Source organism: Enterococcus olivae, assembly GCF_053760925.1.
Genome location: NZ_JBSMVT010000015.1, coordinates 1 through 57671, shown reverse-complemented (window position 1 = coordinate 57671; position 57671 = coordinate 1). Strand labels below are relative to the sequence as shown.

Below are 57671 nucleotides of genomic sequence, written 5' to 3'. Positions count from 1 at the left end.
CAAGAAAAAAAATACAACAAAAAATACAAGCAATATCGCTCTGATAACTACCGTTTCTGAGATTGACGAAATAGAAGATCCTTATTTTAGAGCGATTCGACGTGGAATTCAACTAGAGGCTGAAAATAGCAAGATAACTCTAAAAAAAATCATCCGTTTGTCCGATACTTCTTTAGATTTGTCAGAATTGACAGGATGCCAAGCAGTATTGATCATTGGTCAAGTATCATCTTCAGTCGTTGAAAAAGTATTGTCTGTCAACAGTAATCTTGTAGTGATCGATGATTCGAATGTCACTTCAGAAGTAGATGCAGTGTTTACGGATTTAGCTGCAGCAACGGAAGAGCATCTGAACCGGCTTTATGAAAAAGGTCACCGAAACATTGCATTTATTGGTGGAAGACGCGTTCGAATCGATGAAAATGGGGAGAGATATTTCTCTGATGATGACTACAGAAAAGTAGCTTATGAAAATTGGATGATCAGTAAGAACCTAAAAAAACATATAAAAATTTACTTAGAAGGTTGGAGTACCTTAGAGGGGATGAAGGCGGCAGATAGACTTTTAGAGAAATATAGTGGAAGTGATCAACTTCCGACAGCGATCGTTGTTGGAAATGATCCCATAGCTGTTGGCGTCTATCGTTCAATACAGAAAAATGGATTGAAGATTCCAGAAGATATTTCAATTGTTAGTTTTGATAATATCGAGGTTGCTGGATTTTTGACACCATCATTAAGCACGGTAAATATAAATACTGAAGAATTAGGTAAAATCGCGGTAAGAATTGTTGACATGCGTGTCAAAAAATTAAGGCATATTCCGATTCGGGTGGTTGTTTCTAATAATATCATCGTACGTGAAAGTGAAAAAGAATTGTAAGAGAGGATGGAAAACCATCCTCTCTTATTTTTTACTAAAGTTGTTGACAAAACATTTAGTTAACAGTTATATTAGTGTTAACAAAGAAAGCGCATTCAAAAGAGTTCCAAGGAGGAAACTAAATGAACTTATCGAAAAAAATTATTTTATCCTGTTCAACATTAACAATTGCGGTTTTATTAGCTGCCTGCGGTGGTGGAAGTGAAGACAGTAGTGGAAAAACAGAAATCGAGTTTTTCAATCAAAAAGTAGAAATGCAAACAACTCTGTCTGAAATCATTTCAGATTTTGAAGCAGAAAATCCTGATATCAAGGTAAAATTCACCAATGTTCCAGATGCAGGAACTGTTTTAAAAACAAGAGTATCGAGTAATGATATTCCAGATGTCGTTAATACGTATCCAATGAATGCCGATTTTAAAGAATGGGCGGCCAATGGTATTTTTGAAGATTTGACGGATAAGGAATACTTAAGCAATCTGGCAGAAGGAGCAGCTGAATCTTACGCAATAGAGGATAAAGTCTACAATATCCCATTAACAAGCAATGCTTCTGGAATCTATTACAATCAATCAAAATTTGATGAATTAGGACTAGAAGCACCGAAAACATTTGCCGAATTTGAAGAGTTAGTAGAAGAAATCAAATCAAATGACGAAGTGCCTTTTGCTTTAGCTTTGACTCAGTCTGAAGGATGGATGCTCATGGGATATCATCAACTAGCTTGGGCAACGGCAACTGGCGGTGGAGAAGAAGCCAATGAAGCACTACGATTCAGCCCTAAAGGAGCAATTCAAGAAAATGATCCTGTCTTTGAAGAGGTAGTGGCTAAATTGGACTTGCTAGCAGACAATCCTCAAAGAAATGCGCATGGTGCCTCATACGATGACGTGGTTGCATTGTTCTCTCGTGGAGATGCTTTGATGATGCCGAATGGAACATGGGCGTTACCAGCAATCAATAATCAAGAACCAGAATTTGAATTGGGAATGTTCCCATTCCCAGGAGATAATGAAGGTGAAGAGCTAGTAGTTGGTGGAGCAGATCTTGCAGTTTCTATCAGCGAGAGCTCTGCAAATAAAGAAGCAGCGAATAAGTTTGTTGAATACTTGACGACAAAAGAAGCGATGCAGAAATATTATGATGTAGACGGTTCACCAACGTCAGTGACTGCCGTAGAAACAGAAGGGAAGTTTCCTGGTACTGAGGGAGTTACCCAACATGTGTTTACAGATCGTCAGTTTATTTGGTTGAATAGCGAGTGGACATCAGAAGTCGAGTTCCATCATTTGACTGTTGATTATGTGGGTAGTCCAGATGCAGCGACTTTAGCTAATAATTTAAATGCCTTTTTAGATCCAATGAAAGACTAACTTTCGAATCATTGAGTCTTTATGTTCTTAAAATTAATGCCTTAACAGATATCTATGATCGATAGAATCTGTTAAGGCATTAATAATCATAGAAGAAGTAGGGGAGGTCAGCTGTTTGCATAAAGAAAGAATAAAAGAGGTCAACCTTTTTATCCAGGACAATGTTCAAAAGGTTGTTCAAGATTATCGGAATGAGTTTCACTTGATGCCTCCAATCGGTTGGTTGAATGATCCGAATGGCTTTGTTTATTTTAGAGGAGAATATCATCTTTTTTTTCAATATCATCCATACAGCAGTAAATGGGGACCGATGCACTGGGGACATGCCAAAAGTAAGGATCTCGTTCATTGGGAACATTTGCCTGTAGCACTTGCTCTTAGTGAGAGTTATGACTTGGATGGCTGCTATTCTGGAAGTGCGATCGTTAAGGACGAAAAACTGTATCTCATCTATACCGGTCACGTTGAGAACGGTAAGGATCGTAGAGAAGTCCAATGTATCGCCAGTTCAGAAGACGGCATCCATTTTGTGAAGCACAAAGAAAATCCCATCATTTTTGAAAAGCAGCTGGAGGGAATCGCTAGTACAAAGGAGTTCCGTGATCCTAAAGTATTCAAACGTAAGGACAAGTATTTTGTCGTTTGTGCAGCTCAAAAGGAAAACAGAGGACAAATACTTCTCTTTCAATCAAAGGATCTATTCTCATGGGAATTCAAGTCGGTTTTACTGGAAGGTAACGACAGTCAAGGTGTTATGTGGGAATGTCCAGATTTGTTTCATTTAGACGATAAAGATGTTCTACTGATTTCACCTATTCAAATGGAAAAACAAGGATATGACTATCATAATACGTGCTCTATTGTCGCATTTATTGGAAGTGTCGATTGGGCGATGGGAAAATTTCAGGTAGACAATTTCCATGAAATCGATCACGGTTTGGATTTTTATGCGCCACAAACCTGTGAAGGTCCTGATCATCAGCGAATATTGGTTGCTTGGATGCAGATGTGGCATAGGAATATCCCTACCGACGATCTAAATCATCATTGGGCGGGCTCCATGACTTTACCGAGAGAGCTTCGAGTTGTCGATGATCAACTTGTACAAACCCCAATCAAGGATATCTATGAGTACATTGATTATGATGAATCGCAACTACCGGATACTAAGAATTCTACGTACATTTTAAAGAAAGTAGCTATGATCAACAGTATTTAAAGGCTATTTTTACACTAGGAGATTCAGAAAAGGTACAAATTTTTTATGCAAAAGACAAAGAAGTTAGCTTTGAAATCAGTTATGACTCTCAACAACAACTGCTGACCGTCAGCAGAGAAAATATCGGTTATGAAATCAACGGGATAGAGGAGACTCATTTAACAAAGCGTCAGATGCCGGTAGACTTGCGGGACTCTAAGCTACAAATTGAAATGTTCAGAGACACATCCACGATGGAAATTTTTGTCAATCGTCAACAGACTATTAGCATGACTTTTTATGACAACAAAAAAGGAGGAGACATTCAAATAGAGTTAGGAAATCAATCAAAATTGATCCAATTTTCTAATGGAAAAATAGATAAACATAAAAAGTAAAGTGTTTACTATTTATTTAGTAAAATATGTTGACAAAACACTTGGTTAACAGTTATATTATTTATATCAAAGAAAGCGCATTCTGTTAGAATGCATAGGGGGAAAAAACGAATGAAAATGTCGAAGAAAATGATTGTGGCTAGTTTAGCAATCGGTGCAACAACTTTACTTGCAGCTTGTGGAGGAGGGAACGAAAGCAACGGTGATCAGACAGTCGTTGAATTTTTTAATCAAAAAGTCGAGATGCAATCCACGCTTTCCGAAATTATCTCTGATTTTGAAGCAGAAAATCCAGATATTAAAATCAATTTTACCAATGTTCCTGATGCGGGTACGGTTTTAAGAACACGGGTAGCTAGTGATGATGTTCCTGATGTGGTCAATGTTTTCCCACAAAATACGGATTTCCAAGAATGGGCAGCTAATGATGTGTTTGAAAATCTGACAGATAAAGAATATCTCGATAATCTTCAAGAAGGTGCGGCAGATCCGTATGCAGTCAATGATCAAATTTATAGTGTACCCTTAACAAGTAATGCTTGGGGATTCTACTATAACAAAGACAAATTTGACGAATTAGGATTAGATATCCCAACTACATGGGATCAATTTGAATCACTGGTAGCTGATATTCAAGCTCAGGATGAAACACCTTTCGCACTGGCTTTGACTCAGGCAGATGCTTGGACGTTGAACGGTTATCACCAATTAGCTTGGGCAACGATCAATGGTGGCTTTGAAGGAGCGAATAATGCTTTAGTTCATAGTCCAAAAGGAGACATTCAAGTTGGGAATGAAGATTTTGATTTGGTTGCAGACGAGTTAGATCTGCTAAATGGCACTGCTCAAAGAAATGCACAAGGAGCAACCTACGATGATATCGTAGCTGCCTTTGCAAGAGGCGATGCGTTGATTTTACCAAATGGCCTATGGGCGCTTCCTGCAATCCAAAATCAGCAACCAGAATTTGAAGTGGGTATGTTTGCTTATCCTGGTCTGAATGAGGATGAAGCGATGACCGTCGGTGCTGCCGATTTAGCATTGTCTATTGCTGAAAATTCTTCAAACAAAGAAGCAGCAAATAAATTTGTAGAATACATGACTACGAAAGAAGCAATGCAAAAATACTACGACGTCGATGGTGCACCAACCTCTGTAACAGCAGTGGATACAGAAGGTAAATTCCCAGAAACAGAAGGTGTGACACAATATGTGTTTACCGATCGCCAGATTGTTTGGCTACAACAAGAGTGGACTTCTGAAGAAACATTCCATCATTTGACTGTTGAATACATCAACAATCAAAACAGAGAACAATTAGCAACGAACTTAAATAATTTCTTCGACACAATGAAATAGTCTCTAAATCCTACTAATGGGTATTTGGAATATTATTCTAGATACTCATTAGAAGGAATTTCTTAAGGGAGATGAAGGAGGATACTATGAAAAAAGGAAATATATTCAATCGTTACTGGGCGTATCTGTTTATCCTAGTGCCTGTCGCATTACAGCTTGTTTTTTTCTATTTTCCTATGTTACAAGGCTTTTTCTATAGTCTGACAGATTGGACAGGTTTGACTCCAAATTATAATATGGTTGGTTTTAGCAATTTCGGTATGATTTTATCTGATCAAAAATTTATCAAAGCCATCGGATTTACGGTCTTCTTTACTATCGGTATGATCGTTGGTCAAATAGTCTTAGGAATCTTGGTTGCACGCTTCCTGAATCGAAAAATGCGCGGGGTTGGATTTTTTAGGACAGCTTACTTCTTCCCAGCGGTATTGAGTACGGTTACTTTAGGTTTGATTTTTAGACAAATTTTCAACTATGGATTTCCACAAATTGGTGAATTATTAGGAATCGAATTCCTTCAGCAAAACTTATTGGCGAATGAAAAAACAGCGATCTGGGGTGTATTGTTTGTTGCACTATGGCAAGGTGTTGCGATGCCGATAGTTATTTTCTTATCAGGTTTGCAAAGTATTCCAGATGACATTTTAGAAGCTGCATCTATTGATGGAGCAACCAATAGACAAAAATTTTGGAACATCGAATTGCCTTATTTACTCCCTTCCCTAAGTATGGTATTCATCATGGCCTTAAAAGCCGGATTAACAGCCTTTGACTTGATTTATGCATTAACAGGTGGAGGACCAAGTGATACTACGACGACTTTGGGAATGCTTGTTTATAATTATGCTTTCCGAAACAATCAATACGGATATGCCAACGCGATTGCCGTTGTGTTATTCGTAGTTATCGCAATTATTTCTGTGTTGCAAATAAGAATGTCACGACGATTTGAAGTCTAAGGAGGAAAAGAAAATGAAACAAAAAGGTTCGATATTTAGTTATTTATTTTTAATTGTTGGATTTGTTCTAATTTTTGTTCCTCTGATTATGACGGTCTTAAGCTCATTTAAAGAAACAAGACAAATCACAGGCAACTTTTTTGGACTTCCGAATCCCTTTACAATGGACAATTTCCAAAGACTGATTTCAGATGGTATTGGACAGTACTTCTTTAATTCTGCCTTGATCTCTGTAGTCTCAATTGTCTTGATCACGTTTTTTGTTCCGATGGCTGCTTTCTCCATTGCTAGAAATATGTCAAAAAAGAAAGCTTTTGCCTTGATGTATTCCTTCCTATTACTAGGCATCTTTGTTCCGTTTCAAGTAATCATGATACCGATCACTACGATGATGACTCGTTTAGGACTGTCTAATATTCCAGGTCTGATTATTCTTTATTTAGCCTATGCCGTGCCGCAAACCTTGTTTTTATATGTTGGATACATCAAAACAGGTATTCCAGTAGAACTGGACGAGGCAGCAGAGATGGATGGTTGTGGGAAATTCAGAATGTATTTCCAAATTGCTTTTCCGTTGATGAAACCGATGCATGCAACAGTGCTGATCATTAATGCTTTATGGATCTGGAACGATTTCTTACTGCCCCTACTAATTTTAAACAGAGACTCTGCAAACTGGACACTGCCATTGTTCCAATACAACTATCAAGGTCAGTACTTCAGTGACTTTGGTCCATCATTTGCCTCTTATGTGGTAGGTATCGTGGTTATTCTGGTAGTATATTTGATTTTCCAAAAAAATATTATTTCCGGTATGACCAGTGGTTCGGTAAAATAAGAACGATCATAAAAATGTGTAGACGAAAACAACAGAGTCTGCACATTTTTAAATAATAAACATTTTGAACGAAGTAACTATTGGAGGTATTTTAAGTGATACATTTTGACGAGCAGACACAAACCTTTCATTTGAAAAATAGCAAGATCAGTTATCTATTAGCAATAGAAGAAAATAACTATCTGGCACATCTTTATTTTGGAAAAGCAATCAAACATTATTCTGGAGGCTATCAGTATCCAAGAACAGATCGATCTTTTTCGCCGAATGCGCCGACTTCAACTGATCGCTTATTGTCCCTTGATACACTACCTATGGAGTATCCAGGACATGGTTTTGGTGATTTTAGAGAACCTGCTTACAATATAAAATTACCTAATGGAAGCCGGATCAATGATTTTCGCTATGATAGTCATGAGATCCAACAAGGTAAGCCGAAGCTTGAGGGTCTACCAGCTTTGTATACAGAGTCGGAGAGTGAAGCAGAGACGCTAGTGATTGATCTGAAAGATCCTATAACAGGGCTGAAGCTAAAGCTATTTTATAGTATCTACGAAGAGTATGCAGCTGTGATCCGTTCAGTACAACTTGTTAATGAAACCTCTGAGACAGTGGAAATCAATCAATTAGCTAGCCAGTCGCTTGATTTTCCAAATCGTAAACTGGAATTGATCCATTTGAACGGTACTTGGGGACGTGAACGTCAGCTAACAAGAGAAGAAGTCCAAACAGGGATTAAAATTTTGGATAGTAAAAGAGGATCAAGTAGTCATCAGCAAAATCCTTTTGTCGCTCTTGTTGAACCGCATACGACGGAATTTCAGGGAGAAGCCTATGGATTTAACTTAGTTTATAGTGGGAATCATGAAACGACGATCGAAAAAGATCCTTTTGATCAAACGAGACTCGTCATGGGAATCAATTCTTTTAATTTTAGTTGGCAGTTAGAGCAGGATGCTCGCTTTCAAACACCTGAAGTCGTTATGGTCTATAGTGATAAGGGCTTGAATGAGCTATCTCATACGTATCATGATCTATACAATCAACGCTTGGTTCGAGGAAAGCATCGTTTACAGGAGCGTCCAACCCTGATCAACAATTGGGAAGCCACTTACTTTGATTTTAATGAAGAAAAGATTATGAATATTGTCGATGAAGCAAAAAAATTGGGCATTGAGATGTTTGTTCTAGATGATGGTTGGTTTGGTAATCGGGAAGATGATTATACTTCATTAGGAGATTGGGTCGAAACCGAAGGGAAACTGGCTTGCGGTCTAGAAAAGCTGGCTAAAAATATCAAGAATGAAGGCATGAAATTCGGGATATGGTTTGAACCAGAAATGATCTCAAAAGATAGTGATTTGTTCCGTGCCCACCCGGATTGGGCTTTGGGGGTACCTGGTCATGGTCGCTCATTGAGTCGTAGCCAATATGTTCTTGATTTCTCTCGAGAAGATGTTCGAGACAATATTTATCAGCAAATGAAAGCTATTTTTGATCGAGTGCCTATTGACTATGTGAAATGGGATATGAATCGTAATATGACAGAGGTTTACTCTGTGCTGCTAGCAGCAGACCAACAAGGAGAAGTTGCCCATCGGTATATGTTAGGCTTCTATGAATTTTTAGAAAAATTGACGACAGAATATCCTGATATTCTATTTGAAAGCTGTTCTGGCGGAGGCGGTCGTTTTGATGCCGGTTTGTTGTATTATATGCCGCAAACATGGACCAGCGACAATACAGATGCTGTCGCTCGTTTGAAAATTCAATATGGAACCAGCATGGTTTATCCGATCTCAAGTATGGGTGCACATGTTTCCGCAGTACCGAATCACCAGACTGGCCGAAATACGAGCTTGGAGACTCGTGGGAATGCCGCAATGGCAGGAGTTTTTGGTTATGAACTTGACTTGACTCAACTGACAGCAGAGGAAAAAGACGAAATAAGAGACCAAGCGAAATTTTATAAGAAACATAGACAATTGTTCCAATATGGGACCTTTTACCGGCTGGAAAGTCCTTTTGAAGGAAACGATACAGCTTGGATGTTTGTTTCGAAAGATCAATCAGAAGCAATGGTCTTCTATTTCCGAGTGCTTGCAGAGGCAGCTCATCCTCTAGTTACGTTGAAGCTTGCTGGATTAGATGAAGAAGCAATTTATTGTATGGATGAACGCGAAATGGGTGGCGATGAGTTGATGAATCTAGGCTTTTATATGGATTCAGAACTACATGGTGACTATGTGACACAACGTTTTTATTTACAAAAAGTATAAAGGAAACAACCAACCTTGATTTTGCATGGTTGGTTGTTTTTAAAAAATGAGGGAGGTTGAATGAAAATGAAAAAGGGGATCAATGTTTGGACAATGCCGAAAGAATTTTCTATAAAAGATCAAATTGAGCTAGCTGAGAAAGCAGGCTATCAAACGATTGAATTGAATGTTGCCGAAAAGCATGAAAAAGAGTTGGATCTAAGTTTAGAAACGACTGAAGAGGAGCTTGAAGAAATAAAGAAGCTTCTTGATAGCGCTAATGTGAAACTCGAAAGTATCTCAACAGCTCTTCATTGGGAATACCCTTTGACATCAAATGAAGGAGAGACAAGAGAGCAAGGGCGAAACATTGTTAAAAAAATGATTGATTTTGCGAAATATTTAGGTGCAGAAGTCGTTTTAGTTGTTCCTGGTTTAGTCACTTCTGAGGTATCGTATTTGTCTTGTTACACTCGATCAATGGACGCATTGAAGCAATTAGCACCTTATGCTGAATCAAAGAAGATCACAATAGGGATCGAGAATGTAGAAAATTTATTTTTATTAAGTCCTTTGGAAGCACGTGATTTTATCGATGAAATCGGCTCACCCTTTATACAATTCTATTTTGATGTCGGTAATGCATTGCCTTTTGGTTATCCAGAGCAATGGATTCAAATACTAGATCATCGGATCAAAAGGATTCATGTGAAAGATTTCAAAAAAGAGATTGGTAATCTGCAAGGCTTTTGTCAACTGTTAGCAGGAGATGTTGATTGGGAAGAAGTCCTGTTAGCCTTGAGAGCCATTGGTTACGAAGGACCTTTGACCTGTGAGCTTTCACCGTATCGATTCCAAGGAGAACAATTAGCTTATGATACCAGTCGTGCACTAGATTTATTGCTCGCTTACGGAGAGTCATAAAGTGGATCAAGGATGTAGACTGGAGGTTCATAGTAGATTCTAGCATGTAAGTATTCGGCACTTTTATCAAAGGAGATGGGGATATGACAGGAAGGTTTTTAAAAGATTTTCGTTGTTACTGCTGTCTGACTAAAGCTGAAGGTGCTCGAATCTTAGAGGTGCCATTAGAAGATTATCAGTCTCTTGAAAAGGAAAATACAAGTATCATTCCCCATTTAAGAAGACTGACAGGCAAGCTGTTTATCGTTTCGTATTTGTATTTTGATAAGTAGATATACTTAGAGGAGCACTGGATCTTGAATTCAGAGTTCCTCTTTTTATTGCCAAGCAAAAAAAAGACAGGGAAGCATATGCTTTCCTGTCTTTGATATTTATTCTTAGTAGTATTCGCCGTGACGGTAGTCCCAAGAGTTGAAGGTGTCTGAAAGATACATCATGATCTTGTCGACATCCAAACCTTTACGGATCAATACAGGGGCCGGTGAGATCGAACGCGCTGTTCCTTGCTCAGGAACCAGCTTTCCATCTTTGTCTACAAATGAAACCATCACACCTTGTTCGTAACGTGTTTCAATTGTTTTATCTGGCTGGATAGAAGCGACATAGTCATCGCCATCAATGATTAGATCGGCTTCGTTTTCGATTTGTTCACCGATTCCTTCTACTAAACCGCGATTTCCTTTACCAGAGGGGTTAGCTGAGCTTGCAAATAGTAATGTTTTATCTTCTGCCCAAAGCTCTTGTGCGATTTGTTCGCCAGGTGTACCGAATTTTAGGACGAAACAGCTTGTTCCACGAACATCGGTCATCAATTCATCAGAACCATCTTCCGGAATGTATTGTTTTCCGGATTCTTTCCAAGGAAGGATTGCGCCAAATAGGACATCTTCTTCCCAACATTTTTTATAAACAGCTGCCATTTCTTCCGTCAGGTCAGCAAGTTCAAAAAGCTGTTCAAGTGAGCCGCATAGAACAACTCCTGGTTTATTTCTTTTACGATTTTTTGCAGAGAATTTTCTTTCTAAGCCTGCTTTGTCCGCTACAGTGATAATGTAACCAACTTTTGTCGGACAAACGACAACTTTCCCTCCACTTTTTAGTAGATCAATTGCTTCTTTTATAGGGGAACCAGTCCACGCTAGATGTTTTTCTTGAGTCATAACAAACAAAACCCTTTCCTTAACAGTATTTATTTTTCTTAACTTACAAAGTGTGTCTATAAATCAGAAAATTCTGATTTTATAAGTGTAATAAGTAAAATAATAGTACAATCTGATAGGATAGTCAAGGTTATTTTGAGCCAATCGTAGCAGAAAAAATGCAGATAAAAAAACGCATGGATCAGCATAAATCCACGCATTTTTTTAAGATTATTCACTTAAAAGAGAGGCTTTAACATCTTCGATAATGTTTGTGTTAGCAATTGGTCCATTGTACAACCAGCTGGAGTCACCATCAAATTCAAAGACCTGATCATTTTGAACAGCAGCTAGATTTTTCCAGATGCTTTCTTCAAACAATGGCGCTTCTGTGTCACTGTTCACCAAAAAGATCGTGTCAGCATCAAGTTCAGCCAGTTTTTCCAGAGAAACCGCATTCCAGTCAGCTGTAGCTGCATCAGAAATCTCTTCTACTAGTGCTGGTTTATCCAAGCCTAGATCCCCATAGAGAACCGCACCGCTTGAGCGAGTGTCTGTGACCATGAAGATCGAATTGTTCACGACCCATAGCATTGCAACCGATTGATCAGTGACTTTTTCATCTAGTTCAGTTTTTGTTTCCTCAGCCAATGTGTCATAGGTCGCAAGCACTTCTTGCGCTTGATCTTCTTTGCCTAGAACGGTAGCAATATCGTTCAGTTGCTCACGCCAGTTGACTTCTTCTCCATTTGTCACGACATAGGTCGGTGCGATTTTTGTATATTCTTCGTATTTTCCACCTTCAACAGTGCTAGTAGAACCGATTAACAGTAGATCAGGTTCGTAACCAAGCACTTCCTCATAAGGTAATGAAAAATCGATCGTTGGAATTCCATCTAGTTCATCTTGCAAATAAGTTTGGATGCTAGAATCATTGACGGTCCATTGGGCAATAGGCAGTGTATCCAAAGCAACAAGATAATCCTCCAGGTAGCTGGCGATAATGCGCTCAGGATTGGCCAGAATCGTGACTTCGTTTCCTAATGTATCGGTTAAAATACGTTCTGTTGCTTCACTGCTTGAAACAGACGTAGAATCTTGTGTCTCACTGCTTGCGTTGCTGCAAGCTCCTAATAAAAATGCAGTGCTCAGCAAGAGTACAGCACCTAAAACGGTTTTCTTTTTCCCCATAAAAATTCCCCCTACAATTCTTTCCTGATAATGATAATCATTATCAGTTAAAAAGTAAGAAAAGTCAATCCTGTTTTTGTTGTGACATAGATATTTTTAAGAAAGAATTGCAAAACAGCGGAGGCTCACCTATAATGATTTCATTGAGAATGATTCTCAATGGTGTTTTTTGATTGAAATGAAATTAAAGGATGAAGTATATGGGACTTTTATCAGCAGAACAGTTAGCGACTGGCTACAGAGATCAGCAAATCAGCGAGAATTTGAATTATACTTTCTATGAAGGAACAATGACCAATATCATCGGTCCAAATGGTTGTGGGAAGTCGACTTTTCTAAAAACGCTGGCTCGGATTTTACCTAGTCAGAAGGGAACGGTTTTATTAAATAGTAAAGAATTGAATCAATACAGCAGTAAGCAAGTGGCTAGAGAGCTGGCGATGCTGGCGCAAACATCCGAAACGCAGATCGATCTACCTGTCTTTGACGTGATCGCCTACGGTCGTTACCCTTACCAGTCAGGTTGGGGGAACCTGTCCAATGAAGATCAGCAGATTATCCAGTGGGCGTTGTCAATCACAGGCTTGACGGAATTGGCCAGAGAGTCTGTCGCGACACTATCTGGAGGACAAAGACAGCGAGTATGGATCGCAATGGCTTTGGTACAGGATACCGACATTGTGATTCTTGACGAACCGACGACTTATCTAGATCCGGCACATCAGCTAGAGGTTTTGAATGTTTTAAAGGAAATCAACCAAACCAAAGGCAAAACGATTATTATGACTAGTCATGATATCAATTTAGCTTCCCGTTTCTCTGATGGCATCATTGCGATGAAAAAGGGTGCCATTCTAAAGGAAGGAACACCGGAAGAAGTGATCACAGCAGATGTTTTACGAGAAGTCTTCCAAATCGAAGCAGATATCATCCTTCATCCTGGTACACAAAGACCGTTAGTGCTTTCTTATGAGGTTTTGAAGACGGAGGGGTCTCATGATAAATAATAAAGGATATAATCCTTGGTTGTTGGGGACATTACTACTGTTAGTACTGGTTTTCAGTGTGGCTTTTTCACTGATCGTAGGTGCAGTAACAATCCCTTTTGAAACTTTTAAAGAGGCCTTTATCGACTTTGACACGACGAACCAGTTACATCAGGTGTTGATCAATGTTCGTTTACCAAGAATCTTGGGTGCCGTAGTTGTTGGTGTTAGTCTATCTATCAGCGGGGCTTTGATGCAAGGGATCACCCAAAATCCTTTGGCTGATTCTGGCTTGCTTGGAATCAATGCGGGAGCGGGACTGGGCTTAGCCTTGATGTTTGCTTTCTTTCCGAATGCGACCTACTGGTTTATCTTGCTCGCCTGTTTTTTAGGGGCAGCAGTCAGTGTGGGCTTTATCTACTTGGTAACCAGCTCGCGAAGAAGAACGATGACTCCGCTGCGTTTGACTTTGGCAGGAGCCGGAATCAGTGCGCTATTTATTGCTTGTAGTCAGGCAGTAGCACTGCAGTTTAATCTGAATCGGGACATTACCTTCTGGTCGATCGGTGGTATCAGTGCAATTTCCTGGAGTCAGCTACGTCTGGTTCTTCCATTTTTTCTGATCGCTCTTATTGCAGCGATTCTCAACAGCCCGGCAATCACGATCCTGCGTTTCGGGGATGATACAGCGATCAGTTTGGGTAAAAAACCGCATTGGACTCGGTTGACTGCCACAGTGATCGTTTTAATTTTATCCGGTCTGTCAGTTGCCGTTGTGGGTTCGATCAGTTTTGTGGGTTTGATCGTACCGCATATTTTACGAAATTTTGTTGGAGAAAATTATCGTTATTTAGTTCCATTATCTGGCTTAGGAGGCGGATTACTGGTCGTTTGGGCAGACCTAGTTGCCCGCATCATCAATCCACCTTTTGAGACTCCTTTTGGTATTATCACTGCATTGATCGGAATTCCCTTCTTCATTTATCTTTCAAGGAGAGGAGGACTGCGACTATGAAAAAAAGAGGCATTTTGCCAATCTTATTTGCGGTACTTTTATTCGTTGTTTTGTTTTCTCTGACTCATGGAAAAATGGCGTTGACTTGGCAGGAGATCTGGGAAATACTTCAAGGTGGCGGGAGTCATGCTAAACGCTTGCTGCTTTTTGATTTTCGTTTGCCAAGAATTATTTTGGCGGTTTTAGCAGGCGCTGCTCTAGCAGTGGGTGGAGCGGTTTTACAAAGTGCGACGCAAAATCCGCTGGCAGATTCAGGAATTTTAGGAATCAATGCAGGTGCAGGACTGTTTGTTTTGATCTTTATCAGCTTTATTCAAACAACAAGAACCAGTACGTTTTTACTGCCATTGCTTGCTCTGGCGGGTGCTTTGTTGACCACCGCTGCTATTTTTGCAGTAGCTTATAAAAGACGTGTCGGAATCACTCCAGTTCGTCTGGTATTGACTGGGGTAGTGGTAAGTACAGGGATTTCTGCGTTGACTTTGTTGTTGACAACGCGTATCGACAGTGAGACCTACCGCTTTGTAACATTATGGCAGGCCGGCAGTATTTGGGGAACCAACTGGCTCTTTGTTTGGACTCTTTTACCTTGGCTGATCGTGTTGATAGGCTGGCTATTGTTCAAGCACAGAGAGCTGGATATTTTGCAATTTGGTGATGAGACAGCGACTTCTTTAGGGATCAATGTCCAAACAGAGCGGATAAAATTGATCATTGCGGCGGTTGCTTTGACTGGTGCGGCCGTTTCTGTCACAGGAGGAATTGGCTTTCTGGGATTGATTGCACCCCACATTACTCGTGGCTTAGGATTTAAGAAGCACTGGCAGTTGCTACCAGTGACTGCTGTGATCGGCAGTCTGCTCTTGTTGATAGGAGATACTTTGGGCAGACTGTCACCTGGCAGTGGAGAGATCCCAGCAGGAACTGTGGTAGCTATTGTAGGTGCACCATATTTTCTATATCTATTGTTGAAAAGTATGAGAAACTAAAAAAAGTTATACAAGTCCAAGGGAAATAAATTTGTTGAAATAAAAAGACTATAAAAAAACTCTGGAGACTTTTAAAAAACTGGAAACCATTTTAAATGGTTTCCAGTTTTTTTATTATAATAATTCTTTTCTCAAATCTGCATCGGAGCGGGAAGACAAATATTTTGGAGCAATGTCTAAAACAGTATACGCACCGTAAGATTTTTCAGCTGCCAAACGTGCACAAGCTCTTGTGTAGGCTACCAAAACACTGGCTGTGAATTCAGGATTGCTGTCTAGATACAGGTTGTATTCAATCACTTGATTAGACGCTTCATGAGTAGTGCCAGTATGAAGCACGGTTCCTCCGTGAGGCATAGATTTGTGTTCGGCATTCAACTCTTCTTGAGAAATGAAATGGACTTCGGTGTCATAGTCTGCAAAATAATTTGGCATAGTGACGATCTCTTCACGGATTTTATCTGCATCCGCGGCTTCTTCAAGCACAACAAAACATTCTCTTAAATGCTTGTCGCGAGTCGTTACTGTCAGTTTTTCTCCAGTTTTTAACTTTTCGATGATCTCTGTGTTTGGGATCGTATATTGGGTGGCATCTGCTACACCGTTGATTCTTCTCAAGGCATCCGAGTGTCCTTGGCTGACTCCTTTGCCCCAGAAGGTATTGGTTTCACCTACTGGTAGAATCGATTGTGCATACAAGCGATTCAAGCTGAATAAGCCGGGATCCCAACCTGTTGAAATGATCGAAACGGTGTGGTTTTCTTTTGCTTCCTTGTCAACAGCGGCAAAATGTTCCGGGATCTTTGCATGGGTATCAAAACTATCCACGGTATTGAACTGACGTGTCAGTTCAGGTGTTTGTACAGGAAGATCTGTTGCTGATCCACCACATAGGATACAGACATCAATCTGTTCCTTGAAGTGATCCAATTCAGCCATTGTATAGGCAGTTGCGCCTTCTGTTGCAACATTTTTTGGCGGTCTGCGTGTAAAAACACCAACTAATTCCATATCATTGTTTTGTTTCAGGGAACGTTCGACCCCTCGCCCCAAATTTCCGTAACCGATAATTGCTACTTTTACCATTAGGTACACATCCTTCTATTTATTTACTAATAAGTATAACAAAAATAGTTATCGTCTAAAAGGAAAGATCCAAGTATAGCTTCTTTGATTCAGTACGCTTTTTTAAAGATTGTCGAAAGTCAGAGATACCTATTTTATAGATGAAAAGGGGATCGAGTTCGCTGTCTCAATGCTCTATAACTATTTTTTTATGACTATTTCTGTGCAAAATACATACAAAATTCCTGCTAATAAAAAATTAAAATAACGATAATTATAAGAATCTCAAACGCAAGGGGCAGTTGATGAGTTTCAAGAAAACGACAACAGTTTAAAAAAAACGAAGTTATAAATAGAAATGACTTGTTTTATCATGGGTTATGAAGCAAGGAATAGTCAAAATTCGTACCAATCGTAGTAGAAAATGATCATTTTTTGCTCGAGGAAAATAAGTGAATGAAAACTAAGTAATCCTTTATACTAAAGGTTTTACTTAGCCTAAGAGGAGGGTATTTATGAAAAAGAAAAAAATACAATTCCTGCACAAGGTATTTGCCTTGCTAGGGATTGTCGTACTTGTATTGCCAACTGCATTGCCGGCAACTACTGTTTTTGCAGAGGGAGTAAACGTAACTGTTAACTCATCGGATCAAGTACAGAATGAAAAAATAACGTCGGATACCGATTCATCAGATGTGGGAAATCCAGCATCTATCGAACAAAGCAGTCCACAAAAAAATGATGTACGGGCTGCTCCTGTTCAATCAACAGACAATGGGAAAGAGAAATCAGAAGCTCCTGCAGCACCTGAGCCTAATTCTCAGGATTCAGAAGAAGAGGGAGAAGGAGATGATGACCCCGACCCTGAACCTGAGACAGAAGAAACTACGAAAAGTACTACGGAAGACACTGAGATAGACGACGAAGAAGAACCGAAATTTGAGTTGTTCAATGTAGGTCCTCAAAGGGACTTACAGATTCAATCATTGTCTACCTATTAAAAAATAATAAACGTGTCAGAGATGTCAATTTTGGTTTTAATTGGCAATATCTTAAAAAATAAATGGCACTTTCTACTTTACACAGAAAGAACCATTTATTTTTTTATTTAATTTTCATTAATCTTAGTCCATTCAATGTAACAAAGATAGTTGCTCCCATGTCTGCTACAATAGCTAACCATAATGTTAACCAGCCTGGAATAATAAGTAGTAAAGCTAATAATTTTAATACAAGAGATAATGTAATATTTTGTTTAATAATGCTCAATGTTTTTCGACTAAGGCGAATCAAGAATGGTAATTTTTCTAAATCATCGCCCATTAAAGCGATATCTGCAGTTTCTAATGCAGTATCCGTTCCTGCACCACCCATAGCAATACCAACACTTGCAGCAGCGAGTGCAGGAGCGTCATTAACACCATCACCAATCATAGCTACTTTTGAATAGTCATTTTTAAGTGATTTGATGTAGTCTAACTTATCTTGTGGCATTAAATCACCTTTAATATCAGTCACGCCAACCTCTTGTCCGATTGCTTGGGCTGTATGTTGATTATCACCAGTCAACATAATTGTATGTTTGATTCCTGCTTGATGCAACTGATTGATAACAGATTGACTTGTTTCTCTCAATTTATCAGCAACAGCAATAATAGCAAGTATTTCTGTTGCTGTTCCAAAAATCATAGCCGTTTTTCCTTCTTTTTGAAGTAACTCATATTGAGCTTTGAGACTCTGATTTTGATTAAGTTCTGTATCAAACAATTTTGAACTTCCAATAAAATAGGTAACTCCATCAATATCTGCTTGAACGCCTTTTCCAGTAATAGAAGTGAAATTATCAATAGTTATATGATCTATTGATAATTTTCTATGACTTAACTCTTTCATAATAGCTGAAGCTAAGGGGTGTTGTGAATATGATTCCAAAGCAGCTATTTTCATGAAATTATCTGATTCTTTAGAAGTATCTACTGACATATAATCAGTTACAACAGGCTCACCTTCAGTTAATGTACCAGTTTTGTCAAAGGCAATTGCTTTAAGTCCACCAACTTCTTCTAAGTAAATACCGCCTTTAATCAGAACGCCATTTTTAGCAGCATTACTAATTGCTGAAACGATAGAAACAGGTGTTGAGATAACTAAGGAACATGGGCAGCCAACAACAAGTAAAGATAATCCTTGGTATAGCCAAGTATTCCAATCTCCACCAAAGAATAAAGGTGGGACAACAACTACTAATAGGGCAATCAGCATAATAGCAGGTGTGTAGTACTTAGCAAATTTATCAACAAAAGCCTGTGCTGGTGCACGTTCGTCTTGTGCTTCTTCCACTAAATGAATAATCTTAGCAATCGTTGAGTCTGTGACTAGCTTGGTTACTTTAACTTCTAATAGTCCTTCCTTATTTAAAGTTCCTGCAAAAACTTCATCATCAACTTTTTTTTCTATTGGAACTGATTCACCAGTGATTGCTGCTTGGTTAACTGATGAACGACCAGTTACAATCACACCATCCATCGCAATCTTTTGTCCAGGTTTAATAATCATAATATCATTTACTTTTATCTCATTAACATGGATTAATTCCTCAACACCATCACGGATAACCAAAGCTTCTTTAGGAGCGATATCCATTAATGAGCGAATCGATTGTCTAGCTTTGTCCATTGAAAATTTTTCTAAAGCTTCACTGACAGCAAATAAAATAACCACAATAGACCCTTCAGACCATTGTCCAATGATAGAAGCACCGATAATAGCAACAGTCATTAATGCCTGCATTGAAAAATTAAGTTTTAACAAATCTGTTATACCTTCTTTAAATAAGCTAAAACCACCAATCAAGATAGCCGTAATATATAAACCAATCGTTACAGGTGCTGTTTCACCATAAAAACTCTGGTAAATAAAAGCACTTATAATTAAAATGATTGAAACAATTAATGTCCAGTTTTCTTTAATTTTATTCTTTTTGGCATCTTCAGTATCTGTTTTAACAGCTGATTCATCAATTATTTTTAGCTTTTCAAATGCTCCTGCTTTTTCAATTTCTTCAATCGAAACATCACCTGTGACAGATATTTTCCCCACGCTAAAACTTACTTTAGCATCTGTTACTTCAGGTAGTTCCTTAACATTCTTTTCAAATTTAGCTGAACAGTCAGGACAACTAAGTCCCTCTACTTTGTATTCTTTACTAGACATGAATATCAGCTCCTGTATTTAAGGTCATTCCAAACTCAATAATATCTACAAGTTCCCTATTCTTCAGTCGATAATACAATAATTTACCTTCTTTTCTAGAATCAACTGCACCAACTTTTTTTAATTGTTGTAAATGATGGGATGTATTAGCGATAGTTGCATTTAAAATGTTAGCCAAATCGCAAACACAAAGTTCCTCTTTAATCGTTAAACTTTTTAATATTTTAAATCTTTTTTCATCAGCAATTAGTTTTAATTGAGTTAACAGAATATTAAAATCGTTAGTTTCTAATTCTTGCTTACAATCATTTACATATTCAACATGGATTAAATCAACATCACAAGTTCCTTTACTCATGCTAAACACCTCATTCAAATATATATTTGATTATATTGTAATGCGATTCAAATTGATAGTCAAGTATTAATTTGAATGAAAAAGTGTGCAGTAAATCGAGATTTATTGGACACTTATTTTTTTACCTATTTTTCATCGACTGTTTGCTTAAATTGATAGGATACTAAAGATTAATAATTTAGATGTTATAACAGTTGATGTAGTCGAAGCTGCAAGAGACAGTTTAGTAATTGGTATATAAATAAAAAATGGCATTTTCTACTAGATTAGAAAATGCCATTTATTTATTGAAATATTGCCAAATAAAACTAAAATTGACACAGAGACGACGAAGGCAAGTTCATTCGTCAAGAAGTAAAAGAAGACGAAGCAGGCAACTGGGTATTCAGCTTTGATAACTTACCAAAACGTGAAAATGGAAAAATCATTGATTACACGGTAGAAGAAGTGAAAGTAACTGATTACCAAGTAGGCTATGAATTTGATGGAACCCATGCGGATATTTACAACAGCTATACACCTGGTTTGACAAGTGTGGGTGTCAGAAAAGTTTGGAGTGACAGTGACAATCAAGATGGTCTTCGCCCAAATTCGATCAAGGTTCATTTATTAGCAGATGGAGAAGTAGTTGACGAACAGGAATTGACGGCTGAAATGGGCTGGCGCTATATCTTCACTGATTTGGATGAATTCAAAGAAGGTGAAGTTGGCCAGTTAATCGATTATACAGTGGAAGAAGTAGTTCCTGAAGGCTATGAATCAACCGTAGAAGCAATTGATCCTGATGAAGCTTCGGCAAGTAACTTTGCGATTACCAATGTTCATACTCCTGAAGTCATTGATCTTCAAGGAACGAAAACTTGGAACGATGCAGACAATCAAGACGGTAAACGTCCAGACTCTATCACAGTCAAATTGTATGCGCAGCTCGCTGACGATCAAGATCCTACAGAAGTCGGATCAGTCGAAGTAAGTGAAGCAACCGATTGGACCTACACCTTCGAGTCACTTCCAAAATTCAGAGATCAAGGTGTTGAAATTGACTACTTCGCTCGTGAAGAAGCTGTCGATGGGTATACTCCTGAATACACTGCTGATGGTATTATCAACACGCACACACCTGATAAAACCTTTGTAGATGTAGTGAAAATTTGGAAAGACGGCGATGATAAAGAGGGTCTCCGTCCAGATTCGATCAAGGTTCGCTTGTTAGCAGATGGCGAAGTGATCGCTGAACAAGAACTGACTGTTGAAATGAATTGGCGTTATGTCTTCACTGATTTGGATGAATACAAAGAAGGCAAACTCGTTCATTATACTGTAGAAGAAGTTCCTGTAAAAGGTTACGAAACATCTGTCAAAGGCTCTGCGAAAGACGGCTTTGTGATCACTAATAGTCACACACCGAAGGAAACAGAGAAGAAAACTTCTAAACCTCAGACTGGTAAAAAAGTTCGCCGCTATGGCAAACTTCCTCAAACAGGGGAGAGTCAAGGCATGGCAATCATGCTACTTGGTTTAGTCGTGATCTCATTGACTACAGTAGGTTATGTTTATAACCGCAAGCAAAAACAATAAGTCAAGAACCTAAGAATTGAAAATGACACGTTCCGATAAAACGGAGCGTGTCATTTTTTGTAAACATTGTTTCTCTAAAAAAGCCAGCTTGCTAAAATATACTCATTCTCATTGATTTCAGGTATAGTAGATATATAGAAGCAAAATGAGGGGAAAGATTTTTGCTGCAAAATTGACAAACGTAGTCTATAGCAGATCGTTGAAAAATGTACAGAAAGGGAAGGTTGGTTAAACATGAAGAAAATAAGCAAACTGTTGTTTTTTGTCGCTGTTGGTCTTGTAATCGCTAGCTGTGGAACTGAAAACACGACCCAGAGTACAGAGGTTCTTCCTAGTGTTCCTAGTGACACGTCAGAGAGTGAAAATAGCTCAGTCGAAATGGAAGAAACGGATACAGAAGAGACGCATGAGGAAGATACGCCAGAAGCATCGGATCTTAAACGAGTAGGAGAAGCAGGCTATGGTTTTGTCGATATTCCTTCTGACTGGGTAAATTTTCAAGACGTCAATGCTACGGAAGATCTCAGACAGTACAGTGACCTGACAGGTACGTCTATTATTACCTTATTTGTAATGGAGGATTCGCCCAATGATGCTGAGCAAGCCGCGTCCAATTCATGGGCGGGCATGGAAAGTAACGGCGCAGTCGATGTTCAAGGTGCAATCGTTGAGTTGGCTGGTTATGAAACGTATCAGGTTTATGGGATCTATGAGAATGTAGGGATCATGCTAGTCACGTATCATTTTGAAGATGAAGAAGGAAAGCTGCACTATATTTCAGCCGAGTCAAATCAAGGCGGAATTGTGCAGGTGATCGAATTGGTTGAAGACACCTTTTCGTTGACAGAATAAGTTTGTAATGCTGGAAAAAATGTTCATGATTCAATTCAAAAAAAAGGAAGCATCTGTCATTTTCAGGTGCTTTTTTCGTTTTAAAATTGAAGAAGTTCTTTTTTGAAGTTTGACTCTAGACTTTTTTTAAATAACATGCTATAGTAATGAAGTCGTTAAAAAATGGCGGCTGTGGCGAAGGGGTTAACGCACCGGATTGTGGCTCCGGCATTCGTGGGTTCGATTCCCATCAGTCGCCTTTTCTTTGATTATTGGGGTATAGCCAAGCGGTAAGGCAACGGACTTTGACTCCGTCATGCGTTGGTTCGAATCCAGCTACCCCAGTCTTGTTGAGTTCTTCTCCTGATAAAGGAGAGGGACTTTTTCTTTGTATAAAAATAACGCTGCTTCCAACTTTTCTGATGGAAGCAGCGTTTGCTTTTTATTTAAGCAACAGTTGATCGTCTTTTAATTCAGAACCGCTGTTTTTTTGGAAAAGCTCCATTAATTCTGGAACAGTTAGATGGGCTTTTTCTTCACCAGAGATGTCGACAACGATATTCCCTTGATGTAGCATGATCAGACGAGTGCCATATTTGATGGCATCCTCCATGTCATGGGTAACCATGAAAGCTGTTAATTGATTTTCCTTGATCAGACGATCCGTCAATCCCATCACTGTAATAGAGGTTTTTGGATCTAACGCCGCAGTGTGCTCATCTAGCAAGATCAAATCAGGTCTTTCAAGAGTTGCCATCAGTAAGGTGATCGCCTGGCGTTGTCCACCAGACAAGAGTCCAATTTCAGCGGTCAATCGATTTTCCAGACCTAGATTCAAGGTAGCCAGTTGTTCCTTAAAGAAGGGACGATTTTTTTGTTTGACTGCTAAGCCGAATCCTCGACTTTTTCCTCGTTTCAAAGCAAGAGCTAGATTTTCTTCAACGGTCAAACGAACGGCAGTCCCTAGCTTAGGATCTTGAAAGACACGACTGATTGATTTGGCGCGTTTGATCACGGACTGTTTCGAGATGTCTGCGCCATTAAGCAGGATCTTTCCGTTTTTAGTCGGAAGCGCACCGGCAATACTGTTCAGTAAGGTTGATTTTCCAGCACCGTTCCCACCGATGATCGTGATAAATTCTCCCGGCTGGATCGTCAGATCAATTCCTTTTAGCACGTGGTTTTCATTGATCGTTCCAGCTTCGAAGGTTTGGTGTAAGTTTTGAATCGATAATACTGGTTCCATTATTTCACGCCTCCTTTACGCTTGTTCAAGCCCAGCTTGCTGCGTACTTGTGGAAGAGATAAGCAAAGCACCAAGACGATGGCAGAGGCGATTTTTGAATCTGCGGGCTCCACATTTAATTCAAACACAACTGCTAGGATGAAGCGATAGATGATTGCACCAAAAACGATTGTAAACAAACGAATTAGTAAAGACTGATTACGGAACAAGACTTCCGCAATAATGATCGAAGCCAAACCGATAACGATCGTCCCCACACCAGAATTCAAATCAGCAAAGCCATTGTTCTGTGCGATCAGGGAACCTGATAAAGCGATACAACCATTAGAGATCATATAGCCGATCATTTTCATGTTGTCTGTGTTGATGCCGTTTGCTTCACTCATATCGATATTGTCACCCGTTGCACGAATCGCTAGTCCTAATTCTGTTCGGAAAAATAGGAACAATACTAAGATCACAAATAAGGCAACGATTCCTCCAACGATGATCGTCGCATTGATTTTAGTCAAACCTGTTTCTTGCAACCAGCTGTAAATCGTTTTTTCTCCCAGCAAGGCAATATTTGGCGCACCCATGACACGGGAAGTGATCGAGTAGAGACCAGTCATCGTGATGATCCCAGCCAGTAGTGCAGGAATTTTGAGCTTTGTATGAAGTAATCCTGAGACCAAACCAGCTAGTACACCTCCGCAGAAACCTAAAACTGTTGCAGTTAGTGGTGAGAAGCCGCTAGTAATACTGATGGCAGCGATCCCTGCTCCAAGTGGGAAGCTTCCTTCAGCAGTCAGGTCAGCAATATCTAAAATACGATAGGTGATAAAGACCCCGATGGCTAATAGTGCCCAAACAACTCCTTGAGAAGTTGCGGATTGTAATAGAACAAATAAATTGTTGATAATACCCATAATTGATTCCTCAAATCTAATAAAATAATGGAATAGAGGATGAGAAAAAATCATCCTCTATTCATAAGTGACGGTTTATTCAGGTGCTGTGATACTTGCTGGATCGATGCCTAGTGCTTCTGCCATATCTTCGTTGACCACTAGCTCCAAATCGTTAGCAGTTTCAACTGGCATGCTGCTTGGTTCTGCATCGCCATCAAGAATTTTAGCGGCCATCACACCTGTTTGTTTTCCTAGTGAATGGTAGTCGATACCGAATGTTGTCAATGCACCAGCTTCTACTTGTTCAATAGAGGCAGCAACGATTGGTGTTTTTGTTTCTTTGGCTACTTCACCAACGATTGCAGCGGCATTAGCAAAGGTATTGTCTGTTGGGATGTAGATACCATCCACATCTTTTGCCAAGCTTGTAGTGACTTGTTGTACGTCGTTTGTAGTGTTGGCTGTCAATACGCGGACATCTACTCCAGATTCAACTAGCGCTGCTTCAGCGATATCTGCTTGGATCTTAGAGTTTACTTCTCCGGCATTGTACATAATTCCGATCGTTTTAGGTTCTTCAATCACACTTAGCAATAGTGCAATTTGTTTTTCGATAGGTACCATATCTGTTGTTCCTGTTACGTTTCTTCCAGGTTCTTCATTTGATTCCACTAATTTTGCTTCTACTAGATCTGTTACAGCTGTTACGACGATCGGGATATCCGATGTTTCATTTGCCAAAGACTGAGCAGAAGGAGTAGCGATACCCAGTAGTAGATCAGAATTGTCTTTGACTAATTTCTCACTCATACTTTTTAGGTTATCTTGATTGTTTTGAGCATTTTGGTAATCGATCTCTAAGTTTTCGCCTTCGACATAACCGCCCTCAGCCAAACCTTCTTTGAAGCCTTCATAAGCTGCATCCAATGAACCATGCTGAACGATCTGAACCACACCGACTTTTTTGACGTCGCTGCCGCCATCGCCTGATGAACTTTCATTTCCGCCGTTACCGCATGCCGCTAGTGCAAGTACACTTAATGCGACCAAACCAGATGTGATCATTTTTCTCATTTTCATTTTTCTTCCCCCTCATAGTTATTGAAACAAAAAATCCATCTAGACAGTGGTCTAAATGGATAGAAAAGTACATTCTAATCAATGATTTCTTAGCCATTTAGGTATTGTCTACAATGGCTGATTTATTTCAAGCAAATTGCTCTAGCCACAATAGATTACGAAGTTTTTCGCCGCTTGTACCCAATGTGCTGAATACAAGCCTATCTAAAATAGCTAAAGTAAGTATTATTCAACTGTGTTCGTAATTTTAGATTCATCATCGTCAATCTCCTTCACATTGAATTGTTCTTAGTATAAAAGAAAAGTGTAGAAAAAGTCAATCAAAATTTTAAATTTTCTGAATTTTGTTCACAAGAAAAAAGTTGGAAAATTTTTTCGAATTTTTGCTACTATCCCCCCTTCAAATTAGAAGAAAAAACACCCTCTCGAGAGAAAGGGTGTTTAGACTAAAATGGACGATAATCTCGTACGGTGTTTTTGATCTCAGTGATACTAAAGGGTGTATTGTCATCAAAGAATTGGTCAGTATCAGTATTCAATTTATCTTGAAATAGTTGTTCATAAGTCTCGATCGTTAATTTTTCTCTTTGATCCAGTAAGGTGTGGTGTCGGTTTTTACAGAGAGCTTTCTCAAAATCCGGCACTAGATTACCGCTGAAAAATTCGGAGACCGCTCCTGATCCATAACTGAACAATCCGATCCGAGAACCGGCAGACAGCTCTTCTGAATTTTCTAAAAGTGAGAGCAATCCAAGATATAGCGAGCCGGTGTAGAGATTGCCGACACGGCGACTATAAACGATACTTTCTTCGTATCTTGAAAGGATTCGTTCCTGCTCAGCTTCCGTCTCTTCTTCCAAGATGGCGAGCAACGCTTTTTTGCCCATTTTTGTATAGGGAATATGAAAAGCCAACGCTTGATAATCAGCCATTTGGCGTTTGTTTCGGCGCTTGTTTTCTTCCCAGACCTTTTGGAAGGACTGGATGTAGGTCTCATTGGACAGAGGTCCATCAACTAGCGGATAGTCGTGACCAACTGGACGCCAAAAGTCATAAATATCCTGAGTCAGCATGACACTGTCATCATTCAAGCTCAAAATCCGTGGATTCGCAGTCACTAGCATGGCCACAGCTCCCGCACCCTGGGTAGGCTCTCCACCGGAATTTAGTCCGTAGCGGGCAATATCTGTAGCAACTACTAATACTTTGCTTTCTGGATGTAGGGTCACATGATTTTTGGCAAACTGTAGTCCGGCAGTTCCGCCGTAGCAGGCTTCCTTGATCTCAAATGAACGAGCAAAGGGCTGCACGCCTAGTAAACGATGTAGTACGACAGATGCTGCTTTTGATTCATCGATCCCAGACTCAGTGGCGACGATGACTGTATCGATCGTTTCTAAATCTTCTTCCGTTAAAATAGTTTTTGCGGCATTTGCAGCGAAAGTGATGATGTCTTGGGTCTTGGTGTTGATCGCCATCTGATCTTGTCCGATCCCGATGTGAAATTTATTCGGATCAACATCACGTGCATGAGCCAAATCCGTCATATCGATATAATAAGGTGGAACAAAAAAACTGATTTTATCTATACCAACCGTCATATGTAGTCTCCTTTGATAGTGATTTACTTGGTCTACATCTGTTTGTGACATTAGATGTAAGTAATGGGGCGTTCCTATTGATTTTAACATAGCTAAAGTGATTAATATAGCCAAAAAAACTTGTGTAAAAGTAACAGAGAAATCTTTTTCCATTTAATAAACTATCATACTTTGTGAAAATTTTGGGGAAAAATAGGATAATTTAAACTTTGTTAAAGATTCCTAACAAAAAATTAGTTATAATAAAGAGAATGTTTGTTTTTAAAAGGAAGCATGCTATAGTCATTTTGGAGGTGGCGAAGTGGAAGAAGTTGTAATTATAGATGCCTTGAGAACGCCGATCGGCAGGTATCGAGGACAATTTTCTCAACTCTCAGCAGTTGAGCTGGGGACGTTCGTGACAAAAGCGCTTATTGAAAGAAATCCATTTCTACAATTAGAAGTCAAACAGGTTATTTTCGGAAATGTGTTACAGGCTGGTAATGGGCAAAATCCAGCCAGACAAATCGCCTTGAATAGCGGACTGTCTCATGACGTACCAGCGTCAACGATCAATGAGGTTTGCGGTTCAGGCTTAAAAGCGATCGCTTTAGCTCGTCAGGCGATTCGTTTAGGTGAAGCAGAGGTCATCTTAGCTGGCGGTGTCGAAAGTATGAGTCAGGCACCTTACGTTTCACGCTTTGACAAAGAAACAGAGTCCTATACTCAACCTAAATCAGTTATGATCCAGGATGGATTAACAGATGCCTTCAGTGGCAAACACATGGGACTGACCGCAGAAAATGTCGCAGAACGCTTCGGTGTTTCTCGTCAGCAGCAAGATGCTTTTGCTTATGCTTCTCAGAAAAAAGCGGCTCAGGCACAGGAAGCTGGATTTTTCGATGCGGAGATCCTGCCTGTTGAAGTAGCGGGAACAGTGTATTCAAAAGATGAAGGGGTGCGTCCAGACACGAGTGTAGAAAAACTTGGGACGCTACGAACAGTTTTTAAAGAAAACGGAACGGTAACGGCCGGAAATGCCTCAACAATCAACGACGGGGCCTCTGCGATCGTGCTGACATCAAAGCGATTTGCAGAAGAACATCAGCTGTCCTATCTAGCGATTATCAAAGACGTGACAGAAGTCGGGATCGATCCTAGTATCATGGGGATCTCACCGATCAAGGCGATCCGCACTCTGGTAGAACGTAATGACCTGTCACTAGATGCGATCGATCTATTTGAGATCAATGAGGCCTTTGCTGCTTCTTCACTAGTGGTTCAATCTGACCTAGGGATTCCGGAAGAGAAAATCAATATTTGTGGCGGAGCTGTTTCTCTAGGACATCCAATCGGAGCTACTGGTTCTCGAATCGTCACGACTGCAGCTTATCAGTTGGAGCGTATCAAGGGTCGCTATGGAATTGCTTCCTTGTGTGTAGGTGGAGGTTTAGGACTGGCCTTGTTGTTGGAACGACCAGCCCCAAAAAAAGTAGGCAAAAAGTTCTATCAGCTCACGCGTGAGGAACGCTTGCAACAATTAGTCGATACGAAGGTGATCGATCCAGCGATGAAAAATGAACTGCTACAAATGAGTCTGTCGGAAGAGATTGCCGAGCATTTGATCGAGAATCAAATCAGTGAATTTTCAGTTCCACTAGGTGTGGTACCTTCTGTTCAAGTCAATGACAAAGAATACGTCGTTCCTTTAGCTACAGAAGAACCTTCTGTAGTGGCAGCTTGTAGCAACGGTTCTAAAATGATCGCAGTTTCAGGTGGTTGCGACAGTCGTATGGAGCAAAAGCTGTTGCGAGGACAAATCGTTTTGATGAAGGTAGCGGATCCGCAGATGATTCGTCAAAAAATCGCCGAGCAGAAAAACTGGCTGTTTGAAAAAGCCGCAGAAATCTATCCATCTATTGTTCAGCGGGGTGGTGGACTTCGTAAAATCGAGGTTCGGACTTTTTCGGAAGATCCTTCCTTTTTGTCTGTCGATCTGCTAGTAGATACACAGGATGCGATGGGTGCCAATATGATGAATACGATCTTAGAAGGATTAGCAGCTGTTTTTCGTGAATGGTTTTCTGAAGAAATCTTGTTCAGCATTTTGAGTAACTATACGACAGAAGCGATCGTTACCGCAAAATGTCAAGTTGCTTTTGAAGCTCTGGGAAAAAATGGTGCCGAGATCGCAGAAAAAATTGCTGCAGCCTCTACCTTTGCCCAGCTTGATCCCTATCGTGCAGCAACACATAATAAAGGGATCATGAATGGGATCGAAGCTACGATCTTAGCTACCGGAAATGACACTCGGGCAGTTTCAGCCGCGATCCACGCCTTTGCTGCCAGAGACGGACAGTATCGAGGATTGAGTCAGTGGCAAATTGTCGATGGGCATTTGGAAGGCTCGATTCAGCTTCCGTTGGCACTGGGAACGGTAGGTGGAGCAACCAAGATCTTACCTAAAGCACAGATTGCTTTGCATATGCTAAAGATCACTGATTCCCAAGAATTGGGGGAAGTGATTGCGGCAGTTGGATTGGCACAGAATCTGGCAGCTTTGCGTGCCTTAGTTTCAGAAGGGATCCAAAAAGGACATATGTCTCTGCAGGCGCGTTCTCTTGCTTTGAGTGTTGGTGCAAAGGGAGTCGAGATCCAGCAAGTCGCTGAGACGTTGAAAAAAGGCACAATGAACGAAGCTACTGCCCGTAGAATCTTGGCAGAGCTCCGTCAAGCATAGATAAAAGAAAGAAGCGTTGCACCCTGAAAAGTGCAACGCTTCTTTGACTATAATCGATTGATGACTTCTTCAACATTTTTGATTGTAACAGAGATGGTTCCGTCAGGATTATTCACAAATTCGATCAAATCTGGATTACGGTAAACGTCCAGAGGAACGATCATTTCGATCCCATTGGACAGCTTCAGCTTTTGTTTGCCGTATTTTTTTTCGGAGATTTCTTTGACTTCTCGCAGCATAGGTGCATTATCGACAAAGCCTTTCTCTTTAACTTCCTCCTGAAAGGCCATTTGAGCAGTGATGTTATCTTTAAAGACCTTGACAGCGACCTCTTGTGCATCGATCTGTCCAGTTTCTTCGATGGTTTCAAAAACAGCTTCTTTGACATCTGCGACGATATCGTAAGAAGGGGCCTCAAATTTTTGTCCAATTTTTTCGGCTACTTTTTTGATGACTTTGACATTTTCTTCCAGTGAAGGCAGAGCTTCGGACTCAATGACTTTTGTAGAGAAATAGACTCCTTTTTCACCAGAGAAGGTATATTTCTTTTCGACGAGTTCATAAGCGAGTGTATCCAAATCGATCGTGATACCTTCGTCGGCTTTTTGTGTTTTACCTCCAAGAATCGCTCGGTTGATGATCAGTTTGTTTTGGATTCCTTGTTCATCAGCATCCACAAAATGTGTATAGCCATCCGTATAGTTGACTTTCAAAAAAGCCACCTGCATTTTTGTATCCAGTTCATAAAGAACGACGAAGACATCGGCACTTGGTGCATCCTCACTTTGACGGTAGATTTCATACCAACGTGAGATCAACTGTTCGCTAAAGACAGCAAAAGCTTCCTCGGCTGTTTTTACTAGTTGGGCAATCTCCGAATCTGCGACTAAAATACCTGTCTTTGTTTGCGGAGTAGATAGTTTTTGAATTTTTTTCGTTAAATAATCACGAATGTATTCTGTTGTTAAATCGAGTTCGACCTGTGAGTAGACAGGATCTCCGGCTTCTCGGTCAATGATGTGCAAAATGGCACGCTTTAAATAAATATCCATCAATTTCGCTCCTTTTCCATTCCTTAGTGTACAAGAAAAAGACTTTTCTAGGAAGTAAAAAATGCAAGTTGTCAAAAAAGGTTCCTCTTGCTACACTGGAGAAAAAGAGGAGGGAAAGAGATGGAAATCATGACACGTTTGGACCAGTTGACTGAAGAAGTGCGTCAATCGTTTAGTGAGGATTTTATTTTTCTGATCTACCCAGACAAGGTTCAGCATTATCCGGCAAGAAATTGGAACAAGGCAGATTATTTTGATTCGCTAGAAGAACGACTTGGTACAGATTACAGTTTTACAGAATGGGAAAATAAGGTGGTAGCGATCGCTAAAGATGAGTCAGTAGCAGCAGTTGTCCCTCGTTTTCAGCGAATTACGACGTTGTTTGAGAGTGAATAAAGCACCTTTTTTTCATAGAATTCTCCTTTTCAATACTTTTTCATGAAAATCACTGTTCAACAAAGGATTTTTTTCATATAATCTAAATCGTATTGAAAGGGGAACATTATGAAAAAGAAACAATTAGCAAAACTAAAACAACAATTTCGTCCGTCTTTTGAAACGACTCGGAGAATGGTTTTTGATAGCATGAAAAAACAAGCTCTTGAAAAGTACAACTTGGCTATCCACGTTTTCATCAAAGCGACGAATCAAAATGAAATGGCGATCGAGCTTTTAGGCGAGACGACACGTGATCAAGTAATCACTGTTCCGCTAGATGAGCAGTTCGATTTAGTGATCAAACGAATCCAGCGTCAAGAAAATAATTTGCTGGAACGGTTCAGTGGGAATCTGGTGGAAGAAGTTGCCAGCTACTGGTTACCAAACACTCCAACGCAAACTACTGAAACCACTGAAGTAGTGGAAGAAACAGAAGAGAAAATCGAAGAAAAAACTGAAATAACTGAGTCGAGAGCTTTTGATACATTCAAAGAAAAAATCGAAGCTTTTCCAAAATTCCATGCAGTGAAAGAGGAAGACAAGGTAGTTGTTTTTGAAAAAACAGCCAAGGAAGATCGTCTATTAGCTACGATCTCAATGAAGGAAGAAGCTTCTTTTGTCATTGAATCTGCTTTGGAACGTAAATATAAATTAAAGCTGGAAGTGATTCCAGTGATCGAAGCGTTTGCTCAAACACCTATCAGCGAACGCTAGAAGAGGATGCTACGGCATAAGTATTTTAACAGTGAAATCTCCGAACAAGAGAAGACTGTTCCTAGACTTAGGGACATTCTACTCTCTTGTTCGGAGATTTTTGGTTTCTATTCGATCGGTTTATTGTCCAATATCAGTAAAGCGATCATCACATAAACGATCCAACTGTCTCTTGAATAGAGTGTGTAGCGCGGGACCCATTGGCTGGCGTATTTTTCTTTGTAATCTCTCAACCCTTGGAAAGAATAAAAATGACTGCCAAAGGAATAAATGAGAGAAGCAATCCGTTCTTGGATAAAACTTTTTCGGGAGGTCCCAACATTTGCCAGTGGTGCCATGCCAAGATCGAATGACTGAAAGTTTCCCTTCATGTATTCAAATAAATGAAGAAACAGAAAGTCCATACTGCCGGAAGGAGCTTTTGCCGGATGATGTCGCATCAAATCGATCGTCGTGATCTCATTGTTGTAGCTTGGAATAATATTTGCAAAGGAGACGATCTCGTCTTCACTGTTTTTGACAACTGCTAAAGGATTTCTTTGCAAGTAGTCTTCAGAAAAGAAACCGAGAGAGAAGCCTCGCTCTTTGCGTCCCTCCAGCCATTCCTCTGAGATGTTTTTCAAGACAACCATTGTTTCTTGGTCAAAGGGTGGTTGCAGAACCTCAAACGTAAATCCTTCTTTGGTGATTTTGTTGAAGACTGCTCGGGTACCGCGCATTTTCTTTCCAGCAGTAGAAAAGGTAGCAAGATCTACCAGTGCTTCTTCACCCATTTTGATAAAATCATAGCCAAAATTGTGTAAGAGCATGACCATTTCTTCGCGAGCTTCATAAAATACAGGCTGATAGCACCAACGATCGGTCTCCTCAATAAATGCTTCGATCGCTTTGGGAAAATCTTCTTTTTTACCAGCAGGATCACCCATCACCACACATTTGTTGTTCCATGTATTGAATTGCAGAAAAACGGTCGCTTCTTCTTTATTTGGATAAACGAAGAGTGCTTTGTCTTGAAGGAAGACCAATTCACTGTCGCTGTTCCCACCGTAAGTGTCTAAGATCTTTTGAACGATTGCTTGATCTAATGGGCTGCCGGCTTTTTTCTTAGGTCCTTCTAGCCAACGAATCAACAATAGCAGGCAGAGAGCTACGGTTCCAAAAACGATAAAGCCAGAAAGCCAGATTTTCTCAGAGGGAAGAAGGACAAAATTCATTAAATGGTGAGGGTGGCGATGAGGAAGCTCTGGCAATTGAACCACACCAAGAATCAAATACAGGAGTGTCAAGATACCAAAAACGATCCCGTCAATCGTCAACCATTCCCAGGAATAAACTAGTTGCTCGCGAAAAAGCTCACTTTTTGAAACCACGATGATCATAAATAGTAGAATCAAATAAACGATCGTGATCCAGCTAAAATCGATCAAAAAAGAATACAAGATCGCTGTGCCAATCAGTAGTAAGGTTGGCCAATAGGCACGTTTGACTCTAGCAGCGATTCCTCGTCCCATGATCAGCAAAGTAAAGCCGATCAGTATACTGGGGAACTGTACGATCAGTCGAAAACGAAAAGGATTCAAATGGCTCAGCCAAGGAAAATCAGTAAAAGCCTGAGGAACTGTCGCCAGTAAGACCATCATGATCCCGGAAAAATAAAGCAATCCGACTTCGATCTTATGGAAGAACTCCAAGGTCAGTTGTTTGGGGATCCCGTCATATTTTTCATCAAAGTTGCTGAATAGATGTTTGAAGAAAAATAAGAGACCGATGATCGCTGGCACAAAGTAATAGCACAGACGGAAAAGCAAAAGCCACAAAACGACGACTTCTCGCTCAATTCCTAGAGAAGACAACCCCAGAATCATCATGACATCGAAGGTTCCTAAAGCTCCAGGAATCATGGAAATGATCCCAATAACGATCGCCGAAACAAACAGTGGTGTCACTTCCCAGATAGAAAAAGAAATCCCCATCAGGTAACCAATACTCAAAAAAGCTGTGATCACTCCCGTCCATTCAAGAAACGAAGACAGTAGCAGAGCCAAGCGGAATCTCCTTGCCAATCCTCCGAGGAATCCAGTTTTCTTTAGTGTCGTAATCAGATATAAAAGTGGAAAATAACCACTGCCAATGATCAGCCATAACCAGTATTGCTGTACATATGGGTTTGTGTGAAAAAAATAAATCGCAATAAATGACAGCAGACTATAGATGGAAAGACCTGACAAGGCGAACAAAAGAATTTTAGCCAATGCGTGGAAAATTTCTTTGGACTGTCCTTTTTTTCCATAGAATTCAGAACGCAATCCTACGCTGATTACGCCACCGAATCCAGCAATGTTGTTCAGTGTATTGACGATCCAGCTGGTTTCCATCAGATAACCTGTCGTATTTTCCAGTGCTACTATTTTTTTTAGGGTAAAATCGTAACCCATCATGGGGAAAACAGCCAATAAGCCAATGGCAAGCATCAGAGCAAAACGCCAGAGGGAGATCTCGCTAAATAATAGACGCAGTTGTTCAAAAGAAATTGTTTTGGCGATCGACAGCAGTTCACCACTGACAATAATCAAAAGAATAATGACAAATAAGGATTTAAGTAAGGTTTTATGTTGGGTGATCCAAGAACTAATTGTTTTCATAGGTATTTCCTCCTAAAAAAGACAGAACTTCTTGATTGAAATGAAGAGCGTCTGTTTGTGCTAGTCGATGCCCTTGCTTGGGAACAAGAGCAAAGGTTGCATGGGACAAATGATTGACGATCATTAGGGTATGCTTCAATTTAATCGCATCGTGTTTGCCTACAATGACCAAGGTGGGTGTTTGAATCTGAGTCAAATCTGTATCTGACAGTCCGATATCATGGATCATTAGTTCAGTGATCTGTCGTTTTTCTTCTGCCTGTTGTGAGAAAAAGGACCAGCACCAAAAAAAGAAGTACTGTAAATAAATCAAAAGGATCCAGTAGGTCTTCAGTCCCAAGACTTTTGTGTTACCTGAGTTCAAAACTATTCGATGGACTCGCTCGGGGTATTGATGGGCAAAGACCATTGCGATATTAGCACCATCGCTGAAGCCTAAAATATTGGCTTGACGAATACCTTCGTGATCCATAAGCGTTTTTAAATCAGCTGCTATTTGTTGGAAAGAAAGCTGTTTTGAATGGTTGGTCGAACGACCATGCCCCCGTGTATCTATGACAAATACTTGATATTTTTGCGTAAAGCTGCTGATTTGATGTTCAAAGAAGGAACCATCGTTGTTATTGCCATGTAGTAGGAAGAGTGGAAATCCTGCTCCGTAAATAGTGTAAAAGAGCAAGCTACCATCTGCTGTCTCTACATAATTGTTTGCTATTTTCATGTGTTTCACCTGTTTTCATATTCTCACCTAAAGTATAGTCATTTTCTTTCGATTTTGGTAATGATAGCCTACGAACAATTCTGTAAGGACAGGTGCTGAGTGCTACTTACAGTGAGACAGTCTTCGCTGGTATGACGTCCAGAAGTCAGAGGCTGAGTTTTCTAACATTAGCATTTACAGGAGTTTCTATCAGACAAGCCGAGTAACCAGTCCTAGGAATTCATATCGAACTCTGAACACGGCTGACTTTAAGCAAGATTTTCTCTCCGTTAAGAGGTTCTGGGTAAAGAAAAATTGTAGGTTGATTTTTCGATGTTTTTGCCCGAATCATCGCAAGTTAGCAGAAAAAATTGTTTTTTGTTTAAATTTATTAAATTTTTTCTTTGCAAATGGACAAGCTTTCTGAGAAATAGTAGTCTATAGTCTGACATAAAAAAAGTTGGATGGTAGTATATGAGAAGAAAAAAGAAATCTTATTTTGGCTGCTTCTTTCGGCTGTTGTTTCTTCTGTTACTTGTCGCAGGAGGATACTATCTCTACCATCATTATCGTATTTTGAAGCAGGTCTATCAGTACGAATCAATGGTTGAGACAGCGGTGCAAGAGCAAGGCATTCCGGAATACAAAGATCTGGCAATGGGTATTATCTATACCGAATCAAAAGGGCAAGGTGCCGATCCGATGCAAAGCTCAGAAAGTGCCTATGGAGAACCACAGCAGATTCAAGATCCACAGGAAAGTATCGAGCAGGGAGTTGCCTATCTAGCCAAAGCGATCACAAGAGCTGAAGAGCAGCAAACCGATTTGTGGGCCGCTGTTCAAGCCTATAATTTTGGTTTAGAATATATTGACTATGTTGCAAAAAATGGCGGAGAGAATTCGATAGAATTGGCAGAATCCTACTCTCGGGATATTCTTTCTCCGTTACTGGGAAATGAAGATCAAACAACCTATCGTTATCTCGGCTGGCAGTCGATCATTTACAACGGTGGTTATTTGTATCATAATGGGGGAAACCTTTTTTATGCTGAATTGGTCAAAATAAATGAACAAAAAGTAAAATGGACCGCATTTTGGTTCGAAAGAAATGATGAAGCAGGAGTGTAGACAAAAATGGAAAATAGTAGTCAAGAGGTAAAAAGCAACGGAAAAGATTGGATCTTACGATTTGTTAAAGGAATGTTCATCGGTTCTGGTTTTATTTTACCAGGGGTCAGTGGCGGGGCATTGGCAGCGATCTTTGGTATTTACGAGCGGATCATTTCGTTTTTAGCGCATATCACGAGAAATTTTAAAGAGAATGTGCTGTACTTTATTCCTGTAGGATTAGGTGGCGTGACTGGCGTTTTCCTATTGTCCTTTGGGGTCAGTTTTTTGTTAGGGACCTATGAAACGATCATTTTATGGTTTTTTGTCGGTTGTATTTTAGGAACGATTCCAGCTCTTTGGAAAGAAGCTGGGAAAAAAGGGCGTTCCAATCGGGACATCGTGATCTTGATCGTCAGTTTTGTTGCAGGCTTCCTTTTTTTATGGAAAGGTTCTGGACTGTTTTCAGAAGTCTCACAAAATTTTGGTACATGGATGATTGCTGGCGGTTTGATCGGTTTGGGAATGATCGTTCCAGGTTTGAGTCCTTCTAATTTCCTCCTATATATGGGGATGTACAAAGCGATGTCTGATGGTATCAAAAATGTTGACCTTAGTGTAATCATACCGATCGCGATCGGTGGACTGGCGACGGTTCTAAGCTTATCAAAAGTAATGGACTACATTTTTAGCAAGGCTTACCCGCAACTGTTCCACTTCATCATGGGGATCGTCTTTGCCTCAACGGTAATGATCATCCCAACGAGCTATCCGAACTTTACAGTATTGAACTACCTTGCGTGTGTAGTGATGTGTATTGCAGGAACAGCTCTAGGCGCTTGGATGAGTCGCTTGGAAGAAAAATACAAATAATCGTAAAACAGAAGTGATGATTCACTTCTTTTTTTTAGAAACAAAAAGTTTGAAAATCAAACAGAATATGTTACAATGAATCATGTGAAAAACTGTCTATTTTTAAATCGCGCTGATTTCGATTAGTGCGATTTTTTAACCGAATAGATAAGATCCTTCTTCATAGGAGGTGAGTGTCAGTGGCAAGGATACCACAGCATGTCATTGATGATATTCGCAGTCGGACGAATATTGTTGAAGTGATTGGACAATACGTCCAATTGAAAAAATCCGGCAGTAAGAATTATTCCGGTCTGTGTCCTTTCCATAATGAAAAGACGCCGTCGTTTTCCGTTGCAGAGGATAAACAATTCTATCATTGTTTTGGTTGTGGTCGGGGCGGCAATGTCTTTAATTTTGTTCAGGAAATCGAAGGGGTATCTTTTGGTGAATCGGTAGCCAAGGTGGCAGAGCTGGAAAATATCCCATTGGCAGAAAATTATCGACAAGCTACCAGAGAAAACGAAGACAATTCTAAGACACATCAGCTGATCACCTTGCATGAAAAAGCTAGTGAAGTGTATCATCATATGCTGGTGCATACAACTGCAGGGCAAGAAGCATTGGACTATCTGCTTCAGCGTGGGTTGACAGAAGAGTTGATCGAGGAATTTCAAATCGGTTTTGCGCCAAACCAGCGAGAATTTTTAGAACGGATTTTTCAAAATGAAGAAATGGATCCTCAGCATTTTTCCGAGACAGGTTTGTTTGTAGAGCGGGATGATGGCAGTTTGGCCGATCGTTTCTATCAGAGAATTATGTTTCCGATCCGTAATTTTCAAGGAAAAATTATTGGTTTTTCCGGTCGTTGGCTGCAGACAGAGAGCTTTCCAGGAGAAGATCAGCCGAAGTATTTGAATAGTCCCGAAACAGCACTATTCAACAAACGGGAGACCCTGTTTAACTATGACAAAGCGCGTAGTACGATTCGTAAAGAAGGAACGGTCTTTTTGTTTGAAGGTTTTATGGATGTACTGGCTGCGTGGCAGGCAGGGATTCAAAATGGGATCGCCTCGATGGGAACGAGCTTGACGAGTCAACAGATTGCTGCCATAGAACGGGTTTCAAAAGAACTGATTCTTTGTTACGATGGAGACAAAGCAGGGATCGAAGCAACCAATCGCGGGATCGAGCTTTTGCAAGAGAACAGTCGATTGCAGTTAGCGATCGTCAGTATCCCTGAACGGTTGGATCCAGATGAATACCTGCGTAAATATGGAGAAGAGGCTTTTCGAGAGATCGCCTATCACGGGCGAGAATCTGTCTTTTCTTTTAAAATGCGTTATCGTCGTTTGAATCGCAATCTGGCTAATGAACGTGAACAACTCGCGTATGTTCAAGATCTGCTCCAGGATTTACTCCAAGTAGATTCTTTGCTAGAGCAAGACCGTTATTTGACACAATTATCTACGGAGTTTCAGATCAGTCGAGAGACGTTACAGCAGCAACTGCGCCAAATGAAACAGTCACGACGAAGAGAACAGCAACAGCCAATGCCAGTAGACCATGGTCTGCCGACAATGCCGGCACCGCCGACTGTGACACGAAAAACACAATTGGAAAAAGCCGAAGAACTATTGCTGTACCGCTTATTTAACGAAAATTCTCTGAACCAGTGTTTCAAAAAAATGGACCTCTCTTTCCCACATGATCGTTATCAGGAACTCTATGTCCTGTTCGATGCGTATATTGAGATGGAAGGAGAATTTTTACTGGCAAAATTCCTTGATTTTTTAAAGGATGAGCAAAGCAAACACTTAGTCATTGCAATTGCCTCTTTAAATGTTCCAGAAGAAAGTACGGAACAGGAGTTTCAAGATCTGATTCGGATCATCCAAACGTCCAGCCTTGTTGAAGAAATCAATCAAAAGAAAATCCAGCAGCAAGAAGCTAGTCAAAAAGGAAATCAGCAATTGGAATTGGAACTGGCAGTTGAAATAATAAATCTTACAAAGCAATTGAAACAAGCCAAATAGCACATTGAAGGGGGACTTCTTTCATGGCAGAAAAAACAAAAAAAACATATGATAAAGCAGTCGCTGATTTTATCAAAGCGAACAAACCCAAAGGACAAGTCGTTTACGATGAATTGTCTAATCAACTAGCAACACCTTATTCATTAGATGCAGACGGTATGGATAAATTGATCCAAAAAGTCGAAGATGCAGGGATCAGTGTGGTGGATGAAAACGGAGATCCGTCTGTCCACAGCTTGAAGAGCGCGGAGAAAAAAGAAAAGACGCAGCCTCAAGAAGATCTATCTGCACCAACTGGTGTAAAAATCAATGATCCAGTCCGTATGTATTTGAAAGAGATCGGCCGTGTACCATTACTGACTGCTGAAGAAGAAGTGGAATTAGCCCTGAAAATCGAAGAAGGAGATCAGGAAGCGAAACAACGTCTGGCAGAAGCCAATCTACGTCTGGTCGTAAGTATTGCCAAACGTTATGTTGGTCGTGGTATGCAGTTCCTTGATTTAATTCAAGAAGGAAACATGGGCTTGATGAAAGCTGTTGAAAAATTTGATTACCGCAAAGGATTCAAATTTTCTACCTATGCCACTTGGTGGATCCGTCAAGCGATCACACGTGCGATTGCTGACCAAGCAAGAACGATCCGGATTCCAGTTCATATGGTAGAAACGATCAATAAGCTGATTCGTATTCAACGTCAATTACTCCAAGATTTAGGTAGAGAACCGACACCGGAAGAAATTGGTGCGGAAATGGATCTACCGACTGAAAAAGTTCGTGAGATCTTAAAAATCGCTCAAGAACCAGTTTCGCTTGAAACGCCGATCGGGGAAGAAGACGATTCTCACTTAGGAGATTTCATCGAAGATCAAGAAGCGACTAGTCCAGCAGAACATGCAGCGTATGAATTGTTAAAAGAACAGTTGGAAGATGTGTTGGACACATTGACTGACCGTGAAGAAAATGTTTTACGTCTGCGTTTTGGGATCGACGATGGTCGTACCAGAACACTGGAAGAGGTTGGGAAAGTCTTTGGTGTAACGAGAGAACGTATTCGTCAAATCGAAGCAAAAGCCTTGAGAAAACTTCGCCATCCATCCCGTTCTAAACAATTGAAAGACTTTTTAGAATAAGGTTAAATAAAGACTTTTAAAAGTTATTCCAGACTTTTAGAAGTCTTTTTCTTGAAAAATATCCTTTTGCAGCCGCTCACCACGAGGTGCATGTGTCTTTTTTGTGATTGGATTTCAATGTGAACTTAATAAAAAAGTAATCTCTTTAGTATTGGCTAACTTTTCAATGTATGGTAGATTATTTTTTGAGAAAGTAAAAGGAGCCGGAGATAGACTGATGAATAAATGCCCAAAGTGCGATTTTGAATTGAAAGAAGATCAAACGATTTGTCCGAATTGCGGCGCTGAGCTGAATAAAGAAGACATCGTTAAAGGATCAGAAGAAATAAATGAAGCAACATCTGAAACACCAGTAAATGATAATATCAAATGGTCTGACTATCAGGATGTACCGTTAGGTTCTGTAATGGAGCATTTCTCAGAGCTTCATGAAGAAGACGGTGAAGGTGATGACTCGGCGGAATCTGAAGAAAGTTCGATTTTAGCAGATTATATTCGCCAGCATAAAGAAGCACATCAAAAAGAAGCTGATGAACAAGCTGAAACGACCGTTGAACAGGATGGATCAGAGTCTGATGACTTAGAGGAAGCAATCAGTGTTGAAGAAACTGCTCCTGTTGAATCAGACGTACAAGAAGAACCTGAACAGGAAACGCAGGAAGAAGCTTCAGAAGAACCTGTTGTTGTCCCTTTTGATACTGTAGAAATGGTTGAGAGTGAGCCTGTAGAGACCGTTACGCCGGTAGAAGAATTACCAGAAACAGAAAAACAAACAGCGCCAAAATCTCCAAAAAAACGCAGTAAGAAAACCTACTTTATTGCTGCAGCGGCAGCGCTGGTTCTTGCTGGAGGAGGTTGGATCTATTATGATCAACAGCAGAAAGCTGAAGCAGCCCGTCAGGAACAGTTGCGGATCGAAGGAGCGGTCGCTCAGATCGACAGCGATTTGGATGCCTTTTTCCTAGATGAAGACCAGCAATTTATCGTTCCTGGAAAAACAGCGGATGAGATTGCAGCAGTGATGGCAGAACTGGAAAACTATTCCAATGAGGAAGCCTATGAAGAGTTAGTTGCTAAAGGACAAAAGATTCAAGTGAAAATTGCAGTCCTTGACCAGTTGAACAGTTACTTCACTGAACCAGTGATCGTTGGTGACCAATTGCAGGAAAATGCTCATATCAAGGAAGATAGCACAGTCGATATGGCTTTGCTTTCTGAAGAAAATGCCTTTTCAAGTTTAGTCAACCAAGCAATCGAACAAGGTAAAAAAGAGTCAGAGCAGTTGTTGGCAACTGAAAAAACAGTCCAGTCACTGTTAGCTGGTTATCAAGACAACAAACTAAGTGACGCTGTGAGCCGAGACGACTTTGAAAATGCCAAAGAAGAAGTTGAATCACTCTTTGACAGTGCGGAAAAAGAAGATTTCCTTGCGAAGATCTCAACCGTTGAAAATGCCTTGAATGCAAGAGAGGCTGAACAACAGGCCGCAGCTGAACGTGCTGAGCAAGAACGTGCAGCTGCCCAGCGAGCTGCTCAAGAAAATGCGAATCAAGCAAGCAGCAATTCTGGCAGTCAGACAGCGTCTCCTTCTTCCAATGAAGGACAAGAGATCTTGAGCCGTAATACACCAAAAAATAGCAACAATCAACCGATCATCTCTTCGCGTCAAAGTGATATCAATGATGCGAACAATCCAGCATGGAATTGGGCACCGGGAGTTTATGATGACGTGATCCGTACCTCGATCGAACGTGGTTATATCGTAGAAGGTGGCTATAAACTGGAACGTGTGAGAATAGAAAATGGGGAAGGTTATTATAATTTATATGCAACCAACACCAAGTCATCATTGATGAGCGGTATTTCAGAATCTGCTTTACCAATGTATCTGTTTACGATCAATTGTAAAACTGGATTCTTCCGTGGGAACGGAAATGACTAAAGAAATCTAAAAGAAGACCTTGTCTCTCCCTTTGATTTTCGATATGATATACAAATATATCAGTCGAAAGTCAAAGGGGGATTTTTTTGCAAGAAGAAAAATACGAAAGCTTTCTGGATGGGGTAAAGGCTTGTGTTCCAACGATCTTAGGTTATGCCGGGATCGGTTTTGCTATGGGAGTCGTTGGTAAGGGTGTAGGACTCTCTATTCTTGAAGTCTTATTCATGTCGGTCTTTGTTTATGCAGGAAGTGCACAATTTATTATATGTGGTTTACTGGCGATCCAAGCACCGATTTCTTCAATTATTGTGACTGTTTTTCTAGTAAATTTGCGTCATTTGTTAATGAGTCTGTCCGTTGCACCTGCTTTTCGTCAATACAGCATGCTGGGTAATATCGGGATCGGTACATTGCTGACAGATGAATCCTACGGGGTGCTAACAACAGCTTTGCAAAATAAAAAGCAGCCTACATTAAGCTGGATGAACGGTTTGAATGTACTTGCTTATCTTTCTTGGATCGTTGCGACAGTCCTAGGAGCGATGCTTGGAGAGTTTATTCCGGATCCAGAGTTATTTGGTTTAGATTTTGCTTTAGTTGCGATGTTTTTGGGCTTGTTTTTATTTCAGATCGAGCGTCCATTGAAGAAAAGAACGAAGCAGACACTGATCGTTTTGGCCAGCGTGATGGTTAGTTTGTACGTTGGTATGTGGTGGACAACACCAGAAGTTGCCGTGATCGCTGCCACGTTGATTGGTTGCTTGGTAGGGGTGGTGACACATAATGAGTAGTACATTTTTATTGATGATTGCTGGTTGCTTTGTCGTTACTTGGTTACCACGGATATTGCCCTTTGTTTTTGCTAAAAAACTGGAGTTTCCAGAAAAGTTGCACTTATTTTTAAGTTATTTGCCAATTTGTATTTTAGGTGCGTTGTTGTTCCAAAGTATCTTGTCTGTACAGGAAGGTAGACCGCCTGTCTTAAAATTTCAAGAAACCTTGGCATGTATTCCCACATTGATCGTGGGTTATTATACGAAAGATTTGATGAAGATCGTGATTACAGGTATTATTACTATAGCGGTCATCCGTTTAGTACTTTAAATCGAGACTTCCAAAGGAGAAGGAAAATGAATGAGTTATTAGCATCCGTATTTAGCGGATTGATTATTGATGAAAATGAAGAGAATTATTTTATTCAAAAAAATGGGTTGACCTTTAAATTAGCAAAAACAGAAGGCGAACATACCCTAGGGGAAGCAGTTGAAGGCTTTGGTTATCAGAATCAAAAACAAGAGCTACGTTTTACAACAGAGATCCCCAAAAGTCGTAAAGGACATTATGCCTTTGGTGAAGTGACAGACAGTCGTCGTGATCTAGGAGTCTTTGTTAATATCGGTTTAACTGATAAAGATGTCGTAGTTTCACTAGATGAGTTGCCTACCATGAGAGAGTTGTGGCCAAAAAAAGGAGATCGTGTCATGATCTCGCTACGTGTGGACCATAAAGACCGCATCTGGGCTAGCTTGGCTGATGAGAAAATTTTTCAGGCATTGAGCAAACGTGGAGGAGACACTCTTAAAAACCAAGACATCACAGGGACTGTTTATCGTTTGAAAATCGTTGGGACATATATTTTGACGGATGATTTCTATATTGGTTTTATCCATCCCTCAGAACGTTTCCAAGAACCACGCTTAGGTGAACAGGTTACTGGTCGTGTGATCGGGATTCGTCCAGACGGTGTACTGAATCTTTCCTTGAAGCCTCGTGCGCATGAAGCGATCGGAGACGATGCGGCGATGATCATCGCCTTTCTGGAACGTGCACCTGAGAATCAAATGAACTATACAGATAAATCATCACCTGAAGAAATCAAACAAATGTTTGGAATCAGCAAAGGTCAGTTCAAAAGAGCCTTGGGAAATCTAATGAAACAGCGATTGATCGAGCAAAAAGATGGAATCACAAAATTAATCAAGAAATCTAATTGAGAATGCTTGTATAATTTTTGAATCTATTTTATAATTATTTTAATGTTTTTCGCGGTTTATATTGATTAGATTAGAATGATTATAAATAAGGTGGAGGGTTCTATGAATACAGTTGAAGCATTGAAAAAAACAAAAAAACAACTCCATGATTCCGGTTTTAAATTAACGCCTCAAAGAGAAGCAACGTTACTTGTGTTATTAGAAAATGAAAAAGACCATTTATCCGCAGAAGAAATCTATTTCTTTGTCAAACAAAAAAATTCTGATATTGGTTTGGCGACAGTCTACAGAACGCTGGAAATTTTGACAGAACTGAAGATCGTTGACAAAATCAGTTTCGATGATGGCGTCGCCCGCTATGATCTTCGTAAAGAAGGCGCCAAGCATTTTCATCATCATCTATTATGTTTGGAATGTGGCAGTATTGAAGAGATCGAAGAGGATCTGCTGGGCAGTGTCGAAGAAATCGTCGAACAGCGATTCCACTTTCTAATCAAAGATCATCGATTGACTTTTCATGGCATCTGTCAAAGCTGTCAAGAGAAAGAAGCAAAGGCTGAGGCTTAATTCCTCAGCCTTTTTTAGGTGCAGTGAGTTTTTTATGTAAACTAGAGGAGAATCCCTGTTCTTCACTAGCAGAATTTGTTATGATAGGTGAGGCGAAAGTGAGTGAAGAGAAGATGGAAGAGCACGTACTGGATTATTTACATTTTTTGACGATTGAACGCGGACTCGCACAAAATACGAGAAAGAGCTATCAACGGGATTTAGAAAAGTATTTAGCGTTTCTGAAGAAAAAGGGGATCAAAGAATGGCAAGCAGTCGACCGCTTTGTCGTGGTTCAATTTTTACAAGAATTACAGGAAGAAAAAAAATCTCCAGCTACGATCACCCGTATGGTTACCAGTTTGCGTCGTTTTCATCAATTTCTTCGCCAAGAACGATTCACCGACCATGATCCGATGCAGCACATCGATTCACCCAAAAAGGTCCAAAAGCTGCCGGATACTTTAAGTTTGCAGGAAGTCGAACAGCTGATCGAAACACCAGATACGAAAGAAATTTTAGGGATTCGCGACCGAGCGATCCTTGAAGTCATGTATGCTACGGGCTTACGAGTCAGCGAATTGATTGGATTAAAATTAAATGATCTGCATTTGAGTATGGGCTTATTGCAGACGCTGGGTAAGGGCGACAAAGAACGGATCGTTCCTTTGGGAGATTTAGCGATTCAGTGGATCGAATGTTATTTAGAGGAATCACGACCGCTACTGACATCGAAACGACCAGAAGAAACGCATTTGTTTGTCAATAATCATGGCAAAGGCTTGTCACGTCAAGGAATCTGGAAGAACTTGAAGGCTCTTGTTCGCAAAGCAGGTATCCATAAAAATGTAACGCCGCATACCTTGCGTCATAGCTTTGCGACGCATTTGCTAGAAAACGGGGCAGATTTGCGAACGGTTCAGGAACTGCTGGGACATGCGGACATCTCGACCACACAAATTTATACACACATTACGAAAAAACGAATGACAGAAGTCTATAAACAACATTTTCCTCGAGCATAAAGGAAGGGAACTATGGAAGAAATCAAAATTAAACTGGATGTATTCGAAGGTCCGCTGGATCTATTGCTACATTTGATTCGTTCTCTGGAGATCGATATTTATGACATTCCGATCGCTGAAGTAACGGAACAGTATATGAACTATATCCACGCGATGAAAACACTCGAACTGGAAGTTGCAGGTGAATATTTGGTGATGGCTGCAACCTTGATGGCGATCAAAAGCCAAATGCTGTTGCCAAAACAAGAGCTAGAAGACGACTACGATGAAGTCTACGAGGAAGATCCTCGGGATGCACTCGTTGCGCAACTGCTGGAATATCGAAAATACAAATATGCGGCGGATCGTTTGCTGGAAAAAGCGGAAGAACGCAGTCTTTATTTTACCAAAGACCCCATGGATGTCGATGACTACAAAGAAGAGGAACCAGCACTGGAAAAGGATCGCTTGAATGCAATCGATCTGTTTTTGGCCTTTCACAATATGCTGGCGAAAAAGAAAAAACGGCAGGTCATCGAAACTACGATTCGTGCAGATGAAAGCAGTATTGAAGAAAAAATGAAGCAGATCGAAACACAGTTACTTCAATCGACTTCAGGTAGAACACTGGATTCATTTTTCGTTGAATTCAGTAGACCTGAGATCGTGATCACTTTTATGGCATTATTGGAATTGATGAAAAATGGAAAAATCAAGGTGGAGCAGGAAGAAAATTACGAAACGATCCTGTTGTATCCTGTAGGAGAGGTACATGAGTAAGTTAAGTGAACTAGAAGCAGTTCTTTTTGTAGTAGGAGATGAGGGAATCGGTCTGGAGGAGTTGAGCTACCTGTTGGAGAATCCGACCGCACAGATCTATCAGTGGATCCAAGAGCTGAATCAAAAATATCAGGAGACTGCAGCGTCTTCTTTGAATATTTTAGAAGTCGGCAATCATTTTGTCCTAACGACCAAAAAGGAATTTGCACCATTATTAAAAAAATATGCGCAATCCCCAATGTCTGGCAGATTGTCGCAGGCGGCGCTGGAAACTTTGGCGATCATCGCCTATAAGCAACCGATCACTCGTATGGAGATCGATGAAATCAGAGGGGTTCAATCTGCAGGCTCAGTCCAAAAATTGGCTGCTCGTCAGCTGATCGAGGAAAAAGGACGAGTGGAAGGACCAGGACGAGCGATTCTTTACGGAACAACGAATTACTTTATGGACTATTTCGGTTTGAAAACAATGGAAGATCTGCCTGATATCCAGTCAATGGAAGATGATCTGGCAGAAGAGTTGCCAACAGATTTATTTTTTGATCGATATCAAGAAGCAGTAGAAGAAGGAGAAGAATAGATGGAAAGACTACAAAAAGTGATTGCCCATGCCGGCATCGCTTCAAGAAGAAAAGCAGAAACGTATATTACTGATGGCCGGGTCAAGGTCAATGGCAAAGTGGTTAGAGAATTGGGAACCCAAGTCGGTGCAAAGGATCGTATCGAGGTAGACGATGTACCGATCTATCAGGAAGAACCGGTCTACTATTTGTTCTATAAGCCTAGAGGTGTGATCTCAGCAGTCACTGATGATAAAAATCGGAAAGTCGTTGTTGATTATCTATCAGATGTACCTGAGCGTATCTATCCTGTAGGGCGTCTGGACTATGATACTTCTGGATTACTTTTATTATCCAATGATGGTGATTTTTCACAAAAACTGACCCATCCCAAGCATGAAGTCGATAAGGTATATGTAGCAAAAGTCAAAGGTGTGGCAGACAAGAAAACGTTACTGCCAGTGACGCGTGGCATGCGTATCGAGGGCAAGAAATTGGCTCCGGCACGCTTTGAGATTTTGTCGACAGATGTCAAAGCCCAGACGAGCATTGTCCAGTTGACGATCCATGAAGGAAGAAACCACCAAGTAAAAAATATGCTAAAAGCTGTGGGGCTACCTGTTCAAAAGCTGAAACGCGAAAAATACGGTGAATTGACCCTGGCTGGTTTACGCCCAGGGGAGTACCGTGAATTGAACAAAAAAGAAGTGACCCAGCTCTTAAAAAAGTCAAAAAAATAATTTTTAAACAAAATAGTTGAAACTATTCAACAATCATGTATAATTAAAGTTGTACAAAAAATTAATAAAGGTTCGTCTTCAGGGGCAGGGTGTGATTCCCGACCGGTGGTAATAGTCCACGAACTACTTGTTTTCAGGTGGTTGAATCGGTGTAATTCCGATACCGACAGTATAGTCTGGATAAAGAAGATAGGGCGTATTTGATTTGTCTAATTTTGTTAATTAGCAAAATACCCTATTTTTCCCCATGGAAAAATAGGGTATTTTTTTCATATTTGGTACCGATATGAAAAAACAGCAAAAAGAGAAATTTAATAGGTTCGTTTGAAGATGGGTCCTTACTTTACCTAGGAGGATTTGTTATGAACAACAAAGTACAAAAAATGGTTTCTATTGCTTTATTTGCATCAATGGGTTTGGTGTTGCAGTATGTCGCGTTTCCGATCATTCCAATGTTTGAATTCTTAAAGGTCGATTTCAGTGATATTCCGGTTATGCTGAGCATGTTTTTGTTTGGCCCAGTAGCGGGTATCGTTACCGCATTCCTGCGGTCATCCTTACATTTGCTAACAACGGGTTTATCGGCACCGAATATGGTGGGCGATGTAGCAAGTTTCATTGCGACGACCGTCTTTACCTTGCCGATGTATTATTTCTTCAATAAAAGTTATAAATCCAGCTATAAAATTTCTGGCGTAGTCTCTGGAATTCTTTCCATGAGCATCGTCATGAGTATAGCGAATTATTTTGTGATCACCCCGCTGTATCTATTTTTCTTTAATGTTGGTGCAGATAACTTTTTAGGGATGCCACTAGCGAATTATGTCGTGATGGGAATTTTGCCCTTCAATTTGATCAAAGGAACCATCGTCAGCGTAGTTTTCTTGATTTTACATGCAAAATTACTACCATGGCTCTCAAAAAAACAATCATTCATTGAACAACGAACATTTTCTAAATAAAACAAAGGACATTTCGTTTTTTGCGAAATGTCCTTTTCTTATCCTTTTAAATACAGAACTAGTCTGCTGAGAAATTTTGTAGCTCTTCGGGAGATTTATGATACCATGTTATCAGACAATCGAAGAACTCAAATCTGTCAATTTTGCGTATTTTCTTTAAAAAGAGTCTAGGATTCTAGCAAGATCGCACGGACGGGACATTTTTTGTAGGCTGCTAAAACAGCTGCTTGCTCATTTTCTTGAACAAATTGCTGTCGTGCTTCAGGCTCTTGGGCAAACAAAACAAGCCCTTCTTCGTCATAATCAAAAATATCTGGTGCATAGACATTGCATAGACCACAAGCGATGCAGCGTTCAGGTACGATTTTACATAATTGAGACATGTTGTCACTCACTTTCTGGAGGTTACTATGAATGCATTTATTTTATCCTTGTTTTCTAAAGAAGACAAGCTCAAGCCTAGCACGCTCTATCAGATCCTTATCGGAAAGCGAACTTCCTCGGTGTTGACTTACGCTTTTTTTCATGACTTACTGCACCTCTCTGCGGCATTTCCTCAACTTTCTGAAGAAAAATTTGATGCGAGACTGCAGACGCTGATAAAAGCTGGGAAATTAGAAGAAACCGAAGACGGACTCTTACTTGTCGCAGTACAAAGAGAAGGGACGACACTGCCTGATTTCAAGGAAGTTGATTTTTTCCGTTTTGGGCGCAAAGAGACCGAGTGCTGGCGTCTCGTCCAATTCTTAGTACAGGCGGTCTCTTATTTGGATAAAGCGCAGCAATATGTCCCTTTGGAGAGCAGTCCTTTTTATATCGAAAGGGTTCGGTTATTTATTCATCAGTATCGGGAGGAATTGTCAACAAGCCTTTTTGAGGAGTTGACTGTCTTGTTTTCAAATTTAGGACAAGACAAAGCAGATTTTCTGGCAAATACACTGACGGGCGATCAACAGAACGGATCAGCTTTTTTTCAGTTGTTGCCGGAAGCTTCTCGAAAAGAACCTTATGCGACATTAGCGATCGCCAGTGCCACACACAGCTTTTTCAGAGAGTTGCTCCAGCATAAGCATTTCTTACTCTATCACTTTTTGCGACCTATTTTATTGCAAAATGTCAATCACAGTATGCTTCAAACAAGAAAGTTGTTTCAACAAGGCTATACTTTTGAGCAAGTCAAGCAGAGACGTCGATTGAAGCAAGGAACGATTCAGGATCATATCATTGAGTGGGCTTTGCTGGATGAGGATTTTCCCTTTGACCTATTTTTACCAGATTCAACACAATGGTCAGAGCTACCAAAGGATTCATGGAAGTACAGCTATAAAACATTGGTTTCATCGTATGATCTGAGCTTTTTGGAGATTCGTTTGTGTCAGATATGGAAGAGGAGAGAAGCATGTTAGAACAAGCCCTGCAACAGTATTTTGGCTACGATCAGTTTCGTACCGGTCAAAAAGAAGTCATTACTAGCCTACTCGATGAACACGATACCCTGGCTGTCTTGCCGACAGGGAATGGAAAAAGCCTTTGTTATCAGCTGACAGGTTATTTAAAAGAAGGACTGGTCGTGATCGTTTCGCCGTTGATTTCTTTGATGGATGATCAAGTCCTGTCCTTACTGAGATTAGGAGAAAAGCGGGTGATTGCTCTGAACGGTACCTTACAGGCTCAGGAAAAAGAGTTTGTATTAAGACATTTGTCTCGCTACAAATTTCTTTTTCTAAGTCCTGAGATGCTGCTCCAGGAAGCTGTATTGACTCGATTACAACAGCAAACAATCGGTCTATTCGTGATTGATGAAGCGCATTGTGTCTCTCAATGGGGTGTCGATTTTCGACCAGAGTATCGCAATTTAGGTGAAGCCAAAAAAAGACTCGGTTTTCCGCGGACGCTAGCTCTAACTGCCACTGCAACGGCGCAGGTACGACAGGAAATCAAAAAATTACTTTTAGATCATTCGCCAAAAGAGTGGATCTATTCGATGGATCGACCCAATATCGCCTTGCTTGTGCAACCAACAGAAGAGAAGCTAACGGAACTGAGAACGATCCTATCGAAGCAAAACGGTCCAGGAATCATTTATTGTGCCACCAGAAAACAAGTGGAGTTTCTTTATCAGGAGCTGGAGCATGATTTTGCTGTTGGCTACTATCACGGTGGACTGGAAAGTAATCAGCGGCGAATGCTACAGCAGCAATTTTTGGACAATCAACTGCAGTTTCTGATTGCCACCAATGCATTTGGTATGGGGATCAACAAACCTGATATTCGGTTGGTGATTCATTATGAGCTGCCGGACAGCTTAGAAAATTACATGCAGGAGATCGGGCGAGCTGGTCGTGACGGCAAACAAAGCTACGCCCTGCTGCTCTATCAAAAAGGGGACGAGCGGATCCATCGATTTTTACAAAGAACTAGCCAGGAAGAGCGAGAAACCTTTGAATTACGATTACAGCATCAGGCAACCACTTCGTTGACCGACTTGCAGGAAAAATGGCTATCTCAAACCAAAAGAGAAGGTGTAGAGGTCTTTTTGGATCATTTGAAACGCAACGAACAAGAAAAGAACAATCAGCTTCAGGTGATGCTTGCTTATATCGAAGAGAAGGGATGTCGTCGTAAGTATTTACTGAGCTATTTTGAAGAGGGAGACGTTCAACAACCTGAAAAATGCTGTGACAACGAAGGAATTACCCTGCCAGAAAAAACAGAAGCAGTTCAACGATCAAGAAGTATCTTGACGTGGCAAGAGATTTTACTAAAAATGTTTAAAGAAAAAAATTGAAATTGTTTTTTGGAGACATGAACTATTTTCCTATGGTATAATACATCGGAAAGATAGTGGGAGGTTTAGGAAATTGAGTAGAAAAAATAAGAACAATGACGCGCAAGAACCATGGGAACAGCCAATCTATGATACAGAATCAGAAGAGAATCATTCCCGTTCAACACAACGCCGCCAAAAACGAGGAAACAGTGCTTTTTTAACAATCGTTTTAATTTTATTATTCCTGATTATCGCTGTACCGACAGTGGCCGGTTTTTGGGTAATGAATCGTAACAGTCAGCCAGCAACGGTTGAAACAGAGCAAACGTCTAGCAGCACTTTGGAAACGACTTCTTCTACAGTCGAATCTTCTACGTCTGAAAGTGAAACAACTGAATCTTCATCAATCGATGAACCAGAATCAAGTGAAGTAGAAAATGAACCGACTGAACCTGAGACTCCAGAAAGTGAAGATCCAATAGAAGAACCAACGGAGCCAGAGCAAAACGGTGGAGAAGAATATGCGACTGTTCAAGCTGGAGATGGCCCACAACAAGTTGCTGATCGTGCAGGAATCACTGTAGATGAATTGTATCGTTTGAACAACATCGATCCAAACAACTTTATGCTTCATCCAGGAGATCAATTAAGAGTGAAATAAAAAAACCGCTCAGGCGGTTTTTTTTATGGTTTTTTAGATTATAGAATTTAACGGGGAGCGTAGGTATGGAAAAAATCAATATTGCTATCGATGGACCAGCGTCATCAGGCAAAAGTACAGTAGCTAAAATTTTAGCAAAAAACTTTCGTTACATTTATACAGATACAGGAGCGATGTATCGCAGCGTGACTTATCTGGCGATTCAGCACCAAGTTGCTTTTGAAGATGAAGAGCGATTGGTCTCTTTGATCGAGCGTTATCCGATCACTTTTGAGCAGTCTGAAGAGGGACAATTGGTTTTCGTAGACGGTACCGATGTAACAGCAGCCATTCGCCAGCCAGAGGTAACAAACAATGTTTCGACTGTGGCTGCACACAGCAAGGTTCGTCAGCAACTGGTTCGTCAGCAGCAAAAGATCGCTGAAAATGGCGGTGTGGTCATGGATGGTCGTGACATAGGAACGGCCGTTTTGCCGAACGCAAAGGTCAAGATTTTTTTGGTGGCCAGTGTAATCGAACGTGCGGAACGCCGTTTTAAAGAAAATCAGGAAAAAGGTATCGAGACCGATTTCGATACACTGAAAGCAGAAATCGAACAAAGGGATTATCTGGATTCTCATCGAGAGGTTTCACCTTTAAAACAAGCCGAAGATGCTGTACGTATCGATACCACCGGCAAATCGATCACAGAAGTTGTTGCTCGGATCACAGAAGTGGTTCAAGAGAAAACAGGAGGAGTCTAGAATGAAAAAGAATGGTTTGGTTTTAGGATTAGTAGCCAGTCTGCTATTGGTAGGGGGCTGCAGTTCAGCTACGGATACTTCTTCAGATAATACAACCGCCTCTTCTTATTCACAGGCGGAAGCAGAAGAGATCGCTTTGTCCGTTTCCTTAGTGAAGGAAGAAGAAATCATCGAAGAAAAAACAGTGACTGTTACTGCAGGTACGAACTTGATGGAAACGATGAAAGAAAATTTTGATCTGGAAGAAGAAGGCGGAATGATCACTTCGATCAATGGGATCGAGCAGGACACAGAAGACAGTTGGTTCTGGACGTATATGATCAATGATGAAATGGTCAATACAGGAGCAAATGACACCGAGGTTCATGAAGGCGATCAGGTTGTATTCACTTACAGCAAATTTTAAAGAAACAAAGGGAGCAAAAGCGAATGTTGCTTCCTTTGTTTTTTAGGCTCCTTTTTTCTTATGAAGAAAAGATAAATCGGCTGAAATCACGAAAATTCAAGGTTTTTTTCGTAAAAAATATAGAAATCGCTTTATTTTTTAGCCAGAATAGCATAAACTAGAAAGTGTAGTGTATTTTAAAAACAATTGTTGGTTAGGAGGACATATGTTATGACAGAATTAGAAAACAACCACGTAGAAAGTACCAACGAAACAATGGAAGATGCTTTGAACAGCTTTCAGGAAGTGAAAGTTGGAGATATCGTCAAAGGTGAAGTACTAGCCATTGAAGATAAGCAAGCAATCGTTGGGATCGAGGGTGCCGGTGTGGAAGGTGTGGTACCTGCTAAGGAACTATCTACCTTACCTGTAGACGACATCAATGATACGATCAAAGTGGGTGACGTCCTTGATTTAGTAGTAATCTCCGCTATTGGTAAAGATAAAGAAAATGGCAGCTATTTACTTTCTAAACGTCGCTTGGATGCGAAAAAAGTTTGGGAAGATATTGAAAAAGACTTCCAAGAAGGAAAAATCATCGAAGCGCCCGTTACAAATGTTGTCAAAGGCGGTTTAGTTGTGGACGTAGGTGTTCGCGGATTCGTACCGGCTTCCATGGTGGAAGATCACTTCGTAGATGATTTTGAAGGCTATAAAGGTCAAACACTAACATTTAAAATTATAGAGATCGAACCATCTGAAAACCGATTGATCCTTTCTCACAAAGCAGTAGTTGAAACTGAGAAAGAAGCGAAGAAAGCTGAATTGCTTGAATCGATCAAAGAAGGCGACAAAATCGAAGGAACCGTTGCTCGTTTAACTGACTTCGGTGCATTTATTGATCTTGGTGGAATCGATGGACTTGTCCATGTCTCTGAGATTTCTCATGCACACGTAGCAAAACCTAGCGATGTCTTGAAAGTTGGAGATAAAGTTGAGGTCGCTGTCCTTTCAGTAGATCCAACGACAGAACGCGTTTCTCTATCTATCAAAGACACATTGCCTGGACCATGGGCGAACATCGAGGAAAAAGCTGCAAAAGATACAGTGTTAGATGGAACAGTGAAACGTCTAACTAGTTTTGGTGCTTTTGTCGAAGTATTCCCTGGTGTCGAAGGTTTGGTGCACATTTCTCAAATCTCTCACAAACACATTGCTACACCACATGAAGTGTTGAGTGAAGGCGAAGAAGTGCAAGTGAAAGTCTTGGAAGTAAATCCTGACGATCACCGTATTGCATTAAGTATCAAAGCGTTAGAAGAAAAACCTGAGGCTGAAGCTGTTGTTGAGGAAGAGGAAAGCTATGATCTTCCTGAAGAATCTACAGGATTCACTATGGGTGATATTTTAGGCGATGCTTTAAAAGATACAGAAGAGTAATCAAGAGAGCTGCTTTGGCGGCTCTTTTTTTGTTGGTTACGGTCTTTTTCTCTTTTGAGTGAATTCTTTTTCAGAATACTTGCAAGTTCTGATTGCATTCGGTAAACTAGGTAAGGTTAAGAAGTAGCATAGCGAATAATCATTAAGAAACAGCTTGTTTATAAGATAAAGTATTAGAGATTAAAAAATCCGTTCGTTGTGCATAAAGATGGAGGTAAAAAATGGCTAATCCAACGATAGCGATTGTAGGACGTCCGAATGTCGGCAAATCTACAATTTTTAACCGTATTGCAGGTGAACGAATTTCGATTGTAGAAGATACTCCAGGAGTGACACGTGATCGTATTTATGCAACAGGCGAATGGTTAGGAAGAGAATTTAGTATTATTGATACAGGTGGGATCGATTTAGGTGATGAACCGTTCATGGAACAAATCAAGCACCAGGCAGAGATCGCCATTGAAGAAGCAGATGTGATCGTTTTTGTGTCTAGCGCCAAAGAAGGCATCACCGATGCAGATGAGTTAGTCTCTCGTATTTTATACAAGAGCAACAAACCTGTGATCTTGGCGATCAACAAAGTAGACAATCCTGAGATGCGTGCAGAGATCTATGAATTTTACTCACTAGGACTAGGTGAACCGTATCCAGTTTCTGGGAGTCATGGTTTGGGGATCGGAGATGTTTTGGATGAAGCAGTCAAGCATTTTAGTACAGATCAAGAGGAAGAAGACGAATCCATCATCAAATTTAGTTTGATTGGCCGCCCGAATGTAGGGAAGTCGTCATTGATCAATGCGATTTTAGGTGAAGACCGAGTGATCGTTTCTGACATCGAAGGCACGACCCGTGATGCGATCGATACGCATTTTGTCAGCGAAAGCGGTCAAGAGTTCACGATGATCGATACGGCGGGGATGCGCAAGCGTGGGAAAGTCTACGAAAGTACTGAAAAATATAGCGTGATGCGTGCGATGCGTGCGATTGAACGTTCTGATGTCGTCTTGATGGTCTTGAACGCTGAAGAGGGAATTCGCGAGCAGGACAAACGGATCGCTGGTTATGCTCATGAAGAAGGACGAGGAATCATTATTGTCGTCAATAAATGGGATCTGGTAAAGAAAGAAACAAATACGATGCGTGATTTTGAAGAAGAGATTCGTCAAGAATTCCAGTATTTGGACTACGCACCAATCATTTTTGTTTCAGCGATGACGAAACAACGTTTGAGCAAACTCCCAGAAATGATCGAAGAAGTCAGCATGAATCAAAATCTACGTGTGCCATCGGCCTTGTTGAATGATGTGATCATGGATGCTGTTGCGATCAATCCAACACCAACAGACAAAGGAAAACGTTTGAAGATTTTCTATGGAACACAGGTGGCGGTCAAACCACCAACATTTGTTATTTTTGTGAATGAAGAAGAACTGATGCATTTTTCTTACGCGCGTTTCTTAGAGAACCAGATTCGTAAGGCTTTCGTATTTGAAGGGACCCCTATACGGATAATTCCAAGAAGAAGAAAATAACAGATTTTACCATAGTTTTTGTTATTTGACAAAGATAATTGCTGTTTCTTGAATTTTTCTTGAAACATTTAAAAAAAATAAGTCAAGAGTGTTAAATCCCTTGATATTATAAGGTTCTTGTGATAACGTTATATCAGAATATTGATAGATGATAATCAATATTTGTCATACGACTTGGACCACTCAAGTTCTTATGATTGATGTGAGACATCATAACAATTTTCAGGAGGTGAAACCATCCATGGCAAACAAAGCAGAATTAATCGAAAAAGTTGCAGCGGCTACTGATTTGACTAAGAAAGATGCAACTGCGGCAGTTGACGCTGTATTTTCAACTATTCAAGACGCTTTAGCTAACGGTGAAAAAGTTCAATTGATCGGTTTTGGTAACTTCGAAGTACGCTCTCGTGCAGAACGTAAAGGACGTAACCCACAAACTGGCGAAGAAATTAAAATCCCTGCAAGCAAAGTACCTGCATTCAAACCAGGTAAAGCATTGAAAGACGCTGTTAAATAAGACAGTTTTTTGAAAGCCCTCGAGAAATCGGGGGTTTTTTTATTTTTCCTAGAAAGAGTAGTTAACGAGCATCATAAGGAAGCGAAACACTCAAATTTATTAAGCTATTATACTAGATATGGTATATATATCGATATTGAATCATGTTAAACTATTTATATTGACGAAATTTTGTACTATTAAATTAAATACGCAATAAATTAGTACACTAGTGTTGCATTAAAATTATAACCTATTCCATGAAACAAAAAAATCCTTTATACTAGCACTTGGATGACTTATCCAAGACCAATAAAAAGGACCAAAGCATGGATAAGTATAAAACAAATTCTG

Annotated in this window: 54 protein-coding genes, 2 tRNA genes, 1 pseudogene and 1 riboswitch (1 of these 58 running past the window's edge); of the genes and pseudogenes, 44 read left to right on the top strand and 13 right to left on the bottom strand. The window is 40.3% G+C overall.

Annotated features, from left to right (window positions below):
* The 10 genes from ACWODM_RS10430 to ACWODM_RS10385 all read left to right on the top strand — a co-directional run.
* Window positions 1–883 carry the 3' portion of a LacI family DNA-binding transcriptional regulator gene (locus ACWODM_RS10430; protein ID WP_455321315.1) on the top strand. It extends 143 nt beyond the left edge of the window, so 883 of the gene's 1026 nt are visible here — the last part of the coding sequence; its start codon lies beyond the left edge, outside the window; it ends in the stop codon at window positions 881–883.
* Window positions 884–1005: 122 nt separating this feature from the next.
* Window positions 1006–2256 (top strand): extracellular solute-binding protein, encoded by a 1251-nt coding sequence (locus ACWODM_RS10425; protein ID WP_455321314.1) that lies wholly within the window; start codon window positions 1006–1008, stop codon window positions 2254–2256.
* A gap of 115 nt (window positions 2257–2371) precedes the next feature.
* A complete protein-coding gene (locus ACWODM_RS10420) occupies window positions 2372–3475 on the top strand; it encodes a glycoside hydrolase family 32 protein (RefSeq protein ID WP_455321313.1) in 1104 nt (367 codons plus the stop codon).
* A 5-nt stretch (window positions 3476–3480) separates the two neighbouring features.
* Window positions 3481–3852: a GH32 C-terminal domain-containing protein gene (locus ACWODM_RS10415; protein ID WP_455321328.1), complete on the top strand. Its 372-nt coding sequence runs from the start codon at window positions 3481–3483 to the stop codon at window positions 3850–3852.
* 111 nt (window positions 3853–3963) lie between these two features.
* Window positions 3964–5211, top strand: a complete 1248-nt coding sequence (locus ACWODM_RS10410; protein ID WP_455321312.1) for an ABC transporter substrate-binding protein — start codon at window positions 3964–3966, stop codon at window positions 5209–5211.
* Window positions 5212–5297: 86 nt separating this feature from the next.
* On the top strand, window positions 5298–6170 hold the full coding sequence (locus ACWODM_RS10405) for a carbohydrate ABC transporter permease (protein WP_455321311.1): 873 nt from the start codon (window positions 5298–5300) through the stop codon (window positions 6168–6170).
* A 13-nt stretch (window positions 6171–6183) separates the two neighbouring features.
* The gene (locus tag ACWODM_RS10400) at window positions 6184–7008 is read left to right on the top strand and encodes a carbohydrate ABC transporter permease (protein ID WP_455321310.1); all 825 of its coding nucleotides are present in this window, start codon (window positions 6184–6186) and stop codon (window positions 7006–7008) included.
* Window positions 7009–7103: 95 nt separating this feature from the next.
* On the top strand, window positions 7104–9287 hold the full coding sequence (locus ACWODM_RS10395) for an alpha-galactosidase (protein ID WP_455321309.1): 2184 nt from the start codon (window positions 7104–7106) through the stop codon (window positions 9285–9287).
* Between the two features lie 60 nt (window positions 9288–9347).
* On the top strand, window positions 9348–10190 hold the full coding sequence (locus ACWODM_RS10390; RefSeq protein ID WP_455321308.1) for a sugar phosphate isomerase/epimerase family protein: 843 nt from the start codon (window positions 9348–9350) through the stop codon (window positions 10188–10190).
* Window positions 10191–10273: 83 nt separating this feature from the next.
* Window positions 10274–10462, top strand: coding sequence for a hypothetical protein (locus ACWODM_RS10385; protein WP_455321307.1), 189 nt, complete (start codon window positions 10274–10276; stop codon window positions 10460–10462).
* A 105-nt stretch (window positions 10463–10567) separates the two neighbouring features.
* On the opposite strand, the gene ACWODM_RS10380 is transcribed toward ACWODM_RS10385, so the two are convergent.
* Window positions 10568–11350 carry an L-threonylcarbamoyladenylate synthase gene (locus tag ACWODM_RS10380; protein ID WP_455321306.1) on the bottom strand — a complete coding sequence of 261 codons (783 nt, stop codon included), beginning with the start codon at window positions 11348–11350 and terminating at the stop codon, window positions 10568–10570.
* 210 nt (window positions 11351–11560) lie between these two features.
* Window positions 11561–12520, bottom strand: coding sequence for an ABC transporter substrate-binding protein (locus tag ACWODM_RS10375; RefSeq protein WP_455321305.1), 960 nt, complete (start codon window positions 12518–12520; stop codon window positions 11561–11563).
* 200 nt (window positions 12521–12720) lie between these two features.
* Between ACWODM_RS10375 and ACWODM_RS10370 the strand changes: the two genes are divergently transcribed.
* Genes ACWODM_RS10370 through ACWODM_RS10360 form a run of 3 tightly spaced genes read left to right on the top strand, consistent with a single transcriptional unit; the run spans window position 12721 to window position 15510 of the window.
* Window positions 12721–13527, top strand: a complete 807-nt coding sequence (locus ACWODM_RS10370; protein WP_455321304.1) for an ABC transporter ATP-binding protein — start codon at window positions 12721–12723, stop codon at window positions 13525–13527.
* Entirely contained in the window at window positions 13517–14521 is a 1005-nt protein-coding gene (locus ACWODM_RS10365; protein WP_455321303.1) for a FecCD family ABC transporter permease, read from the top strand. Before ACWODM_RS10370 ends, ACWODM_RS10365 begins: the two co-directional genes overlap by 11 nt.
* Window positions 14518–15510: a FecCD family ABC transporter permease gene (locus ACWODM_RS10360; RefSeq protein ID WP_455321302.1), complete on the top strand. Its 993-nt coding sequence runs from the start codon at window positions 14518–14520 to the stop codon at window positions 15508–15510. Before ACWODM_RS10365 ends, ACWODM_RS10360 begins: the two co-directional genes overlap by 4 nt.
* A gap of 114 nt (window positions 15511–15624) precedes the next feature.
* Here ACWODM_RS10360 and ACWODM_RS10355 read toward each other — a convergent pair whose 3' ends face one another.
* Window positions 15625–16596: a diaminopimelate dehydrogenase gene (locus ACWODM_RS10355; protein WP_455321301.1), complete on the bottom strand. Its 972-nt coding sequence runs from the start codon at window positions 16594–16596 to the stop codon at window positions 15625–15627.
* 494 nt (window positions 16597–17090) lie between these two features.
* Here ACWODM_RS10355 and ACWODM_RS10350 point away from each other — a divergent pair, with 494 nt between their 5' ends.
* A complete protein-coding gene (locus tag ACWODM_RS10350; RefSeq protein ID WP_455321300.1) occupies window positions 17091–17576 on the top strand; it encodes a hypothetical protein in 486 nt (161 codons plus the stop codon).
* Window positions 17577–17679: 103 nt separating this feature from the next.
* Here the strand turns inward: ACWODM_RS10350 and ACWODM_RS10345 are convergent, their stop codons facing one another.
* Both ACWODM_RS10345 and ACWODM_RS10340 read right to left on the bottom strand, forming a co-directional pair.
* Entirely contained in the window at window positions 17680–19788 is a 2109-nt protein-coding gene (locus ACWODM_RS10345) for a heavy metal translocating P-type ATPase (RefSeq protein WP_455321299.1), read from the bottom strand.
* Window positions 19781–20146: an ArsR/SmtB family transcription factor gene (locus tag ACWODM_RS10340; RefSeq protein WP_455321298.1), complete on the bottom strand. Its 366-nt coding sequence runs from the start codon at window positions 20144–20146 to the stop codon at window positions 19781–19783. The genes ACWODM_RS10345 and ACWODM_RS10340 overlap by 8 nt, the downstream gene beginning before the upstream one ends.
* A 127-nt stretch (window positions 20147–20273) precedes the next feature.
* Here ACWODM_RS10340 and ACWODM_RS10335 point away from each other — a divergent pair.
* The 5 genes and pseudogenes from ACWODM_RS10335 to ACWODM_RS10315 all read left to right on the top strand — a co-directional run.
* Window positions 20274–20387, top strand: a pseudogene (locus ACWODM_RS10335) (AAA family ATPase); the annotation flags it as partial.
* A 101-nt stretch (window positions 20388–20488) separates the two neighbouring features.
* Window positions 20489–21724 carry a Cna B-type domain-containing protein gene (locus ACWODM_RS10330; protein ID WP_455321327.1) on the top strand — a complete coding sequence of 412 codons (1236 nt, stop codon included), beginning with the start codon at window positions 20489–20491 and terminating at the stop codon, window positions 21722–21724.
* Window positions 21725–21958: 234 nt separating this feature from the next.
* Complete coding sequence (locus ACWODM_RS10325; protein WP_455321297.1) at window positions 21959–22576, top strand: hypothetical protein; 618 nt, start codon at window positions 21959–21961, stop codon at window positions 22574–22576.
* Between the two features lie 165 nt (window positions 22577–22741).
* Window positions 22742–22814, top strand: a tRNA-His gene (locus ACWODM_RS10320).
* A 14-nt stretch (window positions 22815–22828) separates the two neighbouring features.
* Window positions 22829–22900 (top strand) — tRNA-Gln (locus ACWODM_RS10315).
* Between the two features lie 97 nt (window positions 22901–22997).
* Here ACWODM_RS10315 and ACWODM_RS10310 read toward each other — a convergent pair.
* The 4 genes from ACWODM_RS10310 to ACWODM_RS10295 all read right to left on the bottom strand — a co-directional run bounded on the left by ACWODM_RS10310 (window position 22998) and on the right by ACWODM_RS10295 (window position 27372).
* Window positions 22998–23801 carry an ABC transporter ATP-binding protein gene (locus tag ACWODM_RS10310; protein ID WP_455321296.1) on the bottom strand — a complete coding sequence of 268 codons (804 nt, stop codon included), beginning with the start codon at window positions 23799–23801 and terminating at the stop codon, window positions 22998–23000.
* Window positions 23801–24709 (bottom strand): ABC transporter permease, encoded by a 909-nt coding sequence (locus ACWODM_RS10305; protein WP_455321295.1) that lies wholly within the window; start codon window positions 24707–24709, stop codon window positions 23801–23803. The genes ACWODM_RS10310 and ACWODM_RS10305 overlap by 1 nt, the downstream gene beginning before the upstream one ends.
* A gap of 75 nt (window positions 24710–24784) precedes the next feature.
* On the bottom strand, window positions 24785–25771 hold the full coding sequence (locus tag ACWODM_RS10300; RefSeq protein ID WP_455321294.1) for an ABC transporter substrate-binding protein: 987 nt from the start codon (window positions 25769–25771) through the stop codon (window positions 24785–24787).
* Window positions 25772–26217: 446 nt separating this feature from the next.
* Window positions 26218–27372, bottom strand: a complete 1155-nt coding sequence (locus ACWODM_RS10295) for a hydroxymethylglutaryl-CoA synthase (protein WP_455321293.1) — start codon at window positions 27370–27372, stop codon at window positions 26218–26220.
* A 301-nt stretch (window positions 27373–27673) separates the two neighbouring features.
* Here ACWODM_RS10295 and ACWODM_RS10290 point away from each other — a divergent pair, with 301 nt between their 5' ends.
* The gene (locus ACWODM_RS10290) at window positions 27674–30091 is read left to right on the top strand and encodes a hydroxymethylglutaryl-CoA reductase, degradative (RefSeq protein WP_455321292.1); all 2418 of its coding nucleotides are present in this window, start codon (window positions 27674–27676) and stop codon (window positions 30089–30091) included.
* A 47-nt stretch (window positions 30092–30138) separates the two neighbouring features.
* On the opposite strand, the gene ACWODM_RS10285 is transcribed toward ACWODM_RS10290, so the two are convergent.
* Window positions 30139–31143 carry a nucleoid-associated protein gene (locus ACWODM_RS10285; protein ID WP_455321291.1) on the bottom strand — a complete coding sequence of 335 codons (1005 nt, stop codon included), beginning with the start codon at window positions 31141–31143 and terminating at the stop codon, window positions 30139–30141.
* Window positions 31144–31263: 120 nt separating this feature from the next.
* On the opposite strand from ACWODM_RS10285, the gene ACWODM_RS10280 reads away from it, so the two are divergent.
* Window positions 31264–31539, top strand: coding sequence for a hypothetical protein (locus tag ACWODM_RS10280; protein ID WP_455321290.1), 276 nt, complete (start codon window positions 31264–31266; stop codon window positions 31537–31539).
* 108 nt (window positions 31540–31647) lie between these two features.
* Window positions 31648–32295: a hypothetical protein gene (locus ACWODM_RS10275; protein ID WP_455321289.1), complete on the top strand. Its 648-nt coding sequence runs from the start codon at window positions 31648–31650 to the stop codon at window positions 32293–32295.
* Between the two features lie 107 nt (window positions 32296–32402).
* Here the strand turns inward: ACWODM_RS10275 and mprF are convergent, their stop codons facing one another.
* Complete coding sequence (gene mprF, locus ACWODM_RS10270) at window positions 32403–34937, bottom strand: bifunctional lysylphosphatidylglycerol flippase/synthetase MprF (protein WP_455321288.1); 2535 nt, start codon at window positions 34935–34937, stop codon at window positions 32403–32405.
* Window positions 34924–35658 carry an alpha/beta fold hydrolase gene (locus tag ACWODM_RS10265; RefSeq protein ID WP_455321287.1) on the bottom strand — a complete coding sequence of 245 codons (735 nt, stop codon included), beginning with the start codon at window positions 35656–35658 and terminating at the stop codon, window positions 34924–34926. Before ACWODM_RS10265 ends, mprF begins: the two co-directional genes overlap by 14 nt.
* Window positions 35659–36111: 453 nt before the next feature.
* Between ACWODM_RS10265 and ACWODM_RS10260 the strand changes: the two genes are divergently transcribed.
* From ACWODM_RS10260 to ACWODM_RS10195, 14 genes are all read left to right on the top strand, one after another.
* The gene (locus ACWODM_RS10260; protein WP_455321286.1) at window positions 36112–36765 is read left to right on the top strand and encodes a lysozyme family protein; all 654 of its coding nucleotides are present in this window, start codon (window positions 36112–36114) and stop codon (window positions 36763–36765) included.
* A 6-nt stretch (window positions 36766–36771) separates the two neighbouring features.
* Window positions 36772–37617: a DUF368 domain-containing protein gene (locus ACWODM_RS10255; RefSeq protein ID WP_455321285.1), complete on the top strand. Its 846-nt coding sequence runs from the start codon at window positions 36772–36774 to the stop codon at window positions 37615–37617.
* Between the two features lie 179 nt (window positions 37618–37796).
* Window positions 37797–39632, top strand: a complete 1836-nt coding sequence (dnaG, locus tag ACWODM_RS10250; protein WP_455321284.1) for a DNA primase — start codon at window positions 37797–37799, stop codon at window positions 39630–39632.
* A 23-nt stretch (window positions 39633–39655) separates the two neighbouring features.
* Complete coding sequence (gene rpoD, locus ACWODM_RS10245; protein ID WP_455321283.1) at window positions 39656–40762, top strand: RNA polymerase sigma factor RpoD; 1107 nt, start codon at window positions 39656–39658, stop codon at window positions 40760–40762.
* Window positions 40763–40979: 217 nt separating this feature from the next.
* Complete coding sequence (locus tag ACWODM_RS10240; protein WP_455321282.1) at window positions 40980–42704, top strand: cell division site-positioning protein MapZ family protein; 1725 nt, start codon at window positions 40980–40982, stop codon at window positions 42702–42704.
* Between the two features lie 86 nt (window positions 42705–42790).
* Window positions 42791–43495, top strand: a complete 705-nt coding sequence (locus ACWODM_RS10235) for an AzlC family ABC transporter permease (protein ID WP_455321281.1) — start codon at window positions 42791–42793, stop codon at window positions 43493–43495.
* Window positions 43488–43808 (top strand): AzlD domain-containing protein, encoded by a 321-nt coding sequence (locus tag ACWODM_RS10230; protein WP_455321280.1) that lies wholly within the window; start codon window positions 43488–43490, stop codon window positions 43806–43808. Before ACWODM_RS10235 ends, ACWODM_RS10230 begins: the two co-directional genes overlap by 8 nt.
* A 26-nt stretch (window positions 43809–43834) precedes the next feature.
* Window positions 43835–44698 (top strand): CvfB family protein, encoded by an 864-nt coding sequence (locus tag ACWODM_RS10225; RefSeq protein WP_455321279.1) that lies wholly within the window; start codon window positions 43835–43837, stop codon window positions 44696–44698.
* 102 nt (window positions 44699–44800) lie between these two features.
* Window positions 44801–45265, top strand: coding sequence for a ferric iron uptake transcriptional regulator (fur, locus tag ACWODM_RS10220; RefSeq protein ID WP_455321278.1), 465 nt, complete (start codon window positions 44801–44803; stop codon window positions 45263–45265).
* A gap of 113 nt (window positions 45266–45378) precedes the next feature.
* Window positions 45379–46269, top strand: coding sequence for a site-specific tyrosine recombinase XerD (xerD, locus tag ACWODM_RS10215; RefSeq protein WP_455321326.1), 891 nt, complete (start codon window positions 45379–45381; stop codon window positions 46267–46269).
* 12 nt (window positions 46270–46281) lie between these two features.
* Window positions 46282–47028, top strand: a complete 747-nt coding sequence (locus tag ACWODM_RS10210; protein ID WP_455321277.1) for a segregation/condensation protein A — start codon at window positions 46282–46284, stop codon at window positions 47026–47028.
* Window positions 47021–47608, top strand: coding sequence for an SMC-Scp complex subunit ScpB (gene scpB, locus ACWODM_RS10205; RefSeq protein WP_455321276.1), 588 nt, complete (start codon window positions 47021–47023; stop codon window positions 47606–47608). Before ACWODM_RS10210 ends, scpB begins: the two co-directional genes overlap by 8 nt.
* Window positions 47609–48328, top strand: a complete 720-nt coding sequence (locus ACWODM_RS10200; RefSeq protein ID WP_455321275.1) for a pseudouridine synthase — start codon at window positions 47609–47611, stop codon at window positions 48326–48328.
* A 70-nt stretch (window positions 48329–48398) separates the two neighbouring features.
* Window positions 48399–48523, top strand: a riboswitch (FMN riboswitch).
* Window positions 48524–48690: 167 nt separating this feature from the next.
* A complete protein-coding gene (locus ACWODM_RS10195; protein ID WP_455321274.1) occupies window positions 48691–49290 on the top strand; it encodes an ECF transporter S component in 600 nt (199 codons plus the stop codon).
* Window positions 49291–49457: 167 nt separating this feature from the next.
* Here the strand turns inward: ACWODM_RS10195 and ACWODM_RS10190 are convergent, their stop codons facing one another.
* Window positions 49458–49673, bottom strand: coding sequence for a ferredoxin (locus ACWODM_RS10190; protein WP_455321273.1), 216 nt, complete (start codon window positions 49671–49673; stop codon window positions 49458–49460).
* A gap of 27 nt (window positions 49674–49700) precedes the next feature.
* Here ACWODM_RS10190 and ACWODM_RS10185 point away from each other — a divergent pair, with 27 nt between their 5' ends.
* The 8 genes from ACWODM_RS10185 (at window position 49701) to ACWODM_RS10150 (ending at window position 57338) form a co-directional block, all read left to right on the top strand.
* Window positions 49701–50696 (top strand): helix-turn-helix domain-containing protein, encoded by a 996-nt coding sequence (locus ACWODM_RS10185; RefSeq protein ID WP_455321272.1) that lies wholly within the window; start codon window positions 49701–49703, stop codon window positions 50694–50696.
* Window positions 50690–52078 (top strand): RecQ family ATP-dependent DNA helicase, encoded by a 1389-nt coding sequence (locus ACWODM_RS10180; RefSeq protein ID WP_455321271.1) that lies wholly within the window; start codon window positions 50690–50692, stop codon window positions 52076–52078. Before ACWODM_RS10185 ends, ACWODM_RS10180 begins: the two co-directional genes overlap by 7 nt.
* Window positions 52079–52151: 73 nt before the next feature.
* On the top strand, window positions 52152–52721 hold the full coding sequence (locus ACWODM_RS10175) for an SAG1386/EF1546 family surface-associated protein (RefSeq protein WP_455321270.1): 570 nt from the start codon (window positions 52152–52154) through the stop codon (window positions 52719–52721).
* Between the two features lie 65 nt (window positions 52722–52786).
* On the top strand, window positions 52787–53464 hold the full coding sequence (gene cmk / locus ACWODM_RS10170; protein WP_455321269.1) for a (d)CMP kinase: 678 nt from the start codon (window positions 52787–52789) through the stop codon (window positions 53462–53464).
* A gap of 1 nt (window position 53465) precedes the next feature.
* Window positions 53466–53870, top strand: a complete 405-nt coding sequence (locus ACWODM_RS10165) for a DUF4430 domain-containing protein (RefSeq protein ID WP_455321268.1) — start codon at window positions 53466–53468, stop codon at window positions 53868–53870.
* 210 nt (window positions 53871–54080) lie between these two features.
* Window positions 54081–55289, top strand: a complete 1209-nt coding sequence (gene rpsA / locus ACWODM_RS10160; protein WP_455321267.1) for a 30S ribosomal protein S1 — start codon at window positions 54081–54083, stop codon at window positions 55287–55289.
* A gap of 221 nt (window positions 55290–55510) precedes the next feature.
* Window positions 55511–56821, top strand: a complete 1311-nt coding sequence (gene der / locus ACWODM_RS10155) for a ribosome biogenesis GTPase Der (RefSeq protein WP_455321266.1) — start codon at window positions 55511–55513, stop codon at window positions 56819–56821.
* A gap of 241 nt (window positions 56822–57062) precedes the next feature.
* Window positions 57063–57338: an HU family DNA-binding protein gene (locus ACWODM_RS10150; protein WP_003126821.1), complete on the top strand. Its 276-nt coding sequence runs from the start codon at window positions 57063–57065 to the stop codon at window positions 57336–57338.
* Window positions 57339–57671: the final 333 nt, after the last annotated feature.

What these genes read in the sequence shown, in the direction of transcription:
- ACWODM_RS10370 (WP_455321304.1), top strand. Translation starts at nt 12,721, where the DNA reads ATGGGACTTTTATCAGCAGAACAGTTAGCGACTGGCTACAGAGATCAG.
- mprF (WP_455321288.1), bottom strand. Translation starts at nt 34,937, where the DNA reads ATGAAAACAATTAGTTCTTGGATCACCCAACATAAAACCTTACTTAAA.
- ACWODM_RS10345 (WP_455321299.1), bottom strand. Translation starts at nt 19,788, where the DNA reads ATGTCTAGTAAAGAATACAAAGTAGAGGGACTTAGTTGTCCTGACTGT.
- ACWODM_RS10360 (WP_455321302.1), top strand. Translation starts at nt 14,518, where the DNA reads ATGAAAAAAAGAGGCATTTTGCCAATCTTATTTGCGGTACTTTTATTC.
- ACWODM_RS10410 (WP_455321312.1), top strand. Translation starts at nt 3,964, where the DNA reads ATGAAAATGTCGAAGAAAATGATTGTGGCTAGTTTAGCAATCGGTGCA.
- ACWODM_RS10365 (WP_455321303.1), top strand. Translation starts at nt 13,517, where the DNA reads ATGATAAATAATAAAGGATATAATCCTTGGTTGTTGGGGACATTACTA.
- ACWODM_RS10300 (WP_455321294.1), bottom strand. Translation starts at nt 25,771, where the DNA reads ATGAAAATGAGAAAAATGATCACATCTGGTTTGGTCGCATTAAGTGTA.
- ACWODM_RS10305 (WP_455321295.1), bottom strand. Translation starts at nt 24,709, where the DNA reads ATGGGTATTATCAACAATTTATTTGTTCTATTACAATCCGCAACTTCT.
- ACWODM_RS10265 (WP_455321287.1), bottom strand. Translation starts at nt 35,658, where the DNA reads ATGAAAATAGCAAACAATTATGTAGAGACAGCAGATGGTAGCTTGCTC.
- ACWODM_RS10165 (WP_455321268.1), top strand. Translation starts at nt 53,466, where the DNA reads ATGAAAAAGAATGGTTTGGTTTTAGGATTAGTAGCCAGTCTGCTATTG.
- ACWODM_RS10425 (WP_455321314.1), top strand. Translation starts at nt 1,006, where the DNA reads ATGAACTTATCGAAAAAAATTATTTTATCCTGTTCAACATTAACAATT.
- ACWODM_RS10190 (WP_455321273.1), bottom strand. Translation starts at nt 49,673, where the DNA reads ATGTCTCAATTATGTAAAATCGTACCTGAACGCTGCATCGCTTGTGGT.
- ACWODM_RS10200 (WP_455321275.1), top strand. Translation starts at nt 47,609, where the DNA reads ATGGAAAGACTACAAAAAGTGATTGCCCATGCCGGCATCGCTTCAAGA.
- der (WP_455321266.1), top strand. Translation starts at nt 55,511, where the DNA reads ATGGCTAATCCAACGATAGCGATTGTAGGACGTCCGAATGTCGGCAAA.
- ACWODM_RS10295 (WP_455321293.1), bottom strand. Translation starts at nt 27,372, where the DNA reads ATGACGGTTGGTATAGATAAAATCAGTTTTTTTGTTCCACCTTATTAT.
- rpsA (WP_455321267.1), top strand. Translation starts at nt 54,081, where the DNA reads ATGACAGAATTAGAAAACAACCACGTAGAAAGTACCAACGAAACAATG.
- ACWODM_RS10380 (WP_455321306.1), bottom strand. Translation starts at nt 11,350, where the DNA reads ATGACTCAAGAAAAACATCTAGCGTGGACTGGTTCCCCTATAAAAGAA.
- ACWODM_RS10355 (WP_455321301.1), bottom strand. Translation starts at nt 16,596, where the DNA reads ATGGTAAAAGTAGCAATTATCGGTTACGGAAATTTGGGGCGAGGGGTC.
- ACWODM_RS10240 (WP_455321282.1), top strand. Translation starts at nt 40,980, where the DNA reads ATGAATAAATGCCCAAAGTGCGATTTTGAATTGAAAGAAGATCAAACG.
- ACWODM_RS10375 (WP_455321305.1), bottom strand. Translation starts at nt 12,520, where the DNA reads ATGGGGAAAAAGAAAACCGTTTTAGGTGCTGTACTCTTGCTGAGCACT.
- rpoD (WP_455321283.1), top strand. Translation starts at nt 39,656, where the DNA reads ATGGCAGAAAAAACAAAAAAAACATATGATAAAGCAGTCGCTGATTTT.
- ACWODM_RS10210 (WP_455321277.1), top strand. Translation starts at nt 46,282, where the DNA reads ATGGAAGAAATCAAAATTAAACTGGATGTATTCGAAGGTCCGCTGGAT.
- ACWODM_RS10310 (WP_455321296.1), bottom strand. Translation starts at nt 23,801, where the DNA reads ATGGAACCAGTATTATCGATTCAAAACTTACACCAAACCTTCGAAGCT.
- ACWODM_RS10385 (WP_455321307.1), top strand. Translation starts at nt 10,274, where the DNA reads ATGACAGGAAGGTTTTTAAAAGATTTTCGTTGTTACTGCTGTCTGACT.
- ACWODM_RS10150 (WP_003126821.1), top strand. Translation starts at nt 57,063, where the DNA reads ATGGCAAACAAAGCAGAATTAATCGAAAAAGTTGCAGCGGCTACTGAT.
- ACWODM_RS10180 (WP_455321271.1), top strand. Translation starts at nt 50,690, where the DNA reads ATGTTAGAACAAGCCCTGCAACAGTATTTTGGCTACGATCAGTTTCGT.
- cmk (WP_455321269.1), top strand. Translation starts at nt 52,787, where the DNA reads ATGGAAAAAATCAATATTGCTATCGATGGACCAGCGTCATCAGGCAAA.
- ACWODM_RS10230 (WP_455321280.1), top strand. Translation starts at nt 43,488, where the DNA reads ATGAGTAGTACATTTTTATTGATGATTGCTGGTTGCTTTGTCGTTACT.
- ACWODM_RS10225 (WP_455321279.1), top strand. Translation starts at nt 43,835, where the DNA reads ATGAATGAGTTATTAGCATCCGTATTTAGCGGATTGATTATTGATGAA.
- ACWODM_RS10405 (WP_455321311.1), top strand. Translation starts at nt 5,298, where the DNA reads ATGAAAAAAGGAAATATATTCAATCGTTACTGGGCGTATCTGTTTATC.
- ACWODM_RS10390 (WP_455321308.1), top strand. Translation starts at nt 9,348, where the DNA reads ATGAAAATGAAAAAGGGGATCAATGTTTGGACAATGCCGAAAGAATTT.
- ACWODM_RS10255 (WP_455321285.1), top strand. Translation starts at nt 36,772, where the DNA reads ATGGAAAATAGTAGTCAAGAGGTAAAAAGCAACGGAAAAGATTGGATC.
- ACWODM_RS10185 (WP_455321272.1), top strand. Translation starts at nt 49,701, where the DNA reads ATGAATGCATTTATTTTATCCTTGTTTTCTAAAGAAGACAAGCTCAAG.
- ACWODM_RS10400 (WP_455321310.1), top strand. Translation starts at nt 6,184, where the DNA reads ATGAAACAAAAAGGTTCGATATTTAGTTATTTATTTTTAATTGTTGGA.
- ACWODM_RS10285 (WP_455321291.1), bottom strand. Translation starts at nt 31,143, where the DNA reads ATGGATATTTATTTAAAGCGTGCCATTTTGCACATCATTGACCGAGAA.
- ACWODM_RS10275 (WP_455321289.1), top strand. Translation starts at nt 31,648, where the DNA reads ATGAAAAAGAAACAATTAGCAAAACTAAAACAACAATTTCGTCCGTCT.
- xerD (WP_455321326.1), top strand. Translation starts at nt 45,379, where the DNA reads ATGGAAGAGCACGTACTGGATTATTTACATTTTTTGACGATTGAACGC.
- scpB (WP_455321276.1), top strand. Translation starts at nt 47,021, where the DNA reads ATGAGTAAGTTAAGTGAACTAGAAGCAGTTCTTTTTGTAGTAGGAGAT.
- ACWODM_RS10350 (WP_455321300.1), top strand. Translation starts at nt 17,091, where the DNA reads ATGAAAAAGAAAAAAATACAATTCCTGCACAAGGTATTTGCCTTGCTA.
- ACWODM_RS10280 (WP_455321290.1), top strand. Translation starts at nt 31,264, where the DNA reads ATGGAAATCATGACACGTTTGGACCAGTTGACTGAAGAAGTGCGTCAA.
- fur (WP_455321278.1), top strand. Translation starts at nt 44,801, where the DNA reads ATGAATACAGTTGAAGCATTGAAAAAAACAAAAAAACAACTCCATGAT.
- ACWODM_RS10260 (WP_455321286.1), top strand. Translation starts at nt 36,112, where the DNA reads ATGAGAAGAAAAAAGAAATCTTATTTTGGCTGCTTCTTTCGGCTGTTG.
- ACWODM_RS10195 (WP_455321274.1), top strand. Translation starts at nt 48,691, where the DNA reads ATGAACAACAAAGTACAAAAAATGGTTTCTATTGCTTTATTTGCATCA.
- ACWODM_RS10340 (WP_455321298.1), bottom strand. Translation starts at nt 20,146, where the DNA reads ATGAGTAAAGGAACTTGTGATGTTGATTTAATCCATGTTGAATATGTA.
- ACWODM_RS10325 (WP_455321297.1), top strand. Translation starts at nt 21,959, where the DNA reads ATGAAGAAAATAAGCAAACTGTTGTTTTTTGTCGCTGTTGGTCTTGTA.